This is a genomic window from Collinsella sp. TF10-11AT, assembly GCF_003437565.1.
Taxonomy (GTDB): domain Bacteria; phylum Actinomycetota; class Coriobacteriia; order Coriobacteriales; family Coriobacteriaceae; genus Collinsella.
This window is the reverse complement of record NZ_QSQW01000010.1, coordinates 1-57,671: the sequence shown is the minus strand read 5'-3', so window position 1 is coordinate 57,671 and position 57,671 is coordinate 1. Positions and strand designations below refer to the sequence as shown.

Sequence of the window (57,671 nt, the reverse complement as noted above, 5' to 3'; positions counted from 1 at the left end):
GCAATCGGTATAGGCATGGGCCGAAGCCACCTCGGGCGCCGCCGTCGACACCAAGCCAATGTTCACCTCGGTCTGAATCGGCGGCACGCGCAGCCAAGCCGAACGCGCCTCCTCATACCCGTCCTTGGTCACGCGCACCTGATACCATCCGGTCGGCGTATTCCAGTTGTATGCACCGTCCGCACCCGTTGCAAGCGGATTGTCCTGCTCATACTCCTCGGCATCCCAACGCACTGCATTGGTACCGGCGGCATCGTCGGCGCTCCACAGCTCAACCGTTGCGCCCTCGACCGTATTGGACAACAGGCCCTCGTACACCACGCCCGCAGGGTCGGGTGCAGCCTTGGCAGCCACATTGCGATAACGCGCCTCGAAGATCGACTGCATCTTCTCGTCCGAGATCAAGCCGTCCTTGTTGGCCTTGTAGACCTCGGCATCGGTCAGCTCACCCCAGTTGACCGTAATACGATTCTGGCACGCGCGCTCCACCTGCTCACAGGCGACATCGTAGGCGCACTCGGCATTGGTCAGCTTAATCGCGCGCTCCGAGCCCACACTCGTCGAAGCCGCGTCATAGGCAGCGCCCACCACGGTACCCGCCGAACCGGCCGTCAGCACGCCGGCGATTGTCATAATGGAGCCCACCGCCACATCGGTGCTATCGTGGCAGAGCTGGCGATACAGCAGATCCTCAAACGCACGCGCCTTCTCCATGGCGTCGCGCAGCGCGTAAATGCACTTCCAGTCGTCCTCGGTCTTCTCGGGCTTGGCAAGCAAGCGCGTATGCTGAAGCTCATAGCCCTCGCGCTCGCCCTTCACCTTCTGCATACGGACGTTCACGTTCTCCCAGTTCTTGCTGGCATCGTTCACGCCGTAAATGCCGGTAAAGATGCCGATGCCCTGGGTCGCCGCGGGAAACGCCTGGCCGGCCGCCTTCCACGCATCGGTCTTAAAGACCTGGCCGAACATCTCACACTCGATCTTGTAGCTTTTGAGCGAACGGATCGTGCGGATGAGCTTCATGTGGGCGCTGACGTCACCGTTGCGCTTCCAAGCCATAAGCCAACCGCGAATCGTAGAGTTATTGAGGCTGTGGACTACGTTCCAGTTATCGTACAGATTGTCCAAAATGTCGCATTGCATGGCGATTGAGTTAAACAGCAGCGCCTGGTTCTTGTTGTTATTGGAGTTCTCGATAAACTCCGACTCAATGTAAGCGGTCTCGTCGCCATCGGGCGCGGCGACCTTAAAGCCCTTGACGGTATCGTCGTCAGCCGCCTTGTAGCTCAGCGAGCTGCCGAGCGCCTGGCCCAAATCGTTAAACCCGCTCGTCGACTGGCCGTTGTACTCGCTGGCCTTAATGCCCGCACACTTGTTGAGCGCCGCAGCGGTTGCGTCATTCCAGCTTCCGTATTGGTTGAGCTGGCCGATACCCATCGACTGGCCCACCAGATCCTCGGCCTGCTGGGCAATAAACTCCGCTCGCGACGCATGGTCGACAAGTTCCTTGATGGCCGCCGCATCCGCAGCGCTTGCACCCTGAGCCGACGCGAGTTCCTGGTACCAATCCTCACCGGTGCCGTACGCGTCCTCAAAGATCATCTTGTCCACGTTGACGCCATAGCTGTCGCCCTGCTTGGTCAGCAGCGCCGACGAGCCGCCAACCGCAACCTTAAGCTCGGCGGCAAACTGCGCGGCCTCGTCGTTGCCAGCATCATCACCCTCGCCGTCGCTGGCGGCGGGGGCGCGACGAGCCTTGCGGGCAGCTCCACCTTGGGCTTCGTCCTCTTTACCGCCCTTCTCTTCCTCGGCAAGCGCATCGGCGACCATCTGGTCAATCGCATCGTTAAAGGCCTCGTCGACATCGTTAAAAGAGTTATCCATCATATACTCGTGCCACTGCTGCACGGCATTCGAGAACTCCTGCTGGCGCTCCTCGGCCGCGGCGGAATGCTTTTTGGCCGAAGCGTTGGCGTCAAAACTCAGCATGGTCATAAGCTGAGCATTGGAGATGCGGTAGGTCTGCGGCATAAAGATCTGCTCAAAGTTTCCGCAGTTCACATAGGTCGAGTCATTCGCCTTGTTAAACTCGTCGAGCAGCTTAAGGTAACCCTCGTCCACATACTCCGCCACATAGCGCACACGGGTGCCCTCGCGCGACTTTTGAGTCAGAGGAATCGTCACCGTCTTGCCATCCACGCAGTCCACGTACAGGTCGAGCGTGTCGGCGGCCTCTTCGTTTCCCACCTCAAGCGTGATGTCAAAGGTCCAGTAGGCGTTCTTCTTTTGTGGCAGATGATGGAAGGTCCACAGGCTCTTGCCGGTGTCCTTGCCGTCCTTGACCAGGTTTTGCGTACCGCCACGATACGTCACATCAAAGTTCCAGACCGAAGCACCCGGAACATAGCGCACATAATTGCGAGCCGTTACCTCGGCAGCAGCGGCGGCAACATCGGTCGAGCCCACGCGCGCCTCGAGCGTCACGCGCTCGGCGGCAAGCGTATCCTGCGGCAGCTCGTATTCAATCTTGGCACGGCCGAGTTTATTGGTCTTGCCGGTGTACTTTGCAGCCGACGAGCCCGTCCCCACGGTGAGCTGCACGCTCTTGCCCGGCGCCGCATAAACGTAGGCCACATTGCCCAGCAGGCTGTGAACGTCGGTGTTGTCGACCTCGATGCGCGATCCGCTAACCTCGAGTGTGGTGCTTCCCAGCGGCAATGTCACCTCGCCCAGCGTAATAAGCGGCGAGATGGCATAGATGCCTGCGGCCTTAGGCTTAAAGCGCACAAACACATCGGCGCCCATGCCCTTCTTCATATTGAGAACGAGGTTATCGCCCTTCCACGTCGCGTCAGTCCACCATGTATGGGAGCTATCGCCGGGGTCGCGAGAGCCAGCGGACACATCCTCGACGGCATCCTTGGCCAGCGGAATCTCAATCTTGGCAGCCTGGCTGTCCTTGAGCTCGTAATGAATGCGCAGCTCGGTCTCCACGCCAACGACCGCGGACGAATCAGCGATAACCGAGCCCGCCGTCAGCCCACGCTCGGCACGATACGTCTCCACGTCAAACGTGGGGACGTCGAGCGTCACGTCGAGCTGTTTGCCGTCCTCAATCTTCACCTGCTTTTGCGCGATATGCTTACCCACGGTCAGCCCTAGGCGGCTAAACGTGGAATAGCTCGTCGCTTGGATGTCGTAGCTCGTCTTGTTAAAGGCAACGATGGTGTAAGAACCGGCCTTAAGGCGCGGCGTCTCGGCCTTCATGATAGGCGTGGTGCCATCGTCTTCGTAACCCATCAGACAGGTGACACCGTCGGCAACTAGCTTGCCGTCGGACGTACGGAACACCAGCACGCGGTTGGCGCCCTGGTAGTCGCCCTTGGTCGTGACTGTCGCCGTACCCCAGGGCTTCAAGTCGATATCGACCTTGCCGGCCGAAGGCTTCACCGTCGCCGTCGCCCCACCCAGCCTGAGGCTGTCTTTGGGCTCGAGCGTTATCTCCAGATCCTGGTCCGCGTCGGCAATGGCCTGCGACACCACAAGTGCTGTGCCCTGGATACGGAAGTCGTTTTCTTTGTCACCCTTGGCAGGCTTAAGCGTCTTGCCGCCGCTCTTCACCGTCAGATCGATCTTATCGAGACTATCGAGCTCAATGCGTTCGGTCTTATCCTGGCCCACAATCGGTTCAAGATAGCCCACGTTGAGCTCAATCGCGCGCGAGGCCGGAATCTTGGTAAAGTCCTCCGCCTTAATCTCTCCGATATTCCATGTGCCCGTCATCTGGTCGCCCGGGCGCGCCAGCACCATGTCATAGTAACCGCTGAGCGAAATGCGCAGGGTGGCTGCTGTCTTGGAGAGAGCGTCCGCTGTAAAGCTGCCGTCATCGCCAACCGCCAGCGGCGTGGACTGCCCCGCCTGCACGAGTGTAGCCGTCGCGCTCTGGGGAAGTTTGCTCGTCACCTGGGCCGCCTCGCCCATCCACTCAAACGTGTAAGCAGGCTTCGAGGAATCGACGGAGTCCTTGCGATCGGCCACGGCATCGGCAAGCTTTTTGACCATCGAGGGGTTGCCAGCCGAATCGGTCGCATAGGCATAGATGGTCTGGCCTTCACTAAAGGGAATCGCATACGTTACGCCATCGATTGTCACGCGCTCATTATAGTCGCCCGGATAGCCCGCCTCACCAAACCGAAGATCGGGGTTCATCACGCGCAGGGCAACGGCATTATGGTTCGTCTCGTTTCCGTATCTCGTGTTCTCAAAAGCTCCCCACTCTATCATTTCCACGCTTTTGGGTAGCACAATCTCTTTGCCGGCAATCGCAGGATCAAGAGAGGCGAACGCGTGCGCTCCGATATATTTAACGCCGTCGCCGATCGTCACCGACGACACAAAGGAGCACCCGTCAAAGGCATTGCGCTCAATCCGCTCCACCGTGCCCGGCACATTGATCTGCGTAAAGGTGAGCACTGTTGTGTCCGAGACATAGAACTGTGGCACGCCGCAATAGGCGAATGCAAGATAGTCGATAGTTTTGACCGAAGGCGGCAGCGTTGCCACCACCTTGTCGTCAAGTTGTTCACATTCCTTAAAGGCCTGCTCGGGAATCGTGGTAAAGGCCGCGTTGTTGGGCCAGGTTACCGTTTGGAGCGTCTTGCTTTTGTAGAATGCATAGCTCTTGAGCTCCTCGACCGAATCGGGCAGTGCGATCTCTTTGATGCTGCTGCCGCCCAAGCCTCCAACCGAGCGGACATGCGAATTAGGGGCGAAGGTAATCGATGTGAGCGCAGCGCTTCCCATACCCGTAAGGCTTACGACATTTTTGTCGTCGATGGTCGAGGGCACCTCCAACGTGGTAATGCCCGCGTCGCCATACTCGATAGAAATTTCGTTGGTGAGGCTATCAATCGAGAAGTAGTACTGCGCGGGGGTCTGCTCGCCGGCCACGTAGCCATCGTCGTATTCGTCCTTTACGCCCGTGGCGCCCTTCGAGGTTGCCCAGAGTTCAAGTTCCTCGTTCCAGGTCGCCTCGGTGCCGGAAGCCTCCTCTTGCTTTTGCTGCTCGGCGAGCTCCTTGCCCTCGACAAGATCGGTGGCAAGCGTACCCGCAGGTGTGCTCTCGGTCTGTCCGGCGCCCGTCAGGCCCGCCGCCGATGCAATCTCGGAGTCCGGGGGCGCAGGGGCGTCACCGGTATCGAGCACTGTGGGGTCGGCAGCGCCGGCATCGGGCGCGGGGTCGGCGGAAGCAGAGTCTGACATTTGGGCGTCAGCCGAATCGGCGGGAGCAGCGTTGGCTGCTTGGCCGTTATCCGTCTGCACAAAAGTGCCGTCGGTGGTGAGGGTCTCGGCAAACGCGCCCGCGGGCAACGAACCCGTCACCATGGTGAGGGTCACAGCGGCAACGGTCAGGCAGCGGCAAAGCGCTCGAACAGTGGTCCACCTCATGGTCGTTCCTTTCCTGCAAACCAAAAGTTATCCAGCGTAATCGTCGTCCAAAAACAAAGCGAACGGTAGGTTCATATATACGAACCTACCGTTCTACCTGCGCAAACCACCACAAAAGGGACAGGCGCCTTTGTGGCGGTTCTGGACTTGGCCGGCCAGTTTGTCTCGATCTGCAACAGTTAGAGGTCAAATTCCCCGCTTGGTGTTACAGATCGAGACATTAGATTGGCGGCCATTCGGTTCATCTCAATCTGTAACATCTAGATCCGTTTTGGGCAGTTTGGTGTTACAGATTGAGATTTTGCTGAGGCCGAGAACGAGAGCCGTCACCCAGCTCTAGCGCTTGCGACGCTTGGTCGCAGCGATGCCTGCGGCGGCAACGGTTGCGCCAGCGATGCCCAGGGCGGTGACCGTCATTGCGGTGGTATCTCCCGTGGCAGCCAGGACGGCGTCGCCCTTCTTGGTCGGCGTGGCCTTCTCAACCGTCTTGGTCGTGGTAGCTGTCGCGACCGGCTTTGTCGCGGGCTTGGTCTCGGGCTTCACCTCAGGCTGCGGCGTCGGCTTGGGTTCCGGCGTAGGCTGCGGATCGGGAGTCGGCGTGGCTTCAGGCGTAAAGGTCAGATCAGTGTTGAGCCACAGGGTGTAGATCCAGCCGCTGTCCTCATCGGATACGCTATCCGCGACCTGGTAGCCGCATTCCACGCCGTTGATCACCAGCTTGGTGTCGGGCGTGAAGTAGAAGCCGCGCGCGGACTTGAGGTAGATGCCGTAGCGATAGGTCACGCCAGGCTTAAAAGCATCGATGTGGTTTGTAATGTTCTGATCCCAGAACTTCTGGGAGTTCACTTCGCTGCCGTCGCTACCCGTCCAGAACTCACACTGAGGAAGGGAGTTGGAACCCATCGGAACACTCGCCGTAAAGACCGGCTTATCGCCCGCCTTGAAGGTGGTCGTGGCACCGTCGATCTCGATAACGTCGATGGCACGCCATTCGTCGATCGGCTGCTCGCACAGCATATTGTCAGCGTTTGGCGCGAAGACGCCGTTGACGGTCTTGATGTGGTGCGTCCAATGGCCGTTGACGTACATCATGCAGTCATCGGCCACGGTATTGTCGTCCTTGAGCCTCAGCTCAACGGAATACATGTAGAACTTGCCCTCTTCAAAGTGCTCGATCTTCCTCGCGCCCGTCGGATACTTGGAAGGGTCGGAATACCAGAAGGCAACGGGCTTGAGCTCCGCAGGGTCGCTGCCATCCATCTCCTCCCAGCACTCATAGGCGATCTCATACTTATCGGCATCGGCGGCAGGAATCGTCGCGGTCGCACGCGGCGCCTCGCCGGGCGCGTAGTCGGTTTTCACATCGTTGACGTTTAGATTCTCAAGAGCTTCGTTTTCCGACGAAGCAGGCATCGTAATTGTTTTAATAGCAGGGACATACAGGAATTCTCCGCTTAGACTCGACTTTACGGTTTCCCCGTTTACGGTAACAACGGTTTCATCGCTGAAGGAATATCCGTCTTTTGGCTTCAGCATAAGAGAATACACGTACTCTTTCCCGCTTTTAAACTTTGTAATAGTCGGCAGGGAACCATGTGAGCCGTTATCGGAATACCAGGCAGCAACGGGTTCGTTGTTTTCAAATTCCTGCCAGCATTCATAAGCGATTTCGTATTTATCTGCATCGTAGTTAGGGACACCTGCCGTCGCCTGCGGACCAGTATCCAGCTGCCAATTGAAGTTCGTATTCTGAACATGGGCAAAGGAGATGGATTCCGATTCTGATTCCGCTGCCGGGATCACAAGGCACGCCCTCTCGTAGACATGGGTGCGGGTGTAGTAGTCATCCCGGATCTCGTTAATAGTGGGTTTCCCGGTCGCCTCGGTGTCTCCTTTAAAGGCGTCGTCCGGATCACCGATGATGATATTCCCGGGCTCTGTACCCGTATACGTAAGCTTGGATCCATCATAGGTGGTCGTCATCTTGGACTTATTCTCCTTGTACTCCGTAAAGTACTTCTTCTCCTCCTTCTGTCTCTGAATCTTGCTGATATCCAGGGTAAGCGTTGTTTTATTGCTCGCACTGTCATACGCCGCATGGACGATCAAGTCCCCCAGGCCGATAAAAGTCAAAGCGCTACCATCGAGAGCAGACTGGTCTCCATCTACAAGGGCAATCCCCTTCACATACTCAATCGTTTCTTCTTTCTTGATGTCGGTGTAATTGTTCCGCACCGTAATATTGACCCTAACGCCGCTGCCGCCAACAACATCGGTCACACCGCAGGGCATGATGGCGTCATTCGCCGGCGTGGCGGCGTTGTCGCTGGGAGTATTTTGTTCAGCGGGTGCCGCATCGTTGGATTCATCGGTGGCGCCAGTCGGGGCCGCCTGCTGAGGCTCAGCGGTGGCTTGCGCCGCCGGAGCAGCATCGGTTGCAGGCGCGGTCGAAGCAGCTGGTGCGGTCGTTGCAGCCGTATCCTCCGCAACCGTCGGCGTCACCGGAGCCGCGGCAACCTCATCCGTCCCAGCGGCGGGATCGGCGCATTCCGTCGCCAGCGCCACGCTCGGCAGCAGCAGCTGGCCAACCATAAGCGCGCACGCGCCGGCGCAAGCTATTTTGGCACCCACACAACGCCAGGTACCGTGAACCAGCGAGCAGGTGGACTCACGTTGAGCTTGCTTGTCAAAGTGGCTTCCGTTCATAACGGCCTCCTTGGTCGTAGGGACATACCACCACAAAGGTGCCTGTCCCCTTTGTGATGGTCCTGTACCACCAAGATGTGCCAAATGACTCCGCACGCCTAGGTTCGTAGATGCGAACCTAGGCCTCTACCTGCGGAAATACAAAGAGCCGCCGCAAGAGCATTTATGCCTGCGCGGCGGCTGAAAATGGCTATGAAAGATTACGCTAGCGGTTGCGGCGCTTGGACGCAACGAAACCGGCGCCGATGACGGACGCACCGGCGATGCCGAGGGCTGCCGCCGCCATCGCGGCGCTATCGCCCGTGGCGGCCAGAGTGCCCACGGACTTCTGGGCAGCGGTGGCCTTCGCGGCCGGCTTGGAGGCAGCAGCCGTGGAACTCGCCTGAGTCGGCGTCACGGACGGCGTGGCGGTCCCGCCGCCGCCCGGCTGCGGCGTGGGGCCCGTGGTAGGCTCAGGCTGCGGCGTGGGCTCAGGCTCGACCGCATCTCCGGAGCTGATTACCACGCTATGGGCAACCTCGTCGGAGGTCCTAACATCCTGGATAGCGGACGACCCGGCAGCACCGATGACGAGTCCGTTTCCCGCAGTTTCTCGCACGGTGCCGCCGGCGGGAGTCGTAGCTACCGATCCGCCATCAATTGTGAGACAAGGGGCTGCATCACCCAGATTGACAGCGTAGATTGCCGCCGTATTACCCGACGCCTCAACATTTGAATTAATGATGTCAATTCGAGGGATGGCGGACTGGGAGCCGGATTGGGAATATATTCCGTAGCCATGTTTACGACTGTAGCCAGTTCCGTCACCGCATCGAACTGTAAGGCTCGAATTCTCGACGAGCACCCGCGACACGCCGTCCTGCGCGAGCATCCAAACACCATCCAAAACATCGGCCTTATCACTCGCCACGAGCGTAACATCCGCTCCGTTGGTAATACTCAAATATGTATCCTTACCCCCGAACGAATACAGGGCGACCGACACACTGCATCCATTGCGCGCCGCCGCATCTAATTTTGCGTTATCCACCGCGATGCACCCTCCATGCTCGGAGGAGATGTTTTCGGCATAGACTGCAACGGCGTTGAGCCCCCCATTCGCCTCCGCCTCGACGTGGACGTCGGCGCCCTCGTTAATGGTTATGTTGCCTGCCCGCGTGTGAATGCCGATGGTATGAGGCACTTTGTTCGTTGCCGTCACGTTAACGTTGGCACCGCGGATGTCCACGTCGCCGCCGGTCTTGCCGTCCCCCGAAACCGCTATCGTATCGGTCCCGGCCGTCGCGTTGAGAGTCACGTCGCCCGAGATGGCGAGGCTACCGTACTCGACCTTAACAGCGCTCCTGCTCTTCTGCGGTTCGGCCGTCGCGTTGAGGGTTCCCTTCCCCGTGATGGCAAGGTTGCCGTCCTTGACCTCGATAGCGCTCTGCAAGGCATCGGCCGTTACGGTGTTGGTGCCCGTCACGCCGATATTGAGGTTGCCCTGAGCACTGATGCCGGCGCCGTCGTAGCCGTTGAGCTTCATGTCGTCGCCACCGTCCCAGGACCAGGTTCCGGCATCGTCGCCGGCGGCCTTGTTGTACTGCGTGCCGCCCACGTTGACCCACTCGGCGGCGAGTGCCACGCTCGGCAGCAGCAGCTGGCCGGCCATGAGCGCGCAGGCCCCCGCGCAGGCAAGCTTGGCGCCCACGCGACGCCATGTTCCGTGGGAGAACGAGCACGCACGGCCGTGGTTGATTGAGTTGTCATGGATTTGCGTTCGCATGTGAGCCTCCTTGTCGTAAGGGGTGCTTCTGTAACACCATGTTACGGGAAGATAGCCGGACCCCGGGGCACGAATTCTCAAGTGGCGCATCTGCCAGCGCAAAAGGCAACGAGCATGCGATTGCCAAGCGCGCCCCGCCCCCCGAAAGGCTCACCCCCTACCGACCTGGTCTACAATCAAGGACACGATTATTCCGTCTATCCAAAGGACCGTCCTTGAACCTGAGCAGGCCTAAAATCAACGCGCTTCTGGCACTCGCGCTCTTCACCTTCGCCTTCCTTGCCGCCGAGTTTCGTTTCGACGTCAACGTCGGGCTGCTCGCCGGTGCCGAACGCGTTGTAATCGCACAGGGCTTTATTCTGGGTGCGAGCGTACTCGGCTTTATCGGATACGCGCCACTGCTCGGACTCGCGCAGCGCATAGGCCGCTCCCCGGCAGCCGTCAACACCGCCGCCGTTCCCATCGCCATCGTGGGCCTAACCCAAATTCAGTCCCCCACGGACCTGCTTGCGCTCGAGATTTTGGGCTGCGTGGCATTCTATGGACTCGGCCTGCTGGGCGCCGCTGCGCACCACGCCTTTTCACTGGCGTTTCAAGACGATCCCAAGCTCGCCACCGGTGCGGGAGCAGCCTATGCCGCGGGCATCCTGATGCAGTTCGCCGTCAACCTGCTCAATTGCGGCGGCATCGCAGAGCTCATCGTCCTTGGCGCAGCGACTATCGCCATATCCGCCCTCGGCGCTGTTCCTCAAGAGACCACTGAGAGCCCGAACCCCCTTATCAATCCCTTTGTCGAACCTTCGCACGCCCTCGCCAAACAGGCATGTTGGAGCATCGCGCTCGTCATGATTCTTGCCTGCTTGTTCTCGACCCTCGACAACGTGGTCACGCTCTCCAACGCCCACGGCACCATTGCCGTGCAAACATGGCCGCGCCTCTTTTTGACGGCGAGCGGCCTTGCCGCCGGCATTATCTTTGATCTTGCCGAGCGCCGATACATGGGACTTGTCATGCTCGGCATCGCCGTGCTCTCGACCATTTCCATCCTGGCCGTGGAAGCCGGCGCCGATCCCAACCTGGGCCTTGTCGTCTTTTACCTGAGCTCGGGCTTTTTCGTCACGTTCTTTACCGCCACGTTTACTCAGCTGGCACCGCGCATGCACTTGCCCGCCTTCTGGGCCGGCATGGGCCGTGCGGCCAATAACGTGTGCGCGTTCACCACGTCGGGCGTCTCGCTTGCGCTTGTGACCTCTGGCAACGTCGCCCTCATCATGATCGGTGCGCTCGTTTTGCTCGTCGCCGCCTGCGCAGCATTCGTGGCAGCCGGCTTGTTCCGCCTGCCCCAAACCGAGCAGGAGCGCGAACATCAACAGCTTGCCGAGGAGGCGCTGGCAGTACCGAGTATCGAGGAGCAGCGTCAGGCCTTCATCACCGACCACGGCCTCACCCCGCGCGAAGTCGACGTGCTCATAGCAGTAACCCAGGACGAACGCCCGCTCAAGCAGATCGCCGAGGAACTCGGCATCTCGATGCGCATGGTACAGCGCCACCTGAGCTCCATCTACCAAAAGACCGACACGCAGACGCGCGCCGGTCTCACCAAGGCCTTCCCCTCGGCCTAAAACAAAAACCACCACAAAGGTGCCTGTCCCCTTTGTGGTGGTTTTGGTCGGTTAGTCTTCGAGCTGGGCGACTTTGTAGCGGTAGGCAGCGGCGATAACGTCTTTGCAGCCCTCGCGGCCCAGCTTGGCGCGGTTGACGACGATGTCCTTACCGCTCGTCATCTTCCACTTGCCGGCGCTGTAGCGCTTGTAAAAAGCCTCACGCGCCTTCTGCTGTTGCTTGACCAGCTTGGCGCCCTTCTTTTTATTAAGGCCACGCTTCTTGCGCACAATCTCGACGCGATCCTCAAAGGGAGCGGTCACCAGCACGGCAATGTGGTTGGGGTTGTTGCGAAGCAGGTAATCGGACAGACGGCCTTCGATAATGCAGCTCTCGGTCTCGCCCAGGTCCAAAATCACCTGGCTCATCTTCTGGAACAACTTGTCCGAGTACGAACGCGCATCGTAGCGGTCGGGCAGAAACGCCATGTTCTCCACGGCCAGACGCTCGTCGTAGGCGGCCATCTTATCGAGCGACTCGCCCGCGCGCAGCGACGCACGCACCAGCAGCTCGTTGTCATACAGCGGAATCCCCAACTCGTCGGCAAGCATGCGACCAATCTCGTGGCCCTCGGCGCCAAAGTCGCGCGCGATGGTAATGACCACAGGATTCTTCTTATTCTCCAGATCGCTCATCGCGATTCCTTTCTAACAGATGAGAAAAGGGCTGTTTATCTCTTATTCCCACGATACCGTACCTGGGTTTTCCTGGTGCCCAAGATTGGCCTGAAAGAGGAGCGACGCGTACTTTGGTACGCGAGCGACGGTTTGAAGGCCAAGGTTGGGTGCCAGGGAAAGCCAGGCTATGCGGCTACGATGCGGCGTTGGTAAGCTCGGACCAGCAGCGAGATACCAAAGTTGAGCACAAAGTACATCGCAAACACCAGGCCGTAGAGCATAAGCACCTGCGACAGATCGATCGCGTGGGCCATCACGACGTTTGCCGTGTACATGAGCTCGGCCACGTTAATGCCCGAAAGATACGAGCTGTCCTTAATGACGGTCGTGCACTGGCTAAACAGCGCCGGAATGATCGTCTTAAACGTCTGCGGCAGAATGATGTAGCGCATGGTGGCAAAGAAGCCAAAGCCCTGGCTCTGCGCCGCCTCAAACTGGCCGCGCGGAATCGAGTTGAGACCGCCGCGCACAATCTCGGCCATAACGGCGCTGGTAAACAGCGTAAAGGCAATGGTCGAAATCACAATGTCCAAACCCTGCACCGTAAAGTAGATAAACAGGATCCACAGCAGGTTCGGCGTGCAGCGGAACAGCTCGATATAGGCGCTCACCAGAATACGGAATGGGCGGGGCGCATAGCTTTTAACGAGCGCCAGCACCGTGCCAAAGATGAGCGAGAAAAAGATCGACAGCGCCGAGATCTCTATGGTCTTAACAAAGCCGCCCCAAATGTAGAGCAGGTTGGTCGCGTTGAAGATTTCCATGCGCTAGGCCTCCTCTACGTTGTCGAGCCCCAGCTCGGCCAGGCTCACACCGCGCGGACGCTCCTTGGAGCGGCGCTCGAGCCACTGCACCAGCATGGCGAGCGGAAAGCAGATAATGAAGTACATAAGGCAGCAGACGATGTACCCCTGCAGGTAACCGTACAGACTCACAAAGTTGTCGGAACGGTACATAAGGTCGCCGCCGGCCACAAGCGCCAGCACCGACGTATTTTTGACCAGGTTGAGCGCCTGGTTACACAGCGGCGGCAGAATGATCTTGAATGTCTGGGGCAGCACGATGTACCAGTACGCCTGCGCACGGGTGAAGCCCTGGCTCTGGGCCGCCTCCATCTGACCGCGCGGAACCGCCTCGATACCAGTGCGGATGACCTCCGAAATGTAGGCCGCGTGATACAGACCCACGCCTAAGAAGCCCAGCACGAACGGCGCGATGCGCACCGGCTGGTCGGCACCGGTTATGGCCTGTAAAAACTGCGGACCGGCCATGTACATAAAGAGCACCTGTACGGGCAACGGGGTGTTCTGGTAAAACTCCACGTACACGCGGCTTATGGCGCGCAGCACGCGCGAGCGGGTGGTAGAGAACACGCCCAGCAGCGTGCCCAGCACCAGCGACAGCAGCAGGCCGGCAACGACCACCTGTAGCGTCACGCCAAAGCCCTCCCAGAAGGGCCCCATGTTTTGAAATGTCGTCGACCAGCGGTCGGCGTCAAACAATCCTTCGAGCATTTGATTCCTTCCTTGGACGATGCACCTATACAAGACCCCAGGTCTTGACCTCTTGGTCGAGCCAGCCGTCGGCTAGGCGATCGCAAATCACCTGATCGACCACAGCCGAAAGGTCGCAGCCCTTCTTGGTCGCCACACCGTAGCCCTGCTCGCCAAACTTGACCTCGGGCTGCAGCAGCTCAACGGTCTCGTTCATGTAACCGGCCAGCGTGGAGCGGTCCATGGCAAAGACGTCGATATTGCCGGCGTCGAGCGAACTCTTGATGATGGGGTAGCCGCTAAAGGCCCTAAACTCGGGCTTGCAGCCAAAGCCGTTGTCCTTGATCATCTGCTCGATCAGGCCCTGCGTGGTAGCACCCTGGCTCACGCCAATGACCTTGCCGTCCAGGTCCTCAATCGAGGTAAAGCCCGAACGCTTCTTGACCATGAGTCCCACGTAGTCGGTGCGGTACGGCGTCGAGAAATCCCAGCTCTTCTTGCGCTCGTCGGTGATGGTATAGGTCGCCGCGACCACGTCGAGCTGGCCGTTATCGATCAACGGGCCGCGCGTCTTGGGCGTTACGTCGGTAAACTCGACAAGCTCCTGGGCACGGGCTTCCTTGTAGCTCACGCCAAAGACGGCAGCGGCGATCTGGTAGCACAAATCGACTTCCATGCCCTCAAAGCGGCCCTTGGCGGTGTCGTAATAGCCGTAGCCGGGAACATCCTTCTTAACGCCGGCATTCAGATGGCCACGCGACTTAATGGCCGCAAGCTTGGACCCCTTGTCGGAGCCCTCGCCGCTGGTGGAGTTGCCGCAACCGGTAAGCGCGGTCCCCGTCAGCGCAAGCATGCCGGCGCCCGCCAGCTGCAAAAAGTGACGGCGCGACACGGCCGCCCTCGTCATATCCGTCATGTCCATCACCGCGCCTAGTGCAGAATCTTGGACAGGAACTCGCGGCAGCGCGGGTTCTCGGGGTTATCGAAGAAGTGCTCGGGCGTGCCCTCCTCCAGAATGCGGCCGTCCTCCATAAAGATGACGCGGTCGGCCACCTGGCGCGCAAAGCCCATCTCGTGCGTCACGCAGATCATGGTGATGTCCTCCTGCGCGAGCTCAATCATAACGTCCAGAACCTCCTGGACCATCTCGGGGTCGAGCGCCGAAGTCGGCTCGTCAAACAGGATGATGGGCTGCTTGGTGCACAGGGCGCGGGCGATGGCGATGCGCTGCTGCTGACCACCCGAGAGATTCTGCGGATACTCGCCGGCCTTATGCGCCATGCCGACGCGCTTGAGTGCGGCGATGGCGATCTCGGTCGCCTCCTCCTTGCTCTTCTTTTGCAGCTTGATGGGCGCGAGCGTCAGGTTGCCGAGCACCGTCATGTTGGGATACAGGTTGAACTGCTGAAACACCATGGAACTATACTTGCGAGCCATCTCCAGGTGGTTCTTTTTGGTAAGCGGCGTACCGTCGATGATGACCTCGCCCGACGTGGGCTCCTCCAGATAATCGACGCAACGGATGAGCGTCGACTTACCCGAGCCGGAAGGCCCGATCATTACGAGCTTCTCGCCGCGCTTGACGGTGAGGTTGATATCTTTGAGCACATGCAGGTCGCCAAAGTACTTGTTGAGATGCTTGATCTCGATCATGTCTGCCATGAATGTCCCTTCCCTGCGTTTACACGAGTTGAACTATTGTACGGAAAGAACCACGTTTCCGCAGCCCACACTACATTCCCGTAAAGAACCCGCAATCTTCCACCCACTCATTGGGGACAGACTTAAATGAGTGCCTGCTCATTGGGCACTCATTTAAGTCTGTCCCCAATGAGCGCTCAACCGCCCTTGTTGAGCATAAGTCAGCGAAAACCCGTACACGCGAGCAAGGTGACGTGAAATGAAAGGGCGCAGACCTTATGGTCGCGCCCTTGAAATTGAACGTCAGATTGCCGTGTGTACGGGTTTGCAGCGTCGAGCCGTTATGCGGTTTGGTAAAACCGCATAACAAATTACGCGAGCTTTGCTCCGACGATCTTGGCCGCGGCAGGCTTGTCGAAGTTGCCGCCGGTGGCTTTGCCGAGCGCCCCCATGACCTGGCCCATCTGCTTCTTGGACGTGGCGCCCAGCTCGGCGATGACCTGCTCGATCAGAGCCTCGAGCTCCTTGCCCGAAACCTGCGCGGGCAGCAGGCTCTCCAGAATCTTGACCTGCTCGGTCAGGTTGTCGGTACGCTCCTGGTCGGTGCCGGCCTTGATGGACATCTCCAGCGTCTCGCTCGTCTGCTTGATCAGACGCTTGATCATGCTGTTGACGTCTTCCTCAGTCACATCGCGGCGCTCGTTGACCTCGATATTCTTCACCTCGGCCTTAACCTGGCGAATGATGGACAGGCGAACCTTGTCCTTGGCCTTCATGGCCGCGATCATTTCTTTCTGCAGCTCTTCGTTGGTCATCTGCAAATCCTCTCTAATAGCGCGGGCGGCACTCGCGCGAGCACCGCCCCATGATTACTCAGTCGTCGACGAATCGTCGGTCGAACTCTTGGTGGCGCCCTTCAGACTGACGTTGTATGGCACGTCTTTGGGCATGGGGTTGACGGTGATGTCGGCATCCTTCTTGTACTGCTCCAGCCACTCGCTGTACGCGGTGCTTGCCGTCTGCGTCTTCACCACGTTGGAGACGTACTTTTTGATGGCCTTGGGCACCTGGTTGATGTCGTCAACCTGATTATCGACATGGAAGTAGTCGGTGCACTTGATGATGTGGTAGCCATAGGTCGACTCGATGACTTCGCTCACGTCGCCCTTGTTGAGCCCCTCGAGCGCCGTCTGGTAGCTGTCGACAAAGGTGGTGAGCTTATCCCAGCCCACATCGCCCTTCTTCTCCTTGGATCCGGTGTCCTCGGAGTACTGTTCAACGGCGTCCTCAAAGCTCAGCTCACCGGAGTTGATCTTGTCCAGGCACTCCTGCGCCTTGGCCTTGGCGGCAGCCTTGTCCTCGTCGGAAGCGTCGGAATCAACCTTGATCAGGATGTTCGACGAGCGACGGGCATCGTTGTAGTTGGACAGGTTCTCGTTGATGTAATCGACAATCTCGCTGTCCTTGGGCTTGCTGGTGGGCGCCACAGCATCCTTAAGCTTTTGCTGCGCCAGGCTCTCCTTGAGCGAGTCCTTGTAGGTGTCCTCGGTGTAGCCGTAGGTCTTAAGGGTCTTCTTAAAGGCCTTGGCACCGCCCGCGCTCTTGCACGCGTCCTTCCAAGCCTTCTCGACCTCCTCGTCCGACACCGTCACGCCGTTCTCCTTCTGTGCCTGTTGAAGCAGAATCTGCTGCGTGTAGGAGTCGATGAGTTGCTTGCGGTACTTCTTGGGCGTGAGGTCGTTGTCGACCAGATACTGTGCCCAGTCCTTGTCCTTGGTGTAGCCGTAGGACGTGCGCATGCTCATGATCTGCTTGGTCACGGTGTCCTCGGTGAGGTTGGTGCCGTTGATAGTGGCAGCTACACCGCCGGTAAGCTTGTAGCCCGAGGTGTCCTCGGCCTGCGACATCAGGCCGGAGCACGCCATGGCCGAGACGGAAAGTAGCATTGCCAGCACGCCGATGACCACCAGAACGATCTTGACGGTCTTGGACACGCGGGTCTTGCGCTGCTTCTTGCGAGAGCTGGAGGCGGCGCGAGCCTGCTGCTCGGGCGTCGGCTCGGGTGCGGGGTTCTTTTTCTTATTTGCCATAGTTGGCCTTTCGCATAACGAATCGAACAAACGCCATTGTGTCACAACGCAGCCCCCGCGGCACGCTTGGTGCATTGGGGACAGGTTAATCTGCACCATTTTGGTGCAAAGGGGACAGCTCTGGCAGCCGGCAGTTAGGGACGTTCCTTTTCTGCCGGCAGTTAGGGACAGTCCCCAAGTGCCGGCACATAAGGAACGTCCCTAGGTGCCGGCTTAGCCCCACCTTAGAAGTGGCGGCGGATGGCGTCGACCATGCCCTGCGGCGTGGTCTGGCCGAGCACGTCGGCTGCGGCATCGGCGTCCATAAAGATGTTCATGAGCGCCTGCAGGGCCTCGACCTGACCGCCCGGCTCGGCGATGCCCAGATTGATGACGATCTGCGCCGGCACCGGAGCGCCCATGCCAGCCATAGCGTTAAATGTCACGGGCGCGGTGGGCTTCACCACCGCGATATAGGGCTTGGCCACAAACCCCGGATCGGTATGCGGAATGGCAATGTTTGCCGCCGGCATGGCAAGACCCGTGGGATAGGCATCCTCGCGCGTGCGAACGGCGTCGAGCCAACCGGTGCAGATGTAGCCGCGTGGGGCAAGTTCGCCTTCGAGTCGCGCAAACACCTCGGCGGGCGTCGCGCACTCCCAATCAAAAAACACCAGCTCAGGCGTAAACAGTGCTTCGTTATCCGCCATACCGTCCTCCAAAGTTGCATGAGGGCCACAATGCTCAATATGATAGCGAAACGGGGTATGCAAGGTTAGCCGAGGATCCCGATGAGCTCGAGTGCGCGCGCGGGCGTCAAGCATACCTCGGGCATCGTCTCCAACATGCGTCGGTCGCTCGTGACTACGTAGTCAACATCCGCCGTATCGCCCGAGGCGATAATGAGATTGTCCTCGAGGTCCGGCATGCGCTTGCCAAGCATGCGCGCCATCTCGCACTCCGCCATCGAAAGCGGGGAAGCCGTTGCCGCCTGCATCATATGCTCGACGCATGCCCATGCAGCCGGACCGAACGAAGCGTTAATCCCATTCACATTCCGCCGGGCTAGACGCCGAGGCAAGATGTAGAACACGTCCTTTGCCGTCGTTGGCGCGTACAGAAGGTCGATCTTTCCCGCTTCGGCCAGTTCAACCAATCTCTTCGCTTCGTCGAATGCCCCCTCTTGCAGGTAATAATCGAGCCAAACGTTCGTATCTACAAGCAGGCGTTTTGCCTCGATCATCGGCAATTCGCCTCGATGTCGGCAATCATCGCGTCATACATATCATCTCGTACGGCATCCCAGTCTTCCGCAGATGATCCACCTGGCGCAAAATCCGAAGCGCTTAGCCCCAACGAGGAAAAAGCTAGGCCACACCCCTGCTCGGCCAGGCTCTCCGCACGGGGCGCCTCGCGCTTATCCGCCACCATAAATCCCGGCAACGTTTGATGCTCGACAAGATAGACCCAAAGCGCACGAATAGCATCGCTCGCCCCCAATCCATTGCGAGTTAGGACCGCGTCGCCACCAGCCTTGAGCATAGGATCGATTCGCGTGTTGAGCTGCACCGTTGCTGTACCCATAGCGGCTCCTCTCTATCTGCTAGCAGTATAGCAAACATGAAAGGCCACGCAAAAGGGCCCCGCCCGCACACGGACGAGGCCCTATCAGATTTCTTGGTTCTGATGAAGCTTTTACATCTCAAGAAAACCAAGGAGACCTTTTTCAAGCGACTAGCGCGCCGGGTCAATTGCCACCTTGCCGCTCTCCAGCACGTGGACGCGGCCGTCGGCGAGCATCTGCACGACCTCGGGATACAGCACATGCTCGATCGCGTGGATGTGCTCCTCGAGCGTGTCGACGTCCCAGCCTTCCTCGACAGCCAGCGCGCGCTGGGCGATGATGGGACCGTTGTCGTAGATCTCGTTGGCAAAATGCACGGTCACGCCAGTTACCTTGACGCCGCGCGCAAAGGCGTCGTCAATCGCATGCGCACCGGTAAAGCTCGGTAGCAGCGCCGGATGCAAGTTGACCACGCGGTTGGGAAACGCCGCCAGCAGAGGCGTGTGCACCATACGCATATAGCCGGCCATCACCACGTACTCGCAGCCACGTTCGAGCAGCTCATGCGCGATGATCTCGTCAGCCGCGATGGGGTCGGCATAGATATCCTTGGACAGCGTGAGCGTCTGGATGCCCGCACGCTCGGCGCGCTGCAAGCCCTTGGCCGAAGGACGGCTCGACACTACAAGCTCAATCGAGGCGTTGAGCTTGCCGGCGGCGATAAGGTCGATCAGCGCCTGCAGGTTGGTGCCCGAACCGCTGATAAGCACGCCGATCTTGAGCGGCTCGGCCGTATCGGTGCCGGTCGGACGGGTGTAGGGCACAAAGCCCAGGCCCTCGGCAGCAGCCATCTGCTCGCTAGCGCTCATCGGAGTACACGACCTTACCGGAACCCTCAACGCACTCGCCCACGCGGAACGGCTTCTCGCCCAGCGCGACCAGGGCCTCGGTCACGGCAGCCTCGTCCTCGGGGGCAACGATCAGGCACAGGCCGACGCCCATGTTGAAGGTCTTGCATGCCTCGTTGGGCGCGAGCTCGGCCTGACGCGACACGTAGGTGATGACGGGCGGAACATCCCAGCCCATCTCGGCGCCGCTGCGGGTGACCACGGCATCGACATCGTCGGCGAGCGCGCGGTTGAGATTCTCGGTGATGCCGCCGCCGGTGATGTGGGCGATGGCGTGCACGTTGGCGCCGCCGCGCAGCAGCTCCAGAATCGGCTTGACGTAGATGCGCGTAGGGGCCAGCAGAGCATCGGCCAGCGAAGCACCGTCGAGCTCCTCGAGCGGACGGCTCAGTTCCTCGGCCTTAGCGGCGGCCTCGGGCGTGCCCGGCTTGATGCCGTCGACGCCGATGACCTTGCGCACGAGCGAGTAGCCGTTGGAGTGCACGCCGGTGGAAGGCAGACCCAGGATCACATCGCCGGGGCGAACGTTCGCGGGGTCAAGCATCTTGGGACGATCGACAACACCCACGGTAAAGCCGGCGAGGTCGTAATCGGCCGGAGCCATGACGCCGGGGTGCTCGGCCATCTCGCCGCCCACGAGCGCGCAGCCCGCGAGCTTGCAGCCGTCGGCCACACCCTTGATGATCTTTGCCATGTGCTCGGCCTCAATGTGACCGATGGCAACGTAATCCAGGAAGAACAGCGGCTCGGCGCCCGAAGCCAAAATGTCATTGACGCACATGGCGACCAAGTCCTGGCCCACCGTCTCGTGACGGTCCATGATCTGGGCGAGCACGAGCTTGGTGCCCACGCCGTCGGTGCCGCTAATCAGGATCGGGTCTTCCATATCCTTAAGCGCAGCGGCCGAGAACAGGCCGCCAAAGCCACCGATGCCGCCGATGACCTCGGGGCGGTTGGTGTCCTTGACCATCTGCTTAATAGCGTCGACGGCGCGGCCGCCCTCGGCGGTATCGACGCCGGCGTCCTCGTACGTCACATGCTTGCTGTCGCTCATCTGAGCCTTCCTCTCCCACTACCGTCTGACGAGCAGGCGCCAAACGGTGCTCATAGTTGCGCCATTTCGGCGCGCGCCATAACAGCACGCGCCGTCATATCAACAAAACAGCAGGTAAAACCTACCAAAATAAACCTGTCCCTACATGGCAGGTTTTAGGCCTCGCCGTGCTCCTCTTCCCAGCTGCGGTCGACATATTTCTCGACCACGGCGTCGTCGTCAAAGTGCAACGGCTTGTCCAGGTTGCGGGGCTTAAAGCCCTCCATGAACTTGTCACGGCCAAAGCTCTCGGGAATCGCCACGGGATAGCGGCCGGTAAAGCACGCGTCGCAGTAGCCGCCCTTGGGCATGACCTTCAGCAGGCCCTCGACCGAAAGGAAGGCCAGCGAATCGGCGCCAATGTACTCGCAGATCTCATCGACCGTCTTGTTGGCACTGATGAGCTGCGACTGCACGTCGGTATCGATACCGTAGAAGCACGGCCAGATGACCTCGGGCGAGTTGATGCGAATGTGAATCTCCTTGGCGCCGGCGTTGCGCAGCATCTTGACGAGCTGCACCATGGTGGTGCCTCGCACGATGGAGTCGTCGATGACGACCAGGCGTTTGCCCTCGATGTTGTCGCGCAGCGGGTTGAGTTTCATACGCACGCCCATGGCACGCAGCTCCTGCGTAGGCTCGATAAACGTACGACCCACGTAGCGGTTCTTGATAAGGCCCTCACCAAAGGGTATGCCACTCTCGTGCGAATAGCCCTCCGCGGGCGGCAGGCCGGAGTCGGGCACGCCGATGACCAGGTCGGCCTCGACGGGCTCCTCATGTGCCAGCTGACGACCCATGTCATAACGGCAGGCGTAGACGCTCTTGCCGTTCATGATGGAATCGGGGCGAGCGAAGTAGACCTGCTCAAAGATGCAGTTAGCAGGCTCTTCGGCGGCAGGCACGCCCTGCTCGGACACAAGGCCCTCGGCGCTGATGCGCAAAATCTCACCAGGACGGACGTCGCGGACGTACTCGGCGCCCACGATGTCGAGCGCGCAGGTCTCGGAGGCAACGACCCAACCGCCGGCGCGGGTGACATGGGTGGCAACGTCAACCGTCGCGGCGCCGTCCTGCGACGGCAGCTGCGAAACGGATGCGGCATCGGCCTGGTCCAGGCCCTCGTCCACCAGCTTGCCCAACACCAGTGGGCGAATGCCATGCGGATCGCGGAAGGCGTAGAGCGCCTGCTCGTTGATGAGCGTCATGGCATAACCGCCACGCACGAGCTCCATGGTCTTGCGAATGCCCTCGCGCAGGTGGCCCGTACGCTGGGTAAAGTAGCCGATGAGCTTGGTCGCGACCTCGGAATCCGAATTGGAGAGGAACGGCACGCCCAGCTCGATCAGCTGGCGACGCAGCTCGTCGGTGTTGACGAGGGTACCGTTGTGCGCGAGCGCGATAATGACGCTATTGATAGTAGAGAGGTGCGGCTGAGAGGCTTCCCAGCTCTTGGCGCCGGCGGTGCCGTAGCGCACATGACCCACGGCCAGCTGACCGGAGAGCGTCGACAGGTCGGCGTTGGAGAACACGCGGTCGAGCAGGCCCAGATCCTTGCGGACCATAACCGTACCGCCGTCACCCACGGCGATTCCCGCCGATTCTTGGCCACGGTGCTGCAGTGCACGCAGGCCAAAGTACGTCAGTCGAGCCACGTCGCGATCGGGCGCCCAAACACCAAAAACGCCGCATTCCTCATGCAGCTGGTCGGAGTCCGGATCATACGTCGACATGGCGTTCACCTGTCCCGCGGCACGCTCGGCCGCGCGGATGGTTTCTTGAGACATGGCATCCCCTCAGAGCCTCGTATTTTGGCGTTACCCGCCTTATTATACGCACGGCGCGACGCGCTCCCCAGCGCATGAGCAGCGCTTTTTAAAAGCCCACCGAGCTAATAATCCGTTTTGTGGCCAAACATTTTATCGGTCTGTCCAGTGCAAGCGCCCGCGCCCCCAGATGGCCGCCGCGTCCACCGTTGGGGATTACAAAGTTGCAATTGGGACGTTCGTCCTGTCTTTTGGCAGGTCGGCGGCGTATCCTTGTAGCCTAGGACAAAGCGAGAAAGGTTCTGTATGGATCGAAACGAACTCGACCCCAGCGTCCCCAGCGCCACGGAGGTCAAGAAGATTCCCCTCATCATTAAGGTGTACGCCGTCCTGTGCATCCTATCCGGCGTGGGCACACTCCCGTCGGTCGCTGCCTTTATGTGGCAGGTCATCACCGCGCTCATCAACGGCAACGCCGCCGAAAAGCTCGGCGACAATATGCTGGTCTCGGTTGGACTCATCGTCGCCGGCATCATGCTCTCTGCGGCAAGTGCCGTCATCCTGATCATCTTTGGCCTGGACCTTATCAAAAACCAGCGCCGCAACGCCGCCCGCCTGTCCTACATCCTTATTGCATTCACCGTCGTCGAGCTTTTGGTCGACGTGATGCTCCAGGGCATCGGGCCCTTCCTGCTGCGTCCCGCGATCCAGCTCGGCATCCTCGTTGCACTTTCAGCAACCGTCGACCCCACGCTGCGCCAGGAGCGCGAACTGCAGCGCCGCCTGCAGGAGATGCTCGACCGTGACGCCGCGGCGGAGGGCATGCTCGGCCGCGATGAAACCGGCGAGGGCTACATCAAGCTCAACTACTTCAACCTGTTCTGGGTATTCTTCGTCTGCTGCGTGCTCGGCCTGATCGCCGAGGACATCTGGCATATGACAGTCGACGACCCGGGCGTCTACCAGAACCGCGCCGGCATGCTGTTTGGTCCCTTCAGCCCCATCTATGGCTTTGGCGCCGTACTCATGACCATGGTACTCAACCGCTTCTATAAAAAGAACCCCATCATCATTTTCCTGGTAAGCGCTGTGCTCGGCGCGAGCTTTGAGGTGTTCGTGGGCTGGTTTATGCAGACCTCATTTGGCGTGGTCTCGTGGAGCTACTCGCACATGAAGCTGTTCGGCATGCCCGACCCACTCGCCGTCCTTACGGGCGGACGCACCTGCACGGGCTTTGCCTGCCTGTGGGGCCTGGGTGGCCTTATCTGGATCAAGCTGCTGCTGCCGAGGCTGCTCAAGCTCATCAACATGATTCCGTGGAAAAGTCGCTACTCGGCTACCGTCATCTTTACCGTCATTATGCTGGTCGACGGCGTCATGACGCTGCAGTCGCTCGACTACTGGTACCAGCGCGTCAACGGCACGGAGCCGGATATTCCCGTCGCGCAGTTCTACGGCAAGTATTTCGATAACGACTACATGGAGAACCGCTTCCAGAGCATGACCATGAGCCCCAAGGATGCGACGCGCGTGTAGGGCCACGCAATGCCGAGATTTTCCAACGCACAAAAAGCCCGCTGGCAGACTGATTTGAACTGCCAGCGGGCTTTTTGTTGGAGAGTGCTGCTGCCGGCATTACGCCTCGCGCTCGACCTCGCTCACACACTCATTTTTGATGGTACCGACGAGCGCCTGCAGCGCATCGACCACATGCGGGCGAATGTCCCCGCCAATGAGCACGAGCATGATGTCGTCGCCCACGGTAAGCTCGCCGCTCGCCAGCCACACGCGCACATAGCCGATACCAGGCATCGCGCGCGTTGCCTCGATAGCGGCCTGCACCTTATCGGCATCGAAGCCAAACACCATGCCGCCAACCTTATGTCCAGGCGCCACACCATCTGTCTCGACCCCACGCGCCTCGGACTTAGGCGTTGCACGCACCACGCCGTTGTGTGTCAGGTACATACCGCACGCAGGCGCCGACGAATCGGCCTTGGCCTCGCGCAGCCAAGCATCAACCGAAGGCATCGATTTGCCACTTTCAAGCATCATTTCTCCTTTTTACCGTCGTCGAGTAGCTCATTTGGGACGGGGCTTTTTAGCTACTCTCGAACAACTTATTCCTCGACCGGCGTGAGCACCATGACGGCGCGCGTATTGCTAAATGACAGCGAGCGGCAGGTCACAAGCGTTACGACCTTGGTTGCCGAAGCGGCACGATCGGTGGCATCGCTCGCCACCGCCGAAGCGCCGTCGAGCATCTCGGACAGGTAATTCTTCAGTCCGTCATCGCCCTCAAAGTTGGGCGTGCGCGCCTTGGCATACGTGTCCTCGACCACCTTGGTCGCCAGCGGGCGCAACTTATACGTCGCATCGCGCGTGATGTAGTACACGTATTCCATGCTGTCGAATGTCGCCTGATCGGTCGTATCCGAAATCACGTTGAACATCGAACCGTCGTTCATGTGATGACCGTAAATCGTGGTCTGCTGATCCACCATGCCCGGCGCGGTGTCATCGCTATCCAAGAAGATGGCTCCCGAGGCATTTGCGGTGCCGTCGAACAGCGTGTTGAGGTACTTGGAGTTGTTGTTGGTCTGCACCACGGGGTAGTTGATGTTGGTGCCGGGCGCGTAAATCCAACCCACAACCTCGGGATTTGTCTGAGCAAGCGCGTTGAAGTCGATAATCGGCACGCCGCTGGCGTCCTTGTCGCTCACATATTGTTTTTCGATCTTTTGATACGACTCGCTCGCCTGCTTGTAGCCAATCTGCGCGTTGATAAAGATGGCGGCAGCAGCAACGATGAGGCCGATGCCAATGATGATGAGCAGAATGGGAATGACGGAGCGGCGCTTTTTGCGCGGCGGCTCGGTATAGCTCGATGGCGCGGTATGCGCCGAAGAGCGAGGTGACTTCTTGGCCGTACTGTATGACGAAGGGCGATATGCAGCAGGAGTATCCTGACGGCGATGGGACGTTGGCGTTACGGGACGCGGCGCGCGCGGCTGCTGAGGAGAGGATGCCCGACCCTGCTGTGCCGCACGGGCAGCACCCGGCTTCGACGGATCGGGAATCTGAGAAGCCTTGAATCGTTTTCCCTGATAGTCGGACATGGCTCTCCTTATGCTGCAAATGGACTGGCAGAGCGCTTAGGCGTCAGCCATCTCCTGCTTCATCTTCTCGATAACCTTGCGGTACTCGGGGTCGCAGGCGCCCAGAATCTGCGTGGCGTAAATGGCAGCGTTCTTGGCACCGTTGATAGCCACACAGGCCACGGGCACGCCCGAAGGCATCTGCACCATCGACAGCAGAGAATCCATGCCGCCCAGGTCACTCGTCTTCATGGGCACGCCAATAACCGGCAGCGGCGTAAACGCAGCCACGACACCGCCCAGGTGAGCAGCCTTGCCGGCAGCAGCGATAATCACCTTGATGCCGCGGTCGGCAGCAGTCGAGGCCCACTCATGGACCTTCGCCGGCGTGCGGTGCGCGCTTGCAATCACAAGCTCATAGGGCACGCCCAGTACCTCGAGCTCGGCGGTGCAACCTTCCATAACGCCCAGATCGGACTTGGAGCCCATGATGATCCCGACAACCGGCTTCTGATCTGCCATAAACAAAGACCTCCTGTTGAGAGCGGTGACGCGGCGAATCCGCGACCCTTAACTGCAAATAATTCAAGTATAGCCGCCGATGCTGATGTGTTCGGCGGGAGACGGAACGCTTTGCGAGATTAAGGCCGAAGGGTCGGAGCTTTCCGCCTACATTCAAAAAGCGTGCCCACCGTCCTTGGGTGGGACGGCGGGCACGCTTGCTTAGCTGTTGCTGGGGCTACTTAGCCTTGCTGCGACGATGGAAGAAAGCGCCGATCGCGGCGATGATGGCGCCAAGACCACCGACGGTCGCGACGGTCGCCGCCGTCTGGTCTCCGGTATTGGGAATCGCCGAACCGTTCTTCTTGCTGCCCTGGGCCTTGTCGCCTGCGGGCTTGCCCGCCTGGTTGCCGCCGTTCGAGCCATTGCCGGAACCCTGGTTGCCCGAGCCGCCCTGATTGCCGGAATCGGCATCCTTGAGGCTCTCAATAGCCAGCTTGAGCTGGTCATAGGCCGCCTGGAGCTGGGTGTCGGAAGCATTCTCAGCACCCAAGACGTCCTCGGCGTAGGTAATGGCATCCGTCAGGGCCTTGACAGACTCGGCCGTCTTGCCCCTAGTGTCAGTCTCCTTCGCCTGCTTGACCAGGGCCTTGAGCTGCTTCTTAGTCGGTTTCTCGACCGGGGCCACCGGGGTCTTCTCGAGCGCGCCGCGGGCGCTCTCGAGCGCCCTGAGCGCCTGGTCGACCTCGTCCTGCGTGGCTTTCTCGTCGCTCAAGATGGCGCGGGCGCTCGCCAGGGCGTTCTCGAGCGCCGTCCAGGAGGCCTCGGTGTAGTCACCGGCCTTGAGGTCGCCGGCAGCAACCTCGGCATCAACCTTTTCGATCGCGGTAGCGAGATCATCCTTCGCCACCGGATCGGGGACGGCCGTACCGTAGAACTTGAGCTCCGCCATGCTGCAGTAGGCATCAACGTTGCCACCGCCGGCGTGAATCACCTTGACGGTCACGTAGCGACCGCGCGCGGCGCCAAAGCTCATCTGTTTCCAGTCGCCACGGTCGGTGAGCACGCGGCCGTCATTGTCGAAGGCGAACGTACCCATCGACGCGGCGGTGCCCATCTCATAACCGTCGGCAGTGTCGGAGACCAGTATCTCGGCCTCGAAGATATCGCCGTTAGTGCCGCCGTCCTGGCGCGGCAGGAATGTAACGTCGGTGAGATCGTAGTCGCGGCCCAGGTCGACACTCAGATACTGGGGCATACCGGTCCCATGGGCCCAGTCGCTGTGCCAAAGCGTCCGCTCGTCGCCGTCGAGAGCGTTGACGGCGTTGCTGCCCTCGTAGTCGGCCTCACTCGAGAAGCCGGCCACCTTGACGTTCTTGCGGTTCTCGGGCGTGTTGATAAGAATCTTCTCATCGACAGGGCGCATCTTGAGGCCGTCGATTGCCTTCTCGATCTTGGCTGTGGCGTCTGCGACATCCTTCTTGCTATAGCTGCCTTGGCCGCCGTCGAGGAGCTTCTGAGCCGCCTCGACCGCAGCGGTGAGAGCTGCATAGGAATCCTTAGTGTAGACGGATTCGCTGTAGCCCGCGGCCTCGGAAAGCGCTGCCACGAGCGCAGAGGTATCGACACCAGCCTTGACTTCGACCTCATAGGATGCGGTCTTGGAGGGGTCGAGTACCGACGCCACCGTGATCTTTGCCTTGCCGGCCTTGTTGGCACGCAGGTAGTAGCTCACGCTATCGCCAGCCTGAACAGCGGAGACGCTTACCACAGAGGGGTCGGAGCTCTCGACCGTCACATAGGGGTAGCCGGCGCTCTCAGGCGTGGCCTTGGCGTCGACGAGCGTAACGTCGCCTTCAAAGAACTCGGTCTGGTTCTTGCCTAGCTCGACACCCTCGATGGCCTCGACACCCTGCGTGTAGTTGAAGTTGACCTCACGCAGTGTGAGCATCTGGTCACCCGATGCCTCAAGCGGCGTGACCTCGACCTTGGTCGCCTTCTTGCCCTTGTTCTCGGCAGAGAGGCCAAAAGCGTAGCGAGCCCGGAAGGAATCGTACTCCCCGCCCGCGAACTCTTGGGTCGAGCCATCCTCGAACGTCACGACAGCCTTGATCTTCTGCACGGTTCCGTTGCCACCGTTGCGGTTAACGACCTCGACACTATCGAGTTTCGAAGGCGTCTTAAATGCGAATGTCATCGTGGTGGGAAGCTTCACGTAACTCGGAAGCTTACCCTCGCTGTCCCAGTTGCCGCTCCAGTTCCATAGGAACTCAAAGCCGTTGTCGCCCTCGTTATTATCGAACAGCGCGTTATAGCTCTTCTGCTGGATAAGTTTCTCGACGTTGGTCCCGTCGTCGGTCGTGAGCTCATCGTTGGTCATCGTGATGTTGAAGGCATCCTGACCGTACTCGGCGACCGTTGGCTGAGGAACATCCGGCATCGTCACCGTGCCGTCGCTCGCAAACTCAAGTGCGTCGCATGCCGGACCGATGAGCCAAGATGTCGAGGGCAGTTCGACCTTGCCGGCGGTCTTGGCCTTGAGCTTGAAACTCGCCACCGCGCCGGTACCGTTGTAGAGCTTGCCATCGCCGCGGTTGGCAAAGGCGAGATTGATAGTCTGCGTTCTGTCCGCGAACTGGACCTTCTCGCGAGACAGGTTCTCCATGCCGGCAGTCGAGCCGTCCTGCGCGATGCTCTCGGACACAAACTCGAACTGGTCGCTCTTGAAGTTGACGAGAGCGCCCAGGGCGTTGACGTTCTTGGCGTCGGCCGCATAGACATCAACGGTGATCTCATCACCGGCCTCGACCTCGGTCTTGCTCGGAATCACCGCGAGCGAACCTGCGACCTTGCCCTTTTGTTTAGTGCCGCCGTCAAGACCCGCCATGGTGAACGAGTAATCGTAGACGTCGTAAACGCCGTTATCGTTGAGGTCGGCGAAGTGGTCGCGGATCTGCGAACCGAACGTCGGGGTATCGGGCTCGCGGTTCTCGAGGCCCAGATAGTTCTTCATGTTGGAGTAGTCTCCGTCGGAGATCGTGGCCTTGTTGAGGTTGGAGCCCACGGCGAAGCCATCCGTGCCGTCGGTCTTGTAGATGGCAATCTCGGACGCGGAGAAGAAATTGCCGACCGAGGCGAGCGGTGTCATGCGCACGTAACGGGCGGCCACGGTGCCGTCAAACGCTACCGTCTTACAATCAGCGGAACGTGCCCAATCGACCTCCTGGCTCGTCCAGTGGACGCCATCGAGACTCGTCTCAACACGCATCTTGGTCACAGTGCCGTTGCCGGCGTCATCGCGCGGATAGTACTCGAGCTTATCGAGCTTGTAAGCGCGTCCATAGTCAACGGTAAGCGCCTTGCCCAGATCGTTGCCACCGGAGTGGAAACCGCCGTCGCCCGACTGGAACTCATGGTCGAAGGCAAGCTCGGCCTTATGGCTGCCGTAAAGTGAGCCCTCCCAGGTGATTTCCTCGGCGTCGGGGACGTTCCGCCACGGATCGAGTGCGGAGTTCGCCTCGAGCACATCGCTCCAGGCGGAGTAACCCTCGGCGTTGCGCGAACGAATCTGGTAGGTGTGCTTGCTATTGTAGGCGAGGTCGGTGTGCGTGAACTCGGCCGCATCACCCACGGCAAACACAGTGCCGTCGACCTTAAGGTCGTAGGAGGTAGCACCATCGACCTTTCCCCAGGTGAGCTTTATGCTCGTTGGGGTCGTGACGTCCTCGGGGGCAGCAAGGTTCGTGGGTGCGGAGAGGTTCTCGTTGAGGCGATCGGCTGTGAGCGTGGCGTCGGCATTCACGAAACCGCCCAGCTCAAGCGTCTGCGCCGCTGCAGCAACATCGGTCTTCGCGAACTTGACGTAGACCTTGGGGTTCGTGGTGATCTTGGTGTTGTTAAAGCTCTCGCCCTGCTCGGCCTCGGTGCCGTCCGCATCGCTGCCGTAGTGGTTGAGGTTGGGGGTCTCGCTGTAGAAGTAGACCGCCTGGCCGGCCTCGGGGGTCGCGGCGTCAAAGGTCTCCTGCGAGTCGACCTCAACCACGTTGAGTGCGGATCCGCCGTTCTTGGCGACAACGCTCGTGGGCTTGGCGGACACATTGGCCACGAAGGTCGTGGTGCGGTTGGAGTCGTAGCCGTTGTAGCCGCCCTTCGAGGCCTCGGCGGTAAAGGTCGCGGTGCCGCCTGCGGCCTTGGAGCTGTAGACGGTGCTCACATGCTCACCGTAGGAGATATTGTCGATCGTGCCGTAGGAATCGTCCTCAGTCGTGTTGTTTTCGATGGAGGAGCCGTCGTCCTCGTACTGCGTAAAGGTGCCGTCGCCCTCGGTGGCGAAGAACTCGACGATACGCTGACTGCGGTCGGTACCCTTGGTGTTGGTGTCGCTCACTGCCTCGGGGTTGTTGTTCTCGGCGTACATCGGCACGATAGCGTTGGCCTTCACAAACAGCGGCAGCTTCCAAAGCGGAGCCTCGTAGTTGTTGAGAACCTGGCCGCCGCGATACTGCTTACCCGAGAAGTAATCGATCCAGATGGTGGGATTCTCGTCGGTGCCGTAGTTGGGGAGGTAAATCCCATTGCGAATGTCGTTGCCGTTCTCGTCTGCCTGGGTATCCTGATACACCGGTGCCACTAGGAAGTTCTCACCGAACATATACTGGTACTGCGTCGAAGTGCTTGCGGCGTACTCGGAGTTGTCGGAAAGCAGCATGGCGCGGATCATGGGCAGGCCGGCATCGCCGTTACCCGTGTCGATGTTGGCCGCCGAGGCCGCGCTCGTGTAGATATAGGGCATGAGCTGCGCCTTGAGCTTGAGGTAGAAGCGCGAGATGCCTGTGTAGGGATCGCCGTGCGTCATGGGCGATTTACGGTAGGTGCCCCAACCGTCCATGTCAAGCATAGAGGGCGTGAACGTCTTCCACTGGTAGTCACGCGCAGAGATGATGGGGTCGCCGCCAAAGATGCCATCCATGTCGGAGCCGATGTTGGGGTTGCCCGAAAGACTCTGACCGATATACGTGGGGATATGGAAGCGAATGTACTCCCAGTTACCGCCATACTGGTCGCCGGTCCAAATGCCACCAAAGCGCTGCGTGCCGGCCCAACCATCGAGCGTGATGATGTTGGGGCGCTTGTTAGCGCCGGTCGTCACCGTGTCATAAGCTGTCTTGATGCCATTAAGACCAAAGGAGTAGCCAGATCCAACCCAGGCAACGTCGGTCTTAAGGGTAGAGATGCCTCCCGTCTTGACCTCGGCGTCGAAGTCGCGAAGCAGGTGCCACGGGGTCTCGGAGTTGCTGTCGGGCTCAAGGTTGGACTGGGTCCACAAGCCCGTGCTCACACCCTTGGAGTTGGCATACTCGGTGAACTTCTTAAGGTTGTCGACATTGGCACGCACAGCGTTAAGACGGTCGGCCGAGCTCGTTCCGTCGGAGTTGACGCCGCCGGTCTTGTAGTAACCGTTCTGGCCATAGCCGGCGCCGTAGCCGTCGTTCGGCAGGAACCAACCGAGCGGCATGTCGTTGTCCTCGTAGTCATCGATAACCTGCCGAGCAGAGAACTGGCGGTCGAAATCGGTCGCTTTCATGTTCTCGGTATCAACCGAAGGGCCCTCACCGTTGAGCGTCTCGGCCGCAAGTGTGCCGTCGAGCTTGTAGCCCGTCGACATGCCAGACTCGTACTTAACGTCGCCCTTCTCGCTCGAGGACTTGCTGCCCTTGGTCTCCCACTTCTTTTGACCCGAGGTCGTTGACCAGCCATCACGGTTATAGGCATTAAGATGACCAAGGTAGAACCCGTACTCGGGCAGCAGTACCGGGTTACCGGTCACCTTGTAGTAGTCCTGCAGCATCTCGGTTGCCACGTTCGAAGCGCCCTCGTTGGTCGCCACGAAGTAGTAGGCATCAAACTCATTCTCGCTGTGCAAAGTCGTGACCGTCGATGAGTCCGTGGAACCGAAGTCGTAGGAACCCTCTGCAAACGTGTTTCGGAGTACGCCGTAGCCGTCACTCGTCCAATAAAACGGGTTGGGCGAGGCAACGCCGCCATCAGTCCAGTTGTTCGTGTTGGAGATGGCGATGGTCTGGTTGGTGTGCAGGAAGCGTCCGTTCTGGGTGCCGCCGCCAAAGAAGTTCTCGGACTTCTCCTTGGCGAGCGTCTGGACGGTACCCTTCTTATCAAGGTCGAGGGACGCGGACTCGGAAACCACGACACGGTCGCCTGACTTGATACTCATCTTGCCAGTCGCCTTGTCCAGGATCACGGTCGCCTTTCCGCCGGTGATCTCGATAGTGTCGCCCTTGTCGGCAACCGTCGCGCTCGGCTTGCTGTAGGTGTCCGAGGTATCGGGCTGAGCCTGGATTTTAGCCGTGTGGGACTTACTGCGCGGTGTGGCGTAATCGGAAAACTCACCCTTGGGGTCGACGTTATAACGGAAAATACCGTCCTCGAGGAACGTAATACGGCCCTTGATGCCGTCAGCGAAATCGATGTCGACGACATTCGAGGCAGACTGGGACACGGTCGCTGAGTCGACGCCCTTGAGTGGCGTGGCAATCGCCTGCTGGGGATTGGCAAACACGAGCGTCGCTGCAGTGGCAACGAGGACCGCGCTTCCCTTCACCCACCGTTTCGTAAAAATGGAATTCCTGCGCACCTGGGCTCCTTTCTTCCGACATGCCGAGGACGCCCCCCCCCCGGCAGCATGGGAAAACGTATCAAACGGGGATGTTCGGTACATTCCGCACAATGGGGCCACCCGTTACCAAGGGGCCAACTGGTAGTAACCAGATAGCCACCTACTAGGTCATATCAATATATGGGAGCACTTGCGCAACCAAGTTCGGAAGTCCACCAACGGCAGTAAAATGAGCGTCAACGGCAAGGTAGGCTTAATAAGCCATACCAATTGGTTCTTCAGTCAAATACCAATCTAGCAAAAATGTACTGTTTATCTGGTATTACACAGACCATACCTTTCCCTCGGGAACTGGGCTTCGCGAAGTTTCCCGAGGGAAAGGCTCAGCCGCCACCCTGCGACCTACCGGGGGTTGCCATGGCGTACGTTGGCTGATTTGGTTTGGAATGAGAGGTTGACGGAGGGTGGTGGACAGTTAGTTCAGATTTGTATTTTTTGGCCGGGTCCTTACGTGCAAACGTATCGTTTTGAAGCCGTTTTAGACCCAATAATGGGCCTTTCTCGCGCTTGGTCGAGCAACCTCATCGCATCAGAGCGTCAGAAACAGCTCATTTGAGCTCAAATCGGCCTTTATCCACCCTCCCAAAAATACAAATCTGAACTAACTGTCCAGCAGCGCTCTCGACCAACGGCAAAAAGGTCCTTCGGTGAATGCAATTCACCGAAGGACCCCATACAAAACGCGGGCTCTGCCCACACTCTCTTTTTTATTTAGCCCTAGTCATCGCGCAAAGCCCCTTCGGCAGCACATGGTGCAGCCAAGTCACCGTAGGCCGGGGCGGGAGGGGCGGAGTTTCCTCCTGAGCGACTCTGCTTGCAGCCGGAGCGAAAGGGGGAAATCTCCGCCCCTCCAGCCCCGGCCGGACAGCTCAGCCTACACCGTGTGCTGCGGCAGGTCCTGCAGGGCGATGACGTCCATGCCCATGTCATTGGCGCTGCCATGACCCTGCTGGTCCTCGCGCACGGCCTCGATGGCACTCACGTACGTGTTGGCGGCAGACATCGCCGTCACGCAGGTCACACCGCGACGCACGGCCTCGGTACGTAGCAGGTAGCCATCGCCACGCGAGCCCGGACCGTACGGCGTATTGATGATCACCGCGATCTTGCCATCGGCGATCAGGTCACCGATGTTGGGACGCTCGCCGTCGTGCGGACCGCTAATCTTCTCCACGACTTCGCACGTCACGTTGCCTCCGCGCAGCACGCGCGCCGTACCCTCGGTAGAGCAAATGTCAAAGCCCAGGTAGCGCAGGATGCGGGCGACCGAAAGGATATGGCGCTTGTCGCGGTCGCACACACTGATGAACACCTTGCCGCTGCTCGGGTCGGGCAGCTTGTAGTCGATCGCCAGCTGCGTCTTGGCGTATGCCTCGGGATAGCTCTTGGCGATACCCATGACCTCGCCCGTCGACTTCATCTCGGGTCCCAGGATAACGTCGGCTCCCGGGAAACGGCCCCAGGGCATAACGGCTTCCTTCATGCAGAACCAGTCCAGCTGACGCTCGTCGCTCGGCAGGCCCAGGCTCGCGATGGAATCGCCCGCCATGATACGCGCCGCGCACTTGGCCAGCGGCACGCCGGTGGCCTTGGAGATAAACGGCACGGTACGGCTGGCACGCGGGTTGGCCTCGATCACGTAGACGGTCTCGCCCTTAATGGCGTACTGCACGTTGACCAGGCCGCGGACTCCCAGCGCCATCGCGATGCGGCGCGTAGTCTCGCGGAGCTTCGCCTGCAGGCTCTCGCTAAAGCTAAACGGCGGAATGCACGTCGCGGAGTCGCCGGAGTGAATACCGGCCTCCTCGATATGCTCCAGGATACCGCCGATGTAGACCTCCTCGCCGTCGCACAGGGCGTCGACATCGGACTCGATCGCACCCTCCAAGAAGCGATCCAGATACACCGGGTAGTCGGGGCTAATGCGTGCAGCCTCGGTCATGTAATCGCGCAGATGCTCGGCATCGTAGGCGATCATCATGCCGCGGCCGCCCAGCACATAGCTCGGACGTACCAGCAGCGGGTAGCCAATGTGTGCGGCAACGGCCTCGGCCTCCTCAAACGAGGTGGCCTGGCCCGCCGGCGGGTACATGATGCCTAACTTGTCGAGCAGAGCGGCGAAGCGCTCGCGGTCCTCGGCAAAGTCGATGGCATCGGGCTTGGTGCCCATGATGTTCACGCCGCTCTCCTCGAGCATGCGCGCCAGCTTAAGCGGAGTCTGGCCGCCGAGCGTCACCACGACGCCGTCGGGGCGCTCAACATCGATAACGTCCATGACGTCCTCGTAGGTGAGCGGCTCAAAGTACAGGCGGTCGGACGTGTCATAGTCGGTCGAGACGGTCTCGGGATTGCAGTTGACCATGATGGTCTCAAAGCCGCGGGCCGCCAGCGCGTAGCTCGCGTGCACGCAACAGTAATCGAACTCGATACCCTGGCCAATGCGGTTGGGACCGGCGCCCAGGATCATCGCCTTGGGCTTGTCCGCCGGCGTGGTCTCGTCGGGAGCCACGCACTTCTTGGCGAGCGGGCTTGTGCGGTAGATGTTCTCGTACGTCTTGTAGTGGTACTCCGTGGCGCTCGAGAACTCCGCAGCGCAGGTATCGACCGTCTTCATGCTGGGAACCACGCCCAGGCCCTTGCGGTAGGCGCGCACAAAGCGCTCGTCCGAGCCGGTCAGCGCGGCGATCTCGGCGTCGCTCGTGCCATACTGCTTGAGCAGGCGCATCGCGTCGGCGTCGATATCCTCCACACGCAGGCCGCGGATGCTCTCCTGGACCTGCACCATATCGTTGATGCGATTGAGATACCACGGATCGATACCGCAAATGACGTGGATGCGCGCAACATCCCAGCCGCGGCGCAGGGCCTCGACCACAAAGAAGATGCGGTGCTCGGTCGGGGTACCCACGGCCTGAGCAAGCTCGTCGTCGCTCAGCTTATCGGCACCTTCCTTGCCGCCGGCGCAAATGCCCTGGTGGCCGTCCTCCAGCGAGCGCATAGCCTTGCCAAAGGCCTCCTCAAAGGTGCGGCCGATCGCCATGATCTCGCCCACGGCCTTCATGCGCGTGGTGAGCGTGGGGTCGGTACCCTTGAACTTCTCGAAGGCAAAGCGCGGCACCTTGACCACACAGTAGTCGATCGTGGGCTCAAAGCAGGCGGGCGTAGCCTTGGTGATGTCGTTGACGATCTCGTCGAGCGTATAGCCCACGGCCAGACGCGCGGCGGCCTTGGCAATGGGGAAACCCGTGGCCTTGGAGGCCAGCGCGGACGAGCGGCTCACGCGCGGGTTCATCTCGATGACGATCAGGCGGCCGGTGTTGGGGTTCACGGCAAACTGCACGTTGGAGCCACCGGTCTCGACGCCAATCTTCTCCAGAATGGCGAGCGACGCGACACGCATGCGCTGATACTCCAGGTCGGAGAGGGTCTGCGCCGGCGCCACGGTGATGGAGTCGCCGGTGTGCACGCCCATGGGGTCGAGATTCTCGATGGAGCACACGATGATGCCGTTGCCGGCGTGGTCACGCATGACCTCCATCTCATACTCTTTCCAGCCCTCGATGGACTCCTCGACCAGCACCTCGTGGGCAGGCGAGAGCTCCAGGCCCTGGCTCACGATGGAGACAAGCTCCTCGTGGGTGTGAGCGATGCCGCCGCCGGCGCCGCCGAGGGTAAAGCTCGGGCGCAGTACGCAGGGATAGCCCACGCGCTCGGCGATAGTCTCGGCGTCGGCCACGCTGTAGGCATAGCCCGAGCGCGCGACCTCCAGGCCAATCTCGGCCATGGCCTCGTTAAAGAGCTTGCGGTCCTCGCCGCGCTCGATAGCGGCCAGGTCGCAGCCGATCATCTCGACGCCGTACTTGTCGAGCGTACCGTCCTTTGCCAGCTCGACGGCGGCGTTCAGACCGGTCTGGCCGCCCAGCGTGGGCAGCAGCGCGTCCGGGTGCTCTTTCTTGATCACGCGCTCGATAAACTCGGCGGTGATGGGCTCAACATAGGTGCGGTCGGCCAGACCCGGGTCGGTCATAATGGTCGCCGGGTTGGAGTTGACCAGGATGACCTCAAAGCCATCCTCCTTGAGCACCTTGCAGGCCTGGGCGCCGGAATAGTCAAATTCGCAGGCCTGGCCAATGACGATGGGGCCCGAACCGATGACGAGGATACGCTTGATGTCAGTACGTTTCGGCATGTTAGTTCTCCTCGGTCGCAGCGTTCTCGGACTCGGCGAAATTCCAGCCGGCGAGGCGATCCTTCGCGGTGTCGATGTCCAGGTAGTTCTCCTCGCCGTCCATGAGTCGCGTAAAGGCGGTAAAGAGATAGTGGGCATCGGTGGGGCCAGGCGAAGCCTCGGGGTGGTACTGGACCGAGAAACACGGGGCGTCGAGCAGCTGGATGCCCTCGGCGGTGCCGTCGTTGAGGTTCACATGTGTCAGGCGAATGCGACCAAAGCGCTCGTTCATCACGACCGGCGCGATGCCGCGACGCACCCAGGCGCGCAGGTCACCGTCGGCCGCATGCTCGGTTTCGCCGCCGGAAAGCTCCGGAATCAGTTTGCCCAGACTGGGGAACAGCAGGCCAAAGCCGTGGTTTTGCGCGGTGATCTCCACGCGACGGCTCACCAGATTCATAACCGGCTGGTTACCGCCACGGTGACCGAATTTAAGCTTTTCCATTTGGGCGCCGCAGGCCAGGCTGATCATCTGGTGACCGAGGCAAATGCCAAAGACCGGCACCTTGCCGATCAGCTGCTGTACCTGCTCATAGGTCTCCACCACGGCATCGGGGTCGCCGGGGCCGTTGGACAAAAAGACGCCATCGGGATTCATGTCGAGTACCTGCTGGGCGGGCGTATCCCACGGCACGACGGTGAGATCGCAGCCGGCACGGACCAGGCCCTCCAGAATACCGCGCTTCACACCGCAGTCGTAGGCGACCACTTTGTGACGGGCAGGAGCGGCAGCCGCAAGCGCAAAGTCATGCGTGGCAGGCAGGTCGGCGGCCACAAACTCGTGAGGCGCGGGGCAACTTACGGTCTTGACCAGGTTCTCGCCTACCAGCGTGGGCGCAGCGGACAAGCGCTCGGCAAGCTCGTCGACGTCGAAGATCTCGGTCGAGATAATGCCCATCTTGGAACCATTGTCGCGCAGATGGCGCACCAGAGCGCGGGTGTCGACGCCCTCGATAGCGACGATGCCGTGAGCGCGCAGGTACTCCGGCACGCTGACGGCCGAGCGCCAGTTAGAAGGCGTGGCGCACATGTCGCGAACGATCATGCCACGCATGGCCGGAGCGCTCGCAGGGCGCACGGCGCCGCCGGGGAAGGCCGACTGGACATCGGTCTCGTCGATACCGTAGTTGCCGATCTGCGGATAGGTCATGGTTACGATTTGGCCGGCATAGCTCGGGTCGGTCATGACCTCAAAGTAGCCCTCAAGCGAGGTGTTGAAGCAGACCTCGCCGGTTGCGGTACCCTCGGCACCACATGCACGGCCATAAAAAATGGTCCCATCCTCAAGATACAGGATGCAGGGACCGCAGGTGCGCTTGCTGGTTTTTGCCAGCATACGCTGGCACAACTCGCTGGGCGCGATGGTGCGGGCGGCAGCGCCCGCGGGATGGTTGTTCGCCATAATTCTCCTTCCCGGTCTCACAGGACCGGCTTAAAGGTGTGTAGTTAGGCCTCGCGGTATTGTAACCGCAAGCATGCCTCATGGCGTTAATTTCATCGAAATGTTTACGAAATGATAATTATGACTTTCTATGCATAATAATTTTTCTGGGACGAGGATTAAAAAAATCATCCCGCGGGGCTTGTGGCTCACGCGGGATGATGGCGTCTTACTTTTTCTTGTCCTGTTCCAGCAGATCGGACGGCGTTCGGTCGGGCTTGCCGCCGCGGAAAATCTCGCGACCATGCAGACGATGTTCCAGGTCACGTTCGGCCTTTTCCTCGTCAATCTTGGTCTGGCTCACCACCGGGTCCTCGATCAGCGACGAAACCGAGTTCACCTGTTTTTGAATGCGCTCGGCAATGGTGTCGTCCATGCTTACGATACGCATCTTCCAGTCGATACTCGTGGCGTTGGATGAGCTCTTGGTCCACACGAACGTCAAAATGGCGCTCTGATGACCCCGCGCGGGAAACATGCCAAAAAAGGAATCGTGCTGAATGTTGCTACCCTCGTCGATATAGGCGTGAACGTTATACACCACGCGGTCAATTTTGTCGTTGAGCAGGGCGTTGGTCGCAAGCGCCGCGGCCTGGATCTGCCCGTTGGACAGCAGCTCGAGCTCATTGGCAGACGACGTGTCCAACACCGTCACCTCAACCGTGCCCGTGCGCTCATCGGCCTCGTCGACAGAAAAATCGAGCGGGAACTGCGTAAAGCCGTTGCCCCATTCGAGTCCACCCTTGAGCGCGGTCGAGACGGTATCCACCGAAACGCTCTCGGACAGGTTGGCGGTATTCAGACGGCGCATCACGCCGTAGCCGATCTGCATGCCCACGATCAGCACCAGAATACCGATGACCACGGCCATCGCGGTCTTCGTAATGGTATGGCTCACCTGCGAGCCCGAAGGATCGTCCTCGGACAGCGGGTCGATATGTTTTGCCTGGCTCGCGCGGTCCTCGCTGCGCAGCTGCGCTAGCGCCGCTTTGTCACCGCGCTTGGCCGCAGCCTCCTTCTCACGCATGCGCTCGGTTCGCTTTTTGGCGAGCGTAGGATCCAAGACGCCGGATGCATCGATTTCGGAGAATAACTCCGTCACTTCTTCCGGAGTCAAAGGGTTCTTGTCAGCCATAAACTTCCTGTCATATCAATCAGTCGAGCTCGTGCGCACGCGCACCTTCGAACTGCATTCGATAGTAACGGGCATAAGTGCCGCCACGGGCGAGAAGCTCCTCGTGCGTGCCACGCTCCACAACGCGACCATGCTCAACGGTCGCAATCTCATCGGCGTGCTTAATGGTCGAGAGACGGTGGGCGATGATGATTGTGGTACGGCCGCGTGCCAGCTCTTCGAGCGACTCCTGGACCGCCTCCTCGCTCTCGTTATCCAAAGCACTCGTCGCCTCGTCCAAGATCAAGATTTTGGGATTCTTGAGAAACACACGCGCGATGGCAACGCGCTGTTTCTGTCCGCCCGAAAGACGGCTGCCGCGCTCGCCCACGACCGTGTCATAGCCCTGTGGAAGCGACTCGATAAAGGCATCGATGTTGGCGCGACGGGCGGCCTCGGCGATCTCTCCTGCCGTAGCGCCCGGCTTGCCGTAGGCGATGTTCTCGCCAATCGTGCCGTCAAACAGATAGACATCCTGCTGCACCAGGCCGATGGCGCGACGCAGGCTCTGCTGCGTCACATCGCGCACGTCCTGGCCGTCGATGCTAATGGATCCGGCGGCCACGTCATAAAAGCGCGGCAGCAGCGAACAGGTCGTGGACTTGCCACCGCCCGAAGGGCCAACCAAAGCGATGGTCTGCCCGGGCTTGATGGACAGGTCCATATGGTCGATAACGGGACGCTCGTCGGCATCGCCCTCGCCCAGCTCAACATCCTCGTAGTTAAAGCACACGTCGTGATACTCCACGGCGCCGGCAGTCACCTGCAGATCCGTAGCGCCCGGCTTGTCCTGGATATCCGGCGCGGTCGAGAGCACCTCGTCCATACGCTTAAAGCCGGCGATAGCCTTCTGATACGTTTCGGCCGAATTGACGAGTGTCTCGAGCGGCGTGCAGAACAGCGAAATATAGAGTGCAAAGGTCGCCATATCGACCGCCTGCAGCTGCCCCTGGGCGACCAGCCAGCCGCCCAGCAGCACCACGATCACATAGAGCACACCCGAAAGCAGGCCATACGTCGCGGTATAGACGCCCATGGCGTGATACATGTTCTCCTTGGACGAAAGATAGCGATTGTTTGAGGCGCGGAACTTGAAGTGTTCGGTCTCCTCATTGGCAAAGCTCTTGACCACGCGCATGCCCGCCAGCGAATCCTGCAGCTGCGCATTGATGCCGCTGATCTTTTTGCGGTTGTCGCTAAAGACCTCGCGCATGCGCATGTTCTGCCAAAACATGATGGCCGAAAACGCCGCCGTCACCACGGCCATGGCGAGCGCCAGCACCGGGGCGATGGTAAAGAGGATCACAAACGAGCCGATAATCTCGATGCCGCAGATGATGATCCACTCGGGCACGTGATGCGCCGCCTCGCAGATATCGAACAGGTCGTTGACCACGCGGCTCATCATGTCGCCCGAGCTGTTGCGGTCGAAGTACGCAAAGCTGAAGCGCTCATACTGGTCGAACAGGTCCTCGCGCATCTTGGACTCCATGCGCGCGCCCATCACGTGACCCCAATAGCTCACAAAGTAGCGGCAGGCGCAGCGGACGGCATACATCAACACCAAGCCCACCGCGATCATGCCGAGCGCCTGCATAATGGCAGCCTGACCCTGAGTAAATAGCCCACCGGTCAAATTGCGCAGGATAATGGGGAACGCCAGGTCAATGGCGGCAAGCACCAGAGCGCAAACAGTATCAGCAACAAAAAGCCCCATCTGGGGCTCGTAGTAAGAAAGAAACCTCTTAAACATAGTCACCTTACGCGGTTTTACCAAACCGCGTTTCGTCTCGACGCTGCAAGTGCTCCATTTGGACAATCTGGCCTTCAATCGTCGGTCGCGTATATCCATACGCTTCCCTCCTCTTTTAGGCCACCTTGTCTCAATTGGAGCACTTTCGCTGACTTACACAGACCTGCGGGATCATCCCCGCTCGTTAAAGATCGGCCCCACCCAAGCGGTGCGCGATGCTGTCGCAGGCAAGCGCGCCTACGACGGTCTTGGCGTCTTCGATCTTGCCGTCGAGCACGGCGTCGATCAGCTCGTGCAGCGGCACCAGGTCCACGTTGACAAACTCGTCATCATCGGGGTTGGGCGCATCAAACTCGAGCTTGGTAGCCAAGTAGATGCGGATGATCTCATCGCAAAAACCGCAGGACGTGACAATCGACGTCAAAAAGCGAATACGACCAGCCCTAAAGCCCGTCTCCTCATGCAGTTCGCGCTTGGCGCAATCGAGCGGATCCTCGCCTGGATCGAGCTTGCCGGCGGGAATCTCGACCGTCACGCGGTCGATGGCGGTGCGGTACTGACGCACCAGTACGATCTTGCCGCTCTCGGTCAGCGCCACGACGGCCGCCGCACCCGGATGGCGAACGATATCGCGGGCGCTGCGGCGACCGTTGGGCAGCTCAACCTCAAGACGGTGGACGTCGAGGATCTTGCCCTTCCAGGCGCACTCCTCCGAAAGAATCTTCTCGTGCAGCTCGGCATCGTGCGGGTCGTCGTCGCCCAGCACCAGCGCCGGCTCGTCAGCGACCTCGCCACCAGGCTCGCCCTCGGCGTGCCCATACATGCGGCTGTCCTCTTCGACGATCTGCGCGTCCACGAGCTCTTCGTTCTTCTCGTCCATCCGTCTCATTCCTCTCGGATTTTAGGCATCCCAGGCGTCGCGGCCGCGCAGTGCGCGCAGGCCGATGTCGTGACGCAGGGTCTTGCCCTCAAAATCAATCTTCTCGCAAGCCTCGTAGGCAAGGTTGCGAGCGTTCTCAAACGTGTCGCCCAGAGCGGTCACGGCAAGCACGCGGCCACCATTGGTCACGAGCTGGCCGTCCACCACGGCAGTACCCGCGTGGTAAACGGTCACGTTCTCCATGGCCTCGGCATCCTCAATGCCAGTGATGACCTTGCCCTTCTCGTAGCTGCCGGGATAGCCCGCGCTCGTCAGGACAACGGCCACGGCCCACTCGTCACGCCAGTCGAGCTCAATCTGATCGAGCTCGCAGTTGGCGCAGGCGAGCATGACCTCGACCAGGTCGTTCTTAAGGCGCGGCAGCACAACCTGAGTCTCGGGATCACCAAAGCGGGCGTTGAACTCCAGCACCTTGGGGCCGGCGGGGGTGAGCATAAAGCCGCCATACAGGCAGCCGCGGTAGTCGATGCCCTCGGCAGCAAGCTCGGCCACGGTCTGCTCCATGACCGCCACCATCGTGGCGTGCTCTTCATCGGTCACGATGGGCACCGGGCTGTAGACGCCCATGCCACCGGTGTTGGGGCCCTTGTCGCCCTCGAGCGCGCGCTTGTGGTCCTGCGAAGTGGCCATGGGGCGCACGGTCTTGCCGTCGGTAAAGGCCAGCAGCGAGCACTCGGGACCGGTCAGCATCTCCTCGATGACCACGGTGCTGCCGGCATCGCCAAAGGTGCCGCCAAAGCACTCGCGCACGGCCTCCTCGGCCTGCTCAAGTTCGGTCGCCACGATAACGCCCTTGCCCGCGGCAAGGCCGTCGGCCTTGACGACCAGCGGGGCGCCCTGCTCGCGCACGTAGGCGAGAGCCGAAGCCTCGTCGGTAAACGAACCATAGGCTGCCGTCGGAATGCCCGCACGCTCCATGAGCTGCTTGGAGAACAGCTTGGAGCCCTCCATCTGGGCGCCCTCGGCACCCGGGCCAAAGCAGGGAATACCCGCCGCGCGCACGGCGTCGGCCACGCCCGCCACGAGCGGAGCCTCGGGGCCAATTACCACGAGTCCGCATCCGTGGCTCTGAGCAAACGCCGCCACGGCCGCGGGATCGCAGTCGTCGAGAACAACGTTCTCGCCGCAGCTCGCGGTGCCGCCGTTACCCGGCGCAATGTAGAGCTTGCCGGCGCGCGGTGATGCTGCGAGCTTTGCTGCCAAAGCATGCTCGCGGCCGCCGCTGCCCAACAACAGGATGTCGATGGTTTGAGTGTCCGCCTTCAAGGGTGCCTCCTCTATGGATGAATGGCCCGCTCCGCGCGAGCCCTTTGCAAGCAAATATACCCCTCGGCCGCCCACTTGGGCTGCAAAGGGGTATATCGCAATAACCAAATGGTCCCGATTACTTCCAGAATCGGTTGATGATCTGCTCGCGACCAGCGCCAACGCCAATGAACGTCACGCGGGTGTGTGCCAGATCCTCGATAAACGCCACATAGTCCTGAGCCTCTTGCGGCAGCTCGTCAAAGCTGCGGCAACCGGTGATATCGCACTTCCAGCCGGGGAGCTCCTCGTAGATGGGCTTGGCGTGCTCAAAGCGCACCTGATGCTCGGGCACGCTCGTGTAGCGCTCGCCATCGACGTCGTAGGCCACGCACACCTTGATGGTGTCGAAGGCCGAAAGCACGTCGAGCTTGGTCACGGCGATGTCGGTGAGGCCGTTGACGCGCGAGGCATAGTTGGCGATAGGGCCGTCAAACCAGCCACAACGACGACGGCGACCGGTGGTCACGCCGTACTCATAGCCTTCCTCGGTCAGCGTGTGGCCGGCCTCGGACTCATAGGAAAGCTCGGTAGGCATGGGGCCCGAACCGACGCGGGTGATATAGGCCTTCATGACGCCCAGCACGCGGTCGACATTCTTCATACCGACGCCGGAGCCGGTGATGGCACCGCCGGCGGTGCAGTTAGAAGACGTCACGTACGGATAGGTGCCGTGGTCGATGTCGAGCAGCGTCGCCTGGGCGCCCTCGAACAGCAGGTCCTTGCCCTCGTCGATCATGTTGTTGAGCAGCAGGCTCGTCTCGGTGATGTAGGGGCGCAGGCGCTCGGCCATGGGCAGGTACTCGTCGCAGATCTGGTCCACGGTGTAGGTGGGCAGGTGGTAGATGAGCTCGAGCTCGGGATTCACGCGGGCAAGAGCGGTCTCCAGCTTGTCGCGGAACAGCGCCTCGTCCAGCATGTCCTGCATGCGCAGGCCGATGCGGGCCATCTTGTCCTGGTAGCACGGACCGATGCCGCGCTTGGTGGTACCGATGTTCTTCTTGCCGAGCTTCTGCTCAAAAGCACCATCCAGATCGATGTGGTACGGCATGATGATGTGCGCGTTGCCACTGATCTTGAGGTTCTTGGTGGTGATGCCGTCGGCCTCGAACATGTCAATCTCTTCAAGGACAACCTTGGGGTTGACGACGCAGCCGTTACCGATCACCGACACATGGTCGGAATACATGATGCCGGAGGGCACCTGGTGCAGGCCGTACTTCTTGCCGTTGACGACGATGGTGTGGCCGGCGTTATTACCGCCCGAATAGCGCACGACGGCATCGAAGTCGCCGGCGACCAGGTCGCAAATCTTACCCTTGCCCTCATCGCCCCACTGGGCACCGACCAAAACGGTTGACGGCATGTTTACTCCTTACATTCATGGACTGTCTACGTGCCACGCCGGCACGCAGAAGCACAAAACATTCCCAGTATACCCGTGCAACGGGCGCCTGTCCTACTCCTCGGTATGCGCCCCATCAAGCTCATAGAACTTGGTGGATGCCGGCAGGAACATCAGGTCGACGTCACCGATCGGGCCCGAACGGTTCTTGGCCACGACGATACGCGTAACGCCCTCGTCGGGTCGATCGTCACGCGAGGCCTCGGCCTCATCGGCGGAGCGGTCCAAGAACATAACAATGTCAGCGTCCTGCTCGATGGAGCCCGATTCACGCAGGTCGGACAGCTGCGGGCGCTTGCCGGTACGGGATTCAACCTGACGCGACAGCTGCGACAGCGCGATCAGCGGAATCTTGAGCTCCTTGGCCATAATCTTCAGACCTCGCGACATCTCGGAGACCTCGACGGTGCGGCTCTCGGAACGACGTCCCGGCGGAGGACTCACCAGCTGCAGGTAGTCCAGGATGATGATGGCCTTCTCCTTGTTGTGGAGCATGCGGCGGCTCTTTGCGCGAATCTCAGTCACTGTGGTGCCGGGCGTATCGTCAATCAGAATGTCGAGCTTAGACAAGGTCTGCGTGGCCTCGTTGATATTGGCCCACTGCTCGGGGCTAATGCGGCCCATGCGGAAGTCACTGATCGAGATCATCGCATAGGCGCAAATCAGACGCTGGGCAATTTCCTTACCCGACATCTCCAGCGAGAAGAAGCCGACGGTATAACCGGCAGCGGCAGCGTTGAGCGCCAGATTCAGGGCGAACGACGTCTTACCCACAGCAGGGCGAGCGCCGATAATGATGAGCTGACCCTCGCGGAAACCCATGAGCATGCGGTCGAGCGACGGGAAGCCCGTGGGCACGCCCGCAGCCTGGCCACCGGCCTGGCACACTTCCTCGGCCTCGTTATAGGCCTCGACCATAAACTCGGTCAACGTCTTGTAGCTCGACTTGACCTCGCGTGCCGTGACCTTGAGCAGCTTGCTCTCGGCCAGCTCCACGACCTCTTTGGTATCGGTGGGGGCGTTATAGGCCAGCGCGTTAATCTCGTTGGTGGCGCCAATCAGCTCACGCAGCATCGAGTCGCGACGAACGATGGCGGCATGGTGCTGCCAGTTGACGAGCGACAGGGTCTGACCCATCAGCTCCAAAATGTACGCCTCGCCGCCCACGGCATCGAGCTTGTTGATGCTTCGCAGGTAATCGATCAGCGAGATGGAGTCGATGGGGATGCGACTGTTGTACATATCGACCATCGCGGTATAGATGGTCTTATGAATAGGCCGGTAGAAATCATCGGGCTGCAGCTCGACCTGGGCTTCTTCGACCACTTCGGGCGATAGCAGCATGGCGGCCAGTACGTTGGCCTCTGCATCTTGGTTTTGGGGGAGACCCAACTTGGAGCCGCGGTCCTCGACCGTCAGCCATGTCTCCCTATCGTCATATGCCATGAGCATCCTCATTCATATCGCTTGCGAGCATCCATAGTATCAGCCACAGCTTTAAATCGAGGCGCGCCTTAACAATCATCACCGAACCAAACGGATGAACGGTCCCTTATGTGCGTTGTGTTAGACGGGACCGCTTTGGATACTGGGACTTTTCCTATAATCTTTCTTGCTTAGATAGCAGGCGAAAGCGAAGGAGCTCCTATGGTCACCAAGGATGATGCGTGTTGGATAATCGGCCTTTCCGCAGGTGCGGGCATTGGCGTATACCTTGATGGCGGCTGGGGCATCGATGCGCTTGTCGGGCGTGAGACCAGGGCTCATAACGACATCGACCTGTTCGTTCAGCGCGGGGATTACCAAAGGTTCGTGGATCTAATTGCTGATGAGGGGTTTTCCGAGGTGGCTGCATCTTTCACCACCGAAGATCACACGGTGTGGCAAGACGAGGCGGGGCGCATCGTCGACCTGCATTGCTTCGATTTCGCCGAGAATGGCGATATTCTGTATCAGGGAGATCGTTTTCCCGGGGAGGTCTTTTCGGGGAGGGGGCGCATCGGCGAGGTGGAGGTGTCGTGCATCGACCCCGAAAGCCAGCTGTTGTTTCACTTGGGCTATCAGCATGACGAGCACGACGCCCACGATGTCATGCTCCTATGCCGTGAGTACGGTTTCGACGTTCCCGAAGAATATCGCTAGCTGTTGCTATTTGCATCGGGGCACGACTTCAGCGCTTGCCGCAGATGCGCTGCGCCAGACCGCCCTGGACATCACGCCACGCCGTATATGGCCCTCCGCGCACGCGAGTCCCATTTCGCCTGCTTGATCCAGTACTCGTAGAACGGATAGGGGGTCACCTTGTACTGGCGCCAGGTCTTCTCGTACGTGCCGCGGGCTGCCTGCCTCACTATGAGCTCGGCGAGCTCGTCCGCGCTCCTGCGGACCTTGAAGCACCATGTCCACTTGAACCAGGCGAGGTAGTTCTCGAGGCGTCTCGTGGAGACACCCCGGAACCTGCCGATGAAGTGCCTCATCTGGGAGTGGAGGCTGTTCACCCTGTTGATGGCGTGCTCCTCCCTCTTGCTGGCGATGTGCGCGCCGACGCCGAGGGCGGGCAGGACGCGGCGGTACACGTGCGCACGGTCCGTCGAGATTATCGCGCCGACCGCGAGCTTGTCGGCGAGCAGCTCCCTGGCTGCCGCCTCGTCGAGGCCGCCCCTCCCCGCGATCTCGTAGAAGATGTCGCCGGCGTCGTTGATGCCGGTGAGCACGCATATCTTCTCGTGCCCGTCGGTTCCCTGCGACCTTGTGCGGGGCTTCCTGGGCATGCCGGACTCCGACCTGGAGCGGTTTCCCTTGAAGCTCTCCCTGAAGAAGCACTCGTCGAGCTCGGCCCCGCCGCCGGCCTCCACGCGGAAGGCGGGCATGCGCTTGGCCATGGCCTCGAGCAGCCTGTGGCGCATGAAGAACGCCGTCTTGAGGCACACGCCGCACTTTTCCGCCGACTCGCGCAGCGGGAGCATGTCCACGTGGCACTCCGCGAACCTCATCCAGGCCGACCTGTCGAGCTTGGTGGTGGAGAAGATGCGCATGGTGGCGTCGGTGAAGGTCCTGGCGCACCCTCGGCAGAGGAACCGCTGACGGCCGCTCCCGTCTCGCCCCCTCTTCACGTAATGCGGGGAGCCGCACCAGGGGCAGGCTCTGTCGGGATCGTCTTCCGCCCCCTCGCTTGCCGCGAGTTCGAAAAGCTCCGCGTCTATCAGCGCCTTGAGCGATCTCAGGGCCCTGCTTGTATTCTCGGCAGCCGTCATCTGCGGGAGGAACTGCCTCGTCAGCTGGGTGAGCACGTCTTCCATTGCAACCTCCATCTCTCCTGATGATGGAATTGTCGCAACCGGGGCCCCGTCGCGTGTACTGCGTGCAGGACACTTATCCAAAGTGGTCTAACACAACGCTTATGTGGGACTGCATCTCAATGTATGACGTGACACCCACTCAGCGCAAAAAATAAAAGGGCGCCCCGGTCTCCCAGAGCGCCCTTCTTAGAACAAGATTGTTGCGTTGCAGCAAATGCTACTCAGCAGCAGCCTCGGTCTCGACCTCGGCGGTCTCGGCCTCGGCGACCTCAGCGGCCTCCTCGACCTCAGCCTCGGCAGCGAGCTCCTCGGCGGTAACGCCGACGAGAACGACAACCTCGGCCTTGATCTCGCGGTACAGCGAGATGGCAACGGTGTGGGCACCGGCAACCTTGATGGGCTTACCGAGCTCGACGCGCTTGCGGTCGATGTCCATACCGAGCTGAGCCTTGATGGCGTCAGCAATCATAGCGGCGGTAACAGAGCCAAAGAGGATGCCCTCGTCGCCGACCTTGACGTCAACGGTGACCTGCTTGCCCTCGAGGGCAGTCTTGGTCTCGTTGGCGGTAGCCAGACGGACGGCCTCGCGCTTGGCGATGTTGTTGCGACGCTCGTCGAGCTGCTTGAGGTTGCCCTTGGTGGCGGCAACAGCGAGCTTCTTGGGGAACAGGAAGTTCTCAGCGTAACCCTGAGCGACCTCTACGACGTCACCCTCGCCGCCCTTGCCCTTGATCTCATCGAGAAGAATAACCTTCATGATGCGTCTCCCTTCTTAGCCGCGGTCGCGGTTGCCACGAGAGGAAACCACGGGGACGGTGTACGGCAGGAGAGCCATCTCGCGGGCGCGCTTGATGGCGTTGGCGATGTCATGCTGATGCTGCGTGCAAGCGCCAGTGACGCGACGGGGCTTGATCTTGCCACGGTCGGTCATGTACTTACGGAGAAGCTGAGTGTCCTTATAGTCGATGAACTCAGTGTTCTCCTTGCAGAACTGGCAGTACTTACGACGCGGCTGACGTGCAGAAAAATCATTAGCCATGTCAAAATACCTTTCGTTTGGCAACTTCGGCGAACCGAAGCCGCCTCTCACTCAAAAATAGGTGAACAACCCTTAGAACGGGATGTCCTCATCGTAGACGTCGACCGCGGGCGGCGTAGCCACCGGTGCGGCAGGACGTGCTGCGGGCGCGGGAGCTGCGGGGGCGTAACCGCCCTGATCGTAGCCACCCTGGCCACCACGGGAGCTCATAAACTCGATCTCATCGACGATGACCTCAAGCTTGCTCCGGCGCTGGCCATCGCGCTCCCAAGAGCTGTAGCGCAGCTTGCCCTCGATCGCGACCTTGTTTCCCTTTGCCAGGAAACGGCTCACGGCCTCGGCGCGCGTGCCGAACATAGTGCAGTCGACAAAGTTGGGATAGTCCTCCCACTCGCCAGTCTGCGGGTTGCGGCGACGATCGTTCACGGCGACGCCAAAGGACAGAACCTGGGTTCCGCCGGCGGTGGCGCGCAGCTCGGGATCACGCGTGAGGTTACCGGTGATGTTCACTCGATTGATGCTCATAACTCACTACTTCCTCTTGGGGCACAAGCCCAGTCCAAAACGACAGTCTTACTCCTGGTCGTCGCGACGGACGATCATGTGGCGGACCACAGCGTCGGTGATGCGCAGGACGCGATCAAGCTCGGCGATCTGGGTAGGATCTGCGTGGAAGTTGATGAGGGTGTAGTCACCATCGGTGAGGTCGTTGATCTCGTAGGCGAGCTTGCGCTTGCCCCACTCGTCAACGGAGTCGACCTTGCCAGCGCCCTCAGCGATCGTGGTATCGATACGCTTCATAACAGCGAGACGAGTCTCGGGGTCGAGCGACGGGTCAACAAAGAACAGCAGTTCATAAGCCTTCATATTGTCACCTCCTCTGGGCAAATGTGGCTTCAGGTCGTGAAGGTGCGCCTGAAGCAGGAAAAGACTTGGTAATAATATCTTTCAACCTCCTAGGCCGCAAGAATATGCAGCTACAACCTCATGACCTCCACATATGCCCATACTCGCACGACGTTTCATGCGTCTTCCAACCAAATGCTGACCAAGTGCTTGACGGATTTGTGGACAAGATACGACGCCGCGGGGACAAGCTGAGCCAAGCCACAGGTCAACGGGCACAAGGCTGTGGTCGCAAAATGCATACCAGTGGTCCACAGCGCCACCCAAAGATTTTTAAATTCATTGCCAAGTCGCTTATGAATACCCCTTTTGAACAATTGAGTTAATCAACCACGCTGGTCGGAAGCCGTTTTTTGGCACCTCAAACCCCACTGCAACGACAAGCGCGGCCAAGCGTTTTAAAAAATGCCAACTTTTCTGTTTGCACTTTGCGGTTCCTCGTGTATACTGGCTTTCGCATTTAACGGAGAGTTGTCCGAGTGGCCGAAGGAGCACGATTGGAAATCGTGTAGGCGTCAAAAGCGTCTCCAGGGTTCAAATCCCTGACTCTCCGCCAGTTAATTCCAAAGCAGGCCTTCGAGCCTGCTTTGTTTTTACCCCACGCGGAGGGGTGGCAGAGTGGTTGAATGCGGCGGTCTCGAAAACCGTTTGGCCTGTATAAGGTCACGAGGGTTCGAATCCCTCCTCCTCCGCCATTTTGGTTGAGAAAGCTCCCGAAAACGGGGGCTTTTTTGTTTAGAGTCCCTTACAAGCAAATACGGCGGAGGAGGAGGGATTCGAACCCGCCAGGGCGCAAAGCGTAAAGAAAACGCGCCAGTGGCGCGTTTTTAGCGCAGCGCGGTCGGCGTAAGCCGACCGGATAAATTTTGAGCGCTGCTCAAAATTTGGACATCCCTCCTATTCAGCCACGCCCCCATCGCGTTCAGCATCGACCCAGATCCCCAAACATGGAACCTACGCCCCCACCCAGTCCCGACCGTTTACCGAGCAATAGGATCACCACGCCCGCCAACCATGTACTATGTACGGGCATTGTCTAAACCCGCAACCAAAAGGACCCCATCTTGCCCGTCGTCGCCGCTATGACCGTTACCTCACACGCCACAGATGCCATGGTCGCCATCCCGTTTTGGCTCGAAATGTTCGCCGTCGTCGCGGCTTCAATCTCGGGCGTGTTGGTCGCGCGCGAGCACAAGCTCGATCTGGTGGGCGCGGTCGCGCTTGCCGTGGTCTGTGGCTTGGGCGGCGGTCTTTTACGCGACATGACGCTGCAGGTGGGCAACGTCTACATCCTCAACCAGCCAATGGCGCTGCCGCTTTCCATTGCCACGGCAGCCATCATCTATATTTTCCCGGCAATCGTCGACAAGCCCGAAAAACTCATTCCCCTGCTCGACATCATCTCGGTCGGCATCTACGCCGCCACTGGAGCAGACAAGGCGCTGGTCTACGGCTTTGCACCGGCGGTGTGCATCATGATGGGCTTTTTCACCGCGGTGGGCGGCGGCATGTTGCGCGACGGCTTTATGGGCGTGGTTCCGGGCATTTTCCAACGTACTAACTTTTATGCCATCGCCGCCATCGCCGGATCGACAAGCTATGTGTGTCTCGTTATGAGCGGCATTATGAGCAATGTCGCCGCGCTGGTCGTATGCGTTGTCGTGACCATGGGTCTGCGCTGGCTCTCGCTGCGCTTTGACATCAAAAGCCCCACCGAAGAAGATATCGCGCGCTTCTTGCACCGTAAAAAGTAAACAGCACGGCACGACCCTTCGAAATGCAACCGAGAGGTTCTTTTAGAGCGCCCACGCGTTGGGTACCCTGTTAGGTGTATGTCGAGCATCTGACGAAGGATTCACTATGCCCTGTAATCAATTCCCGTCGACCCAGCGCCGTAAAGCGTGGGTCCGCATCACGATCCTATTCGCGCTCGTCGCCCTAGCGGTCACCGCACTTCCCACGGCGTCGTTCGCCGGCACAGACACCGCAGGCAACGTACTTGCGACCGACAATGACGCCAATTCGTCCGGCGTCGAAGGTGACCTGTACTGGGCAGGTCAGGCCCTCAACTTGGACGATGCGTCCATCGGCCGCGACATAATTGCAGCAGGCGAGAGCCTCTCCATCCGCGACTGCACGGTGGGCGGCGCCGTCCGCTTGGCGGCGCGCACCATCGACATTGCCAAGACTACGGTTGATGGCAGCGTGACCGTTGCCGGCCAGCATGTCGTGCTCAATTCCGACAGCACCACCAACTGTTTCTATGCGATAGGCGAGACGGTTGCCCTGCGCGGCTCTACCAAGTCGGCAGCGCTTGCGGGCGATACGGTGACTATCGATGGCACCGTCGAGGGCGATGTCGAGGTTTGGGCCGATAAGCTCATCCTGGGCAAGAACGCCCACATCACCGGCACCGTGAACGCGCACGTCTCCGAGGACCCCGAGCGCGCCGCGGGAGCCGAGGTCGGCGCGCTCAAGATCGACCGCACCGAGAGCGAGGATACTTCCACCGTTAACGATGTCATCGGCGGTATCGTCGCCGCGGCACTCTCGGCCTGCTTTGTCGCCCTACTGCTCGAACTCGTCTTTCCGCGCGCAACCGCCAGCGCCGCCGGCATGCTCCACCAGCGCCCCATGCCCCTGTGGGTGAGCGGTCTTCTGGGCACGATTGCTATCGTCCCCGCCGTCCTACTGCTAATTATCTCTATCGCTGGTCTGTCGCTTGCCGGAGCCCTCATGTGCGGTGTTATTGGCATCGCGCTGGTGTCGAGTGCCTTTGCAGGGTGCGCGATCGCGCGCATGGTCGGACACAGCCAGAACCGCTACGCCATGGCGGCCGCCGGCGGCGTGATCGCAGGTGCACTTACGGCAATCCCCCTCGTAGGCGATTTCATCAGCGGCGTGGCCTTTGTCTTCACGCTCGGCTATGTTATCCAGATCATCTGGCGCAACGCTCGCCTCAAGTCGCAACAGCCGGCTAATACGCCGGAACTCCCCACCGCCTAGCTGCCAACCACCACAAAGGGGACAGGCACCTTTGTGGTGGTGCAAGCGAACCTGTCCCCCTTGCACCAAAAAGGGCGCCGACCATCGCGGTCGACGCCCTTTCTTATTGGCGGTTATAAGCCCCAGCGCTTATTTGTTGACCTGACCGGCACGGACGGCGGCCTTCTTGCGGTCGGTGGCATTGAGCAGACGCTTGCGCAGGCGAATATTCTTGGGAGTGATCTCCACCAGCTCGTCATCGGCGATGTACTCCAGCGCCTCCTCCAGCGAGAAGGTGCGGGGCGGCACCAGCTGCACGGAAATATCGGAGGTCGAGGAACGCTGGTTGCCCAGGTTCTTGGTACGGGCGATGTTGACGACCATGTCGCCGGCCTTGCTGCGCTCGCCCACGATCATGCCCTCGTAACACTCGCTGCCCGGCTCAACAAACAGCTGGCCGCGCTCCTGCAGCGTGCCCAGGGCATAGGCAACGGCCTTCTCGGTGGTCATGGAGATCATGGCACCGTTCTGACGGTTGCCGATCTCGCCGGCGTAGGGACCGTACTCCAGGAAGGTGTGGTAGAACACGCCCTCGCCGTGGGTGACGTTCATGATGCGGTTCTTAAGGCCCATGATGCCACGCGTCGGGATCTTAAACTCAAGGTGCGTCACGATGCCCGAGGTATCCATACTCGTCATGATGCCACCGGAGGTGCCGAAGACCTCAACGACCTTGCCCGAGTACTCGTCCGGGCACTCGACGACGGCCTGCTCGACAGGCTCCATCTTGTTGCCGTTCTCGTCCTTCTTAAACAGAACGCGCGGACGACCGACCTGGAACTCAAAGCCCTCGCGGCGCATGGACTCCATCAGAACGGACAGGTGCAGAATGCCGCGGCCCGAGACCTCGACGCCGCTCTTGTCCTCGAGCTCCTCGATCTTCATGGTCACGTTGTTCTCGGCCTCGTTGAACAGGCGCTCCTTGAGCTGACGGGCACCCACGATGTCGCCGTCACGGCCGACGAGCGGGGAGGTCGAAGCCTCAAAGACGATGGACAGGGTCGGCGGGTCGATCTCGATGGGCTCGAGCTCGACGGGGTTCTCGGGGTCGGTGTAAACATCGCCGATATCGGTGCGGTCGATGCCCACGACGGCGGCGATGTCGCCGGCGCCGACTTCCTGGCACTCGGTGCGGCCCAGGTAGTCGAAGGTAAAGAGCTGCTTGACGGTAGCGGTGGCGCTGGAGCCGTCGTTCTTGACGACCAGGATCTGGTCGCCCTGGTGGATGGTGCCGGAGTACACGCGGCCGATGCCGATACGGCCAACGAAGTTGGAGTGGTCGATGGTCACGCACTGCATGGCCAGCGGGGCGTTCTCATCAACCTCGGGCGCGGGCATATCGTCGATAATCATATCGAGCAGCGGATACATATCCATGTTGCCGTCATTGGGATCGAGGCGGGCAAAGCCGTTGACGCCGCTGGCGTAGATGACGTGCTCCATGGCAAACTCGAGCTGGTCGTCGGTGGCGCCCAGGTCGGCCATAAGGTCGAGGCAGTCGTTGTAGGCCTTCTCGGGGTTAGCACCCGGACGATCAATCTTGTTGATGACGATCATGATCTTAAGGCCGGTGTCGATAGCGTGACGCAGCACAAAGCGGGTCTGGGGCATGGGGCCCTCAAAAGCGTCGACCAGCAGCAGGGCGCCGTCGGCCATACGCAGCACACGCTCGACCTCGCCGCCAAAGTCGGCGTGGCCCGGGGTGTCGATGACGTTGATCTTAACGTCCTTGTACTCGATAGAGATGTTCTTGGCGAGAATCGTAATGCCGCGCTCACGCTCCTGGTCGTTAGAGTCCAGGACGCGGTCCTCGACCTGCTGGTTGGCACGGAAGGCGTCCGTGGCACGCAGGAGCTTGTCGACCATCGTCGTCTTGCCGTGGTCGACGTGGGCGATGATGGCGATGTTCCTCAGATTGTCTACGCGCATGTAGTTCCCCTATCTTCTATCCATATACAAACGGCACGCGTATGCGGCCCGCCCAGCGATACAACGCTCAGCGGGAATATTGAGCCTTTTACCGAAAACTCGTTTATTTTAGCGATTTTAGATAAGAGGGGTTTCCTCACCTGCAGGTTCAGGGTCGCTCCACATAAAACCATCGCCGGCACCCATGCCCTCATACAGCACGTATGCCGAAAAACCGCTCTCGAGCGTGGTTTCGAAGAAGCTCACGAGCAGGGCGTCGTGATAGCCGCCGTCAATTTCGACACAACCGGTGTAGCCGATGGCGTAACGGGCGATGCGGCCCAGCCCCTCGTCCTTAAGACCCATCTTGTGCTCGGAGATAAAGTTGGTGGCAGCCTCGAGGCACGCCTCTTCGCCATCCTCATCGAGCGCCGCCAGATAACGGTTGGAAGCAGCGTCCTCGATCGCCACAACTACGCCCGGATTCTCGCCGGCGGCAAGGTCGTCCAAGAACGCACCAATCAGGTCACACACCATGGCGTCGAGCTCGGCGGAGACGTTACCGGCGTCCTGCATATCCTGTGCCATCTTTAGACCTTCCCATCGAATCCGGCGTCGTTACAGTTCTTGTGCCTCAGCAGCGATCTTGGCGGCAGCGTCGCGGGCGTGCATCATATCCACCGCACGCTTGTCGAGCACCTTGATCTGACTGGTCAGCATTACCGCGTCGACCACGCCCCAGATCACCAGGCCCGTAGAGATCGAAAACCCAAGCGCACCAACTGTACCACGAAGGCGCGAGCAGATTGCCGCGACAAGGGCGGAGATGACAACCATCTTGATAAACGAGCCGCGGCGCTCGCGAAGCGTGCGGGCCTGTGTCACATAGGCGAGGCGGGCCGCCTCGGATGCTTCCGAGCGCATCTGGGCTTCACGCGCGATGGCGGCCGCCTCAGCCGACATGCCGCCGGCCATCAGCGAACGCTCCGCAACCTGGACGCCCCGCATTTAGAAGTCATCGGGGGAGAGCGTATGGACGAACTCGTCGAACTTCTCGAACTCCTGCTCGTCGTCGACTTCCTCGGCATGGGCAGAAACGGTGCCCAGGCGATTCATGATGTCGTCCTCCACAAACATGGGAGCATTGCTGCGCACGGCAAGGGCGATGGCATCGCTGGGGCGGGCATCGATCTTGCGCTCGTCACCATCGGCCAGTACGACAATCGTCGCGTAAAACACCGGCGGCTCGGCGCGAACGATCTCGATGCGCTCGAGTTTGGCGCCCAAGGCGTCAACGGTATCGAGCAACAGGTCATGGGTAATCGGGCGCTCGGCGCGACCGCTATCGATGCCGCGGCTGATGGCAGCAGCTTCAAACGAACCAGTCTGAATGGAAAGGGAACGCAGCGGCGCGGGCAAGTCCGATTTGCTGCAGCGCTCGCGAAGCACGATAAGCGATGGCACGGGACCGGCGGCCATGACGATGGTCTCTATGTCGACACGAACCATGGAACACCTCCGGTACGTAGCGGTTAACACGCGGCAGCCCGCCGCATTGAATAGCTATACTACCCAAACTTTCGCACAGCACACAAAATCAAAGTAGTCTTTTTGGGACGGGGCTCTTTTGACTACTCCAGCAGGTAAGAAAAAAGCCCCGAGGAAACCCTCGAGGCTCTTCACAGTTTTGATGGTGGACCTGACAAGATTCGAACTTGTGACCTCCCGGTTATCAGCCGGACGCTCTAACCAACTGAGCTACAGGTCCATCATGGTGGAGGTTAGGGGGATCGAACCCCTGACCTCAGGCTTGCAAAGCCCGCGCTCTCCCAGCTGAGCTAAACCCCCACGGAGACAGTAATAAACACCCCAGCGGCGACTCGGCTCTCGCTGGGGTGTTTATTGCGAAAGAAAGTGGTGGACCTGACAAGATTCGAACTTGTGACCTCCCGGTTATCAGCCGGACGCTCTAACCAACTGAGCTACAGGTCCATCGCGCAAAAGATATATTAGACGAGTCGTTACGCGCGCGTCAACAACTTTTTTGAAAATCTTTGGGAGGGTGGTCGCTGGGCTGGCGGGATGGTTTTGGTTTGCTGCTCGGACAGTCCTGCGCAAGACGAAGGCCACATTAAGTGGCCTT

Annotated in this window: 42 protein-coding genes and 5 tRNA genes (1 of these 47 running past the window's edge); 7 read left to right on the top strand and 40 right to left on the bottom strand. The window is 60.1% G+C overall.

The genetic code is table 11. The features are described from left to right. The 3 genes from DXC99_RS07690 to DXC99_RS07680 all read right to left on the bottom strand — a co-directional run. Nucleotides 1–5,448 carry the 5' portion of a leucine-rich repeat protein gene (locus DXC99_RS07690; RefSeq protein ID WP_117629803.1) on the bottom strand. The gene continues 1,173 nt to the left of window position 1, outside the view, so 5,448 of the gene's 6,621 nt are visible here — the first part of the coding sequence; its start codon is at nucleotides 5,446–5,448; its stop codon lies beyond the left edge, outside the window. 336 nt (nucleotides 5,449–5,784) lie between these two features. Further along, nucleotides 5,785–8,154 (bottom strand): LPXTG cell wall anchor domain-containing protein, encoded by a 2,370-nt coding sequence (locus DXC99_RS07685; RefSeq protein ID WP_117629802.1) that lies wholly within the window; start codon nucleotides 8,152–8,154, stop codon nucleotides 5,785–5,787. Nucleotides 8,155–8,359: 205 nt separating this feature from the next. After that, nucleotides 8,360–9,919 (bottom strand): LPXTG cell wall anchor domain-containing protein, encoded by a 1,560-nt coding sequence (locus DXC99_RS07680; protein ID WP_158551681.1) that lies wholly within the window; start codon nucleotides 9,917–9,919, stop codon nucleotides 8,360–8,362. A gap of 215 nt (nucleotides 9,920–10,134) precedes the next feature. Here DXC99_RS07680 and DXC99_RS10440 point away from each other — a divergent pair, with 215 nt between their 5' ends. Beyond that, nucleotides 10,135–11,541, top strand: coding sequence for a helix-turn-helix transcriptional regulator (locus DXC99_RS10440; RefSeq protein ID WP_199408892.1), 1,407 nt, complete (start codon nucleotides 10,135–10,137; stop codon nucleotides 11,539–11,541). A 51-nt stretch (nucleotides 11,542–11,592) separates the two neighbouring features. On the opposite strand, the gene DXC99_RS07670 is transcribed toward DXC99_RS10440, so the two are convergent. From DXC99_RS07670 to DXC99_RS07610, 13 genes are all read right to left on the bottom strand, one after another. Continuing rightward, nucleotides 11,593–12,216, bottom strand: coding sequence for an AAA family ATPase (locus tag DXC99_RS07670; RefSeq protein ID WP_055285378.1), 624 nt, complete (start codon nucleotides 12,214–12,216; stop codon nucleotides 11,593–11,595). Nucleotides 12,217–12,383: 167 nt separating this feature from the next. After that, nucleotides 12,384–13,022 carry an amino acid ABC transporter permease gene (locus DXC99_RS07665; protein WP_055285379.1) on the bottom strand — a complete coding sequence of 213 codons (639 nt, stop codon included), beginning with the start codon at nucleotides 13,020–13,022 and terminating at the stop codon, nucleotides 12,384–12,386. Nucleotides 13,023–13,025: 3 nt separating this feature from the next. Beyond that, nucleotides 13,026–13,772, bottom strand: coding sequence for an amino acid ABC transporter permease (locus DXC99_RS07660; RefSeq protein ID WP_035136546.1), 747 nt, complete (start codon nucleotides 13,770–13,772; stop codon nucleotides 13,026–13,028). 25 nt (nucleotides 13,773–13,797) lie between these two features. Continuing rightward, nucleotides 13,798–14,673: a transporter substrate-binding domain-containing protein gene (locus tag DXC99_RS07655; RefSeq protein WP_117629800.1), complete on the bottom strand. Its 876-nt coding sequence runs from the start codon at nucleotides 14,671–14,673 to the stop codon at nucleotides 13,798–13,800. An 8-nt stretch (nucleotides 14,674–14,681) separates the two neighbouring features. After that, the gene (locus DXC99_RS07650) at nucleotides 14,682–15,413 is read right to left on the bottom strand and encodes an amino acid ABC transporter ATP-binding protein (protein WP_055251548.1); all 732 of its coding nucleotides are present in this window, start codon (nucleotides 15,411–15,413) and stop codon (nucleotides 14,682–14,684) included. A gap of 350 nt (nucleotides 15,414–15,763) precedes the next feature. After that, nucleotides 15,764–16,207, bottom strand: coding sequence for a GatB/YqeY domain-containing protein (locus tag DXC99_RS07645; RefSeq protein ID WP_117629799.1), 444 nt, complete (start codon nucleotides 16,205–16,207; stop codon nucleotides 15,764–15,766). Nucleotides 16,208–16,261: 54 nt separating this feature from the next. Beyond that, the gene (locus DXC99_RS07640) at nucleotides 16,262–17,482 is read right to left on the bottom strand and encodes a peptidylprolyl isomerase (RefSeq protein ID WP_117629798.1); all 1,221 of its coding nucleotides are present in this window, start codon (nucleotides 17,480–17,482) and stop codon (nucleotides 16,262–16,264) included. Between the two features lie 224 nt (nucleotides 17,483–17,706). After that, nucleotides 17,707–18,171 carry a PTS sugar transporter subunit IIA gene (locus DXC99_RS07635; protein ID WP_117629797.1) on the bottom strand — a complete coding sequence of 155 codons (465 nt, stop codon included), beginning with the start codon at nucleotides 18,169–18,171 and terminating at the stop codon, nucleotides 17,707–17,709. A 65-nt stretch (nucleotides 18,172–18,236) separates the two neighbouring features. Beyond that, nucleotides 18,237–18,704 (bottom strand): PIN domain-containing protein, encoded by a 468-nt coding sequence (locus tag DXC99_RS07630; protein WP_199408891.1) that lies wholly within the window; start codon nucleotides 18,702–18,704, stop codon nucleotides 18,237–18,239. After that, nucleotides 18,701–19,045: a type II toxin-antitoxin system RelB/DinJ family antitoxin gene (locus DXC99_RS07625; protein WP_117629795.1), complete on the bottom strand. Its 345-nt coding sequence runs from the start codon at nucleotides 19,043–19,045 to the stop codon at nucleotides 18,701–18,703. Before DXC99_RS07625 ends, DXC99_RS07630 begins: the two co-directional genes overlap by 4 nt. Nucleotides 19,046–19,195: 150 nt before the next feature. After that, nucleotides 19,196–19,894 carry a phosphoribosylglycinamide formyltransferase gene (purN, locus tag DXC99_RS07620; RefSeq protein ID WP_117629794.1) on the bottom strand — a complete coding sequence of 233 codons (699 nt, stop codon included), beginning with the start codon at nucleotides 19,892–19,894 and terminating at the stop codon, nucleotides 19,196–19,198. Beyond that, nucleotides 19,884–20,987 (bottom strand): phosphoribosylformylglycinamidine cyclo-ligase, encoded by a 1,104-nt coding sequence (purM, locus tag DXC99_RS07615; RefSeq protein ID WP_117629793.1) that lies wholly within the window; start codon nucleotides 20,985–20,987, stop codon nucleotides 19,884–19,886. The genes purN and purM overlap by 11 nt, the downstream gene beginning before the upstream one ends. Nucleotides 20,988–21,142: 155 nt before the next feature. Then, nucleotides 21,143–22,813: an amidophosphoribosyltransferase gene (locus DXC99_RS07610; protein WP_117629792.1), complete on the bottom strand. Its 1,671-nt coding sequence runs from the start codon at nucleotides 22,811–22,813 to the stop codon at nucleotides 21,143–21,145. A 285-nt stretch (nucleotides 22,814–23,098) separates the two neighbouring features. On the opposite strand from DXC99_RS07610, the gene DXC99_RS07605 reads away from it, so the two are divergent. Next, nucleotides 23,099–24,328 carry a putative ABC transporter permease gene (locus tag DXC99_RS07605; protein ID WP_117629791.1) on the top strand — a complete coding sequence of 410 codons (1,230 nt, stop codon included), beginning with the start codon at nucleotides 23,099–23,101 and terminating at the stop codon, nucleotides 24,326–24,328. A 99-nt stretch (nucleotides 24,329–24,427) separates the two neighbouring features. Here DXC99_RS07605 and DXC99_RS07600 read toward each other — a convergent pair whose 3' ends face one another. The 12 genes from DXC99_RS07600 to dnaB all read right to left on the bottom strand — a co-directional run bounded on the left by DXC99_RS07600 (nucleotide 24,428) and on the right by dnaB (nucleotide 46,783). Next, nucleotides 24,428–24,847: a molybdenum cofactor biosynthesis protein MoaE gene (locus DXC99_RS07600; RefSeq protein WP_233505696.1), complete on the bottom strand. Its 420-nt coding sequence runs from the start codon at nucleotides 24,845–24,847 to the stop codon at nucleotides 24,428–24,430. 65 nt (nucleotides 24,848–24,912) lie between these two features. Further along, on the bottom strand, nucleotides 24,913–25,911 hold the full coding sequence (locus tag DXC99_RS07595; RefSeq protein ID WP_117629789.1) for a class B sortase: 999 nt from the start codon (nucleotides 25,909–25,911) through the stop codon (nucleotides 24,913–24,915). A gap of 36 nt (nucleotides 25,912–25,947) precedes the next feature. Then, the gene (gene purE / locus DXC99_RS07590) at nucleotides 25,948–26,412 is read right to left on the bottom strand and encodes a 5-(carboxyamino)imidazole ribonucleotide mutase (protein ID WP_117629788.1); all 465 of its coding nucleotides are present in this window, start codon (nucleotides 26,410–26,412) and stop codon (nucleotides 25,948–25,950) included. 217 nt (nucleotides 26,413–26,629) lie between these two features. Continuing rightward, nucleotides 26,630–33,010: a discoidin domain-containing protein gene (locus DXC99_RS07585; protein ID WP_158551680.1), complete on the bottom strand. Its 6,381-nt coding sequence runs from the start codon at nucleotides 33,008–33,010 to the stop codon at nucleotides 26,630–26,632. A 949-nt stretch (nucleotides 33,011–33,959) separates the two neighbouring features. Further along, on the bottom strand, nucleotides 33,960–37,274 hold the full coding sequence (gene carB / locus DXC99_RS07580; protein ID WP_117629786.1) for a carbamoyl-phosphate synthase large subunit: 3,315 nt from the start codon (nucleotides 37,272–37,274) through the stop codon (nucleotides 33,960–33,962). 1 nt (nucleotide 37,275) lies between these two features. Next, nucleotides 37,276–38,715 carry a glutamine-hydrolyzing carbamoyl-phosphate synthase small subunit gene (carA, locus tag DXC99_RS07575; RefSeq protein ID WP_117629785.1) on the bottom strand — a complete coding sequence of 480 codons (1,440 nt, stop codon included), beginning with the start codon at nucleotides 38,713–38,715 and terminating at the stop codon, nucleotides 37,276–37,278. A gap of 208 nt (nucleotides 38,716–38,923) precedes the next feature. Further along, nucleotides 38,924–39,889: a hypothetical protein gene (locus DXC99_RS07570; protein WP_117629784.1), complete on the bottom strand. Its 966-nt coding sequence runs from the start codon at nucleotides 39,887–39,889 to the stop codon at nucleotides 38,924–38,926. Nucleotides 39,890–39,908: 19 nt separating this feature from the next. Continuing rightward, complete coding sequence (locus DXC99_RS07565; protein WP_117629783.1) at nucleotides 39,909–41,681, bottom strand: ABC transporter ATP-binding protein; 1,773 nt, start codon at nucleotides 41,679–41,681, stop codon at nucleotides 39,909–39,911. Between the two features lie 184 nt (nucleotides 41,682–41,865). Beyond that, entirely contained in the window at nucleotides 41,866–42,561 is a 696-nt protein-coding gene (locus tag DXC99_RS07560) for an NUDIX domain-containing protein (protein ID WP_199408739.1), read from the bottom strand. 21 nt (nucleotides 42,562–42,582) lie between these two features. After that, nucleotides 42,583–43,887, bottom strand: coding sequence for a phosphoribosylamine--glycine ligase (gene purD, locus DXC99_RS07555; protein WP_089572586.1), 1,305 nt, complete (start codon nucleotides 43,885–43,887; stop codon nucleotides 42,583–42,585). A gap of 118 nt (nucleotides 43,888–44,005) precedes the next feature. Beyond that, nucleotides 44,006–45,292, bottom strand: a complete 1,287-nt coding sequence (locus tag DXC99_RS07550; protein ID WP_117629782.1) for an adenylosuccinate synthase — start codon at nucleotides 45,290–45,292, stop codon at nucleotides 44,006–44,008. A gap of 93 nt (nucleotides 45,293–45,385) precedes the next feature. Continuing rightward, nucleotides 45,386–46,783: a replicative DNA helicase gene (dnaB, locus tag DXC99_RS07545; protein ID WP_117629781.1), complete on the bottom strand. Its 1,398-nt coding sequence runs from the start codon at nucleotides 46,781–46,783 to the stop codon at nucleotides 45,386–45,388. A gap of 195 nt (nucleotides 46,784–46,978) precedes the next feature. Here dnaB and DXC99_RS07540 point away from each other — a divergent pair, with 195 nt between their 5' ends. Next, complete coding sequence (locus DXC99_RS07540; RefSeq protein WP_117629780.1) at nucleotides 46,979–47,473, top strand: nucleotidyltransferase domain-containing protein; 495 nt, start codon at nucleotides 46,979–46,981, stop codon at nucleotides 47,471–47,473. Nucleotides 47,474–47,544: 71 nt separating this feature from the next. Here DXC99_RS07540 and DXC99_RS07535 read toward each other — a convergent pair whose 3' ends face one another. From DXC99_RS07535 to rpsF, 5 genes are all read right to left on the bottom strand, one after another. Continuing rightward, nucleotides 47,545–48,630: an IS1595 family transposase gene (locus DXC99_RS07535; protein WP_158551679.1), complete on the bottom strand. Its 1,086-nt coding sequence runs from the start codon at nucleotides 48,628–48,630 to the stop codon at nucleotides 47,545–47,547. 217 nt (nucleotides 48,631–48,847) lie between these two features. Further along, nucleotides 48,848–49,387 carry a 50S ribosomal protein L9 gene (gene rplI / locus DXC99_RS07530; RefSeq protein ID WP_117629778.1) on the bottom strand — a complete coding sequence of 180 codons (540 nt, stop codon included), beginning with the start codon at nucleotides 49,385–49,387 and terminating at the stop codon, nucleotides 48,848–48,850. Nucleotides 49,388–49,402: 15 nt separating this feature from the next. Further along, nucleotides 49,403–49,669: a 30S ribosomal protein S18 gene (gene rpsR, locus DXC99_RS07525; protein WP_006235829.1), complete on the bottom strand. Its 267-nt coding sequence runs from the start codon at nucleotides 49,667–49,669 to the stop codon at nucleotides 49,403–49,405. 72 nt (nucleotides 49,670–49,741) lie between these two features. Further along, entirely contained in the window at nucleotides 49,742–50,194 is a 453-nt protein-coding gene (locus DXC99_RS07520; protein WP_055310294.1) for a single-stranded DNA-binding protein, read from the bottom strand. A gap of 48 nt (nucleotides 50,195–50,242) precedes the next feature. Beyond that, a complete protein-coding gene (gene rpsF, locus DXC99_RS07515; protein WP_006235831.1) occupies nucleotides 50,243–50,536 on the bottom strand; it encodes a 30S ribosomal protein S6 in 294 nt (97 codons plus the stop codon). Between the two features lie 504 nt (nucleotides 50,537–51,040). Between rpsF and DXC99_RS07510 the strand changes: the two genes are divergently transcribed. The 4 genes from DXC99_RS07510 to DXC99_RS07495 all read left to right on the top strand — a co-directional run bounded on the left by DXC99_RS07510 (nucleotide 51,041) and on the right by DXC99_RS07495 (nucleotide 53,581). Then, nucleotides 51,041–51,131, top strand: a tRNA-Ser gene (locus DXC99_RS07510). Between the two features lie 48 nt (nucleotides 51,132–51,179). Further along, nucleotides 51,180–51,270 (top strand) — tRNA-Ser (locus DXC99_RS07505). 369 nt (nucleotides 51,271–51,639) lie between these two features. Beyond that, entirely contained in the window at nucleotides 51,640–52,329 is a 690-nt protein-coding gene (locus tag DXC99_RS07500) for a trimeric intracellular cation channel family protein (RefSeq protein ID WP_229057814.1), read from the top strand. Nucleotides 52,330–52,435: 106 nt separating this feature from the next. Continuing rightward, nucleotides 52,436–53,581 (top strand): polymer-forming cytoskeletal protein, encoded by a 1,146-nt coding sequence (locus DXC99_RS07495; protein ID WP_117629777.1) that lies wholly within the window; start codon nucleotides 52,436–52,438, stop codon nucleotides 53,579–53,581. Between the two features lie 129 nt (nucleotides 53,582–53,710). Here DXC99_RS07495 and typA read toward each other — a convergent pair whose 3' ends face one another. From typA to DXC99_RS07460, 7 genes are all read right to left on the bottom strand, one after another. Continuing rightward, nucleotides 53,711–55,549, bottom strand: a complete 1,839-nt coding sequence (gene typA, locus DXC99_RS07490; RefSeq protein ID WP_117629776.1) for a translational GTPase TypA — start codon at nucleotides 55,547–55,549, stop codon at nucleotides 53,711–53,713. 117 nt (nucleotides 55,550–55,666) lie between these two features. Beyond that, a complete protein-coding gene (locus DXC99_RS07485) occupies nucleotides 55,667–56,116 on the bottom strand; it encodes a hypothetical protein (protein ID WP_089572580.1) in 450 nt (149 codons plus the stop codon). Nucleotides 56,117–56,146: 30 nt separating this feature from the next. Further along, on the bottom strand, nucleotides 56,147–56,536 hold the full coding sequence (locus DXC99_RS07480; RefSeq protein ID WP_117584034.1) for a hypothetical protein: 390 nt from the start codon (nucleotides 56,534–56,536) through the stop codon (nucleotides 56,147–56,149). Beyond that, entirely contained in the window at nucleotides 56,537–57,037 is a 501-nt protein-coding gene (locus DXC99_RS07475) for a bifunctional nuclease family protein (RefSeq protein ID WP_089572578.1), read from the bottom strand. 182 nt (nucleotides 57,038–57,219) lie between these two features. After that, nucleotides 57,220–57,296, bottom strand: a tRNA-Ile gene (locus tag DXC99_RS07470). Nucleotides 57,297–57,300: 4 nt separating this feature from the next. Then, a tRNA-Ala gene (locus DXC99_RS07465) sits at nucleotides 57,301–57,376 on the bottom strand. Between the two features lie 67 nt (nucleotides 57,377–57,443). After that, a tRNA-Ile gene (locus tag DXC99_RS07460) sits at nucleotides 57,444–57,520 on the bottom strand. Nucleotides 57,521–57,671: the final 151 nt, after the last annotated feature.

Bases quoted from the DNA above. Each gene is read 5' to 3' on its own strand.
- DXC99_RS07685 (WP_117629802.1), bottom strand. From the start codon at position 8,154: ATGAACGGAAGCCACTTTGACAAGCAAGCTCAACGTGAGTCCACCTGC.
- DXC99_RS07680 (WP_158551681.1), bottom strand. From the start codon at position 9,919: ATGCGAACGCAAATCCATGACAACTCAATCAACCACGGCCGTGCGTGC.
- DXC99_RS07670 (WP_055285378.1), bottom strand. From the start codon at position 12,216: ATGAGCGATCTGGAGAATAAGAAGAATCCTGTGGTCATTACCATCGCG.
- DXC99_RS07665 (WP_055285379.1), bottom strand. From the start codon at position 13,022: ATGGAAATCTTCAACGCGACCAACCTGCTCTACATTTGGGGCGGCTTT.
- DXC99_RS07660 (WP_035136546.1), bottom strand. From the start codon at position 13,772: ATGCTCGAAGGATTGTTTGACGCCGACCGCTGGTCGACGACATTTCAA.
- DXC99_RS07655 (WP_117629800.1), bottom strand. From the start codon at position 14,673: ATGGACATGACGGATATGACGAGGGCGGCCGTGTCGCGCCGTCACTTT.
- DXC99_RS07650 (WP_055251548.1), bottom strand. From the start codon at position 15,413: ATGGCAGACATGATCGAGATCAAGCATCTCAACAAGTACTTTGGCGAC.
- DXC99_RS07645 (WP_117629799.1), bottom strand. From the start codon at position 16,207: ATGACCAACGAAGAGCTGCAGAAAGAAATGATCGCGGCCATGAAGGCC.
- DXC99_RS07640 (WP_117629798.1), bottom strand. From the start codon at position 17,482: ATGGCAAATAAGAAAAAGAACCCCGCACCCGAGCCGACGCCCGAGCAG.
- DXC99_RS07635 (WP_117629797.1), bottom strand. From the start codon at position 18,171: ATGGCGGATAACGAAGCACTGTTTACGCCTGAGCTGGTGTTTTTTGAT.
- DXC99_RS07630 (WP_199408891.1), bottom strand. From the start codon at position 18,704: ATGATCGAGGCAAAACGCCTGCTTGTAGATACGAACGTTTGGCTCGAT.
- DXC99_RS07625 (WP_117629795.1), bottom strand. From the start codon at position 19,045: ATGGGTACAGCAACGGTGCAGCTCAACACGCGAATCGATCCTATGCTC.
- purN (WP_117629794.1), bottom strand. From the start codon at position 19,894: ATGAGCGCTAGCGAGCAGATGGCTGCTGCCGAGGGCCTGGGCTTTGTG.
- purM (WP_117629793.1), bottom strand. From the start codon at position 20,987: ATGAGCGACAGCAAGCATGTGACGTACGAGGACGCCGGCGTCGATACC.
- DXC99_RS07610 (WP_117629792.1), bottom strand. From the start codon at position 22,813: ATGTCTCAAGAAACCATCCGCGCGGCCGAGCGTGCCGCGGGACAGGTG.
- DXC99_RS07605 (WP_117629791.1), top strand. From the start codon at position 23,099: ATGGATCGAAACGAACTCGACCCCAGCGTCCCCAGCGCCACGGAGGTC.
- DXC99_RS07600 (WP_233505696.1), bottom strand. From the start codon at position 24,847: ATGATGCTTGAAAGTGGCAAATCGATGCCTTCGGTTGATGCTTGGCTG.
- DXC99_RS07595 (WP_117629789.1), bottom strand. From the start codon at position 25,911: ATGTCCGACTATCAGGGAAAACGATTCAAGGCTTCTCAGATTCCCGAT.
- purE (WP_117629788.1), bottom strand. From the start codon at position 26,412: ATGGCAGATCAGAAGCCGGTTGTCGGGATCATCATGGGCTCCAAGTCC.
- carB (WP_117629786.1), bottom strand. From the start codon at position 37,274: ATGCCGAAACGTACTGACATCAAGCGTATCCTCGTCATCGGTTCGGGC.
- carA (WP_117629785.1), bottom strand. From the start codon at position 38,715: ATGGCGAACAACCATCCCGCGGGCGCTGCCGCCCGCACCATCGCGCCC.
- DXC99_RS07570 (WP_117629784.1), bottom strand. From the start codon at position 39,889: ATGGCTGACAAGAACCCTTTGACTCCGGAAGAAGTGACGGAGTTATTC.
- DXC99_RS07565 (WP_117629783.1), bottom strand. From the start codon at position 41,681: ATGTTTAAGAGGTTTCTTTCTTACTACGAGCCCCAGATGGGGCTTTTT.
- DXC99_RS07560 (WP_199408739.1), bottom strand. From the start codon at position 42,561: ATGGACGAGAAGAACGAAGAGCTCGTGGACGCGCAGATCGTCGAAGAG.
- DXC99_RS07550 (WP_117629782.1), bottom strand. From the start codon at position 45,292: ATGCCGTCAACCGTTTTGGTCGGTGCCCAGTGGGGCGATGAGGGCAAG.
- dnaB (WP_117629781.1), bottom strand. From the start codon at position 46,783: ATGCTCATGGCATATGACGATAGGGAGACATGGCTGACGGTCGAGGAC.
- DXC99_RS07540 (WP_117629780.1), top strand. From the start codon at position 46,979: ATGGTCACCAAGGATGATGCGTGTTGGATAATCGGCCTTTCCGCAGGT.
- DXC99_RS07535 (WP_158551679.1), bottom strand. From the start codon at position 48,630: ATGGAAGACGTGCTCACCCAGCTGACGAGGCAGTTCCTCCCGCAGATG.
- rplI (WP_117629778.1), bottom strand. From the start codon at position 49,387: ATGAAGGTTATTCTTCTCGATGAGATCAAGGGCAAGGGCGGCGAGGGT.
- rpsR (WP_006235829.1), bottom strand. From the start codon at position 49,669: ATGGCTAATGATTTTTCTGCACGTCAGCCGCGTCGTAAGTACTGCCAG.
- DXC99_RS07520 (WP_055310294.1), bottom strand. From the start codon at position 50,194: ATGAGCATCAATCGAGTGAACATCACCGGTAACCTCACGCGTGATCCC.
- rpsF (WP_006235831.1), bottom strand. From the start codon at position 50,536: ATGAAGGCTTATGAACTGCTGTTCTTTGTTGACCCGTCGCTCGACCCC.
- DXC99_RS07495 (WP_117629777.1), top strand. From the start codon at position 52,436: ATGCCCTGTAATCAATTCCCGTCGACCCAGCGCCGTAAAGCGTGGGTC.
- typA (WP_117629776.1), bottom strand. From the start codon at position 55,549: ATGCGCGTAGACAATCTGAGGAACATCGCCATCATCGCCCACGTCGAC.
- DXC99_RS07485 (WP_089572580.1), bottom strand. From the start codon at position 56,116: ATGGCACAGGATATGCAGGACGCCGGTAACGTCTCCGCCGAGCTCGAC.
- DXC99_RS07480 (WP_117584034.1), bottom strand. From the start codon at position 56,536: ATGCGGGGCGTCCAGGTTGCGGAGCGTTCGCTGATGGCCGGCGGCATG.
- DXC99_RS07475 (WP_089572578.1), bottom strand. From the start codon at position 57,037: ATGGTTCGTGTCGACATAGAGACCATCGTCATGGCCGCCGGTCCCGTG.